43 protein-coding genes and 1 other annotated feature are annotated in these 40798 nt (G+C 39.2%); of the genes, 27 read left to right on the top strand and 16 right to left on the bottom strand.

Going from position 1 to position 40798, the window contains the following annotated elements; translation table 11 throughout:
- Nucleotides 1-121 precede the first annotated feature (121 nt).
- Both ACIQ0C_RS06940 and ACIQ0C_RS06935 read left to right on the top strand, forming a co-directional pair.
- Entirely contained in the window at nt 122-478 is a 357-nt protein-coding gene (locus tag ACIQ0C_RS06940; RefSeq protein ID WP_403058454.1) for a hypothetical protein, read from the top strand.
- A gap of 72 nt (nt 479-550) precedes the next feature.
- Nucleotides 551-1003, top strand: coding sequence for a DinB family protein (locus ACIQ0C_RS06935; protein ID WP_403058451.1), 453 nt, complete (start codon nt 551-553; stop codon nt 1001-1003).
- Between the two features lie 28 nt (nt 1004-1031).
- Here the strand turns inward: ACIQ0C_RS06935 and ACIQ0C_RS06930 are convergent, their stop codons facing one another.
- A complete protein-coding gene (locus ACIQ0C_RS06930; RefSeq protein ID WP_403058448.1) occupies nt 1032-1664 on the bottom strand; it encodes a DUF2238 domain-containing protein in 633 nt (210 codons plus the stop codon).
- A gap of 26 nt (nt 1665-1690) precedes the next feature.
- On the bottom strand, nt 1691-2464 hold the full coding sequence (locus ACIQ0C_RS06925; RefSeq protein WP_403058445.1) for an alpha/beta fold hydrolase: 774 nt from the start codon (nt 2462-2464) through the stop codon (nt 1691-1693).
- A 293-nt stretch (nt 2465-2757) separates the two neighbouring features.
- On the opposite strand from ACIQ0C_RS06925, the gene ACIQ0C_RS06920 reads away from it, so the two are divergent.
- Nucleotides 2758-2925 carry a hypothetical protein gene (locus ACIQ0C_RS06920; protein WP_403058442.1) on the top strand — a complete coding sequence of 56 codons (168 nt, stop codon included), beginning with the start codon at nt 2758-2760 and terminating at the stop codon, nt 2923-2925.
- Nucleotides 2926-3108: 183 nt separating this feature from the next.
- Here the strand turns inward: ACIQ0C_RS06920 and ACIQ0C_RS06915 are convergent, their stop codons facing one another.
- Both ACIQ0C_RS06915 and ACIQ0C_RS06910 read right to left on the bottom strand, forming a co-directional pair.
- Nucleotides 3109-4833: a sensor histidine kinase gene (locus tag ACIQ0C_RS06915; RefSeq protein WP_403058439.1), complete on the bottom strand. Its 1725-nt coding sequence runs from the start codon at nt 4831-4833 to the stop codon at nt 3109-3111.
- Nucleotides 4820-5536: a response regulator transcription factor gene (locus ACIQ0C_RS06910; RefSeq protein WP_403058436.1), complete on the bottom strand. Its 717-nt coding sequence runs from the start codon at nt 5534-5536 to the stop codon at nt 4820-4822. Before ACIQ0C_RS06910 ends, ACIQ0C_RS06915 begins: the two co-directional genes overlap by 14 nt.
- A 157-nt stretch (nt 5537-5693) precedes the next feature.
- Here ACIQ0C_RS06910 and ACIQ0C_RS06905 point away from each other — a divergent pair, with 157 nt between their 5' ends.
- The 5 genes from ACIQ0C_RS06905 to ACIQ0C_RS06885 all read left to right on the top strand — a co-directional run bounded on the left by ACIQ0C_RS06905 (nt 5694) and on the right by ACIQ0C_RS06885 (nt 10182).
- Nucleotides 5694-6383: a hypothetical protein gene (locus tag ACIQ0C_RS06905; RefSeq protein WP_403058433.1), complete on the top strand. Its 690-nt coding sequence runs from the start codon at nt 5694-5696 to the stop codon at nt 6381-6383.
- Complete coding sequence (locus tag ACIQ0C_RS06900) at nt 6383-7288, top strand: ABC transporter ATP-binding protein (RefSeq protein WP_403058430.1); 906 nt, start codon at nt 6383-6385, stop codon at nt 7286-7288. Before ACIQ0C_RS06905 ends, ACIQ0C_RS06900 begins: the two co-directional genes overlap by 1 nt.
- A gap of 117 nt (nt 7289-7405) precedes the next feature.
- Nucleotides 7406-7840, top strand: a complete 435-nt coding sequence (locus tag ACIQ0C_RS06895) for a PH domain-containing protein (RefSeq protein ID WP_403059001.1) — start codon at nt 7406-7408, stop codon at nt 7838-7840.
- The gene (locus tag ACIQ0C_RS06890) at nt 7837-9348 is read left to right on the top strand and encodes a PH domain-containing protein (protein WP_403058427.1); all 1512 of its coding nucleotides are present in this window, start codon (nt 7837-7839) and stop codon (nt 9346-9348) included. The genes ACIQ0C_RS06895 and ACIQ0C_RS06890 overlap by 4 nt, the downstream gene beginning before the upstream one ends.
- Nucleotides 9349-9621: 273 nt before the next feature.
- The gene (locus ACIQ0C_RS06885) at nt 9622-10182 is read left to right on the top strand and encodes a peptidoglycan-binding domain-containing protein (RefSeq protein WP_402838020.1); all 561 of its coding nucleotides are present in this window, start codon (nt 9622-9624) and stop codon (nt 10180-10182) included.
- Nucleotides 10183-10692: 510 nt separating this feature from the next.
- Here ACIQ0C_RS06885 and ACIQ0C_RS06880 read toward each other — a convergent pair.
- On the bottom strand, nt 10693-11139 hold the full coding sequence (locus tag ACIQ0C_RS06880) for a hypothetical protein (protein ID WP_403058424.1): 447 nt from the start codon (nt 11137-11139) through the stop codon (nt 10693-10695).
- 221 nt (nt 11140-11360) lie between these two features.
- On the opposite strand from ACIQ0C_RS06880, the gene ACIQ0C_RS06875 reads away from it, so the two are divergent.
- Both ACIQ0C_RS06875 and ACIQ0C_RS06870 read left to right on the top strand, forming a co-directional pair.
- Nucleotides 11361-12788: a phospholipase D-like domain-containing protein gene (locus tag ACIQ0C_RS06875; RefSeq protein WP_403058422.1), complete on the top strand. Its 1428-nt coding sequence runs from the start codon at nt 11361-11363 to the stop codon at nt 12786-12788.
- Nucleotides 12789-12901: 113 nt separating this feature from the next.
- Nucleotides 12902-13753: an MBL fold metallo-hydrolase gene (locus ACIQ0C_RS06870; protein ID WP_403058419.1), complete on the top strand. Its 852-nt coding sequence runs from the start codon at nt 12902-12904 to the stop codon at nt 13751-13753.
- A gap of 316 nt (nt 13754-14069) precedes the next feature.
- Here the strand turns inward: ACIQ0C_RS06870 and ACIQ0C_RS06865 are convergent, their stop codons facing one another.
- From ACIQ0C_RS06865 to kynU, 5 genes are all read right to left on the bottom strand, one after another.
- Complete coding sequence (locus tag ACIQ0C_RS06865) at nt 14070-14702, bottom strand: LysE family translocator (protein WP_402838012.1); 633 nt, start codon at nt 14700-14702, stop codon at nt 14070-14072.
- A 147-nt stretch (nt 14703-14849) separates the two neighbouring features.
- On the bottom strand, nt 14850-15476 hold the full coding sequence (gene kynB / locus ACIQ0C_RS06860; RefSeq protein ID WP_403058416.1) for an arylformamidase: 627 nt from the start codon (nt 15474-15476) through the stop codon (nt 14850-14852).
- 40 nt (nt 15477-15516) lie between these two features.
- Nucleotides 15517-16362, bottom strand: a complete 846-nt coding sequence (gene kynA / locus ACIQ0C_RS06855; protein ID WP_402838468.1) for a tryptophan 2,3-dioxygenase — start codon at nt 16360-16362, stop codon at nt 15517-15519.
- Between the two features lie 55 nt (nt 16363-16417).
- On the bottom strand, nt 16418-17839 hold the full coding sequence (locus ACIQ0C_RS06850; RefSeq protein ID WP_402838008.1) for an amino acid permease: 1422 nt from the start codon (nt 17837-17839) through the stop codon (nt 16418-16420).
- Nucleotides 17840-17928: 89 nt separating this feature from the next.
- Nucleotides 17929-19206: a kynureninase gene (kynU, locus tag ACIQ0C_RS06845; protein ID WP_403058413.1), complete on the bottom strand. Its 1278-nt coding sequence runs from the start codon at nt 19204-19206 to the stop codon at nt 17929-17931.
- 175 nt (nt 19207-19381) lie between these two features.
- On the opposite strand from kynU, the gene ACIQ0C_RS06840 reads away from it, so the two are divergent.
- The 7 genes from ACIQ0C_RS06840 to ACIQ0C_RS06810 all read left to right on the top strand — a co-directional run bounded on the left by ACIQ0C_RS06840 (nt 19382) and on the right by ACIQ0C_RS06810 (nt 24220).
- Nucleotides 19382-19996 carry a TetR/AcrR family transcriptional regulator gene (locus ACIQ0C_RS06840; protein ID WP_034309584.1) on the top strand — a complete coding sequence of 205 codons (615 nt, stop codon included), beginning with the start codon at nt 19382-19384 and terminating at the stop codon, nt 19994-19996.
- Nucleotides 19997-20236: 240 nt separating this feature from the next.
- Nucleotides 20237-20584 (top strand): lmo0954 family membrane protein, encoded by a 348-nt coding sequence (locus ACIQ0C_RS06835; RefSeq protein ID WP_063232490.1) that lies wholly within the window; start codon nt 20237-20239, stop codon nt 20582-20584.
- A gap of 19 nt (nt 20585-20603) precedes the next feature.
- Nucleotides 20604-21239 (top strand): PspA/IM30 family protein, encoded by a 636-nt coding sequence (locus tag ACIQ0C_RS06830; RefSeq protein ID WP_034309579.1) that lies wholly within the window; start codon nt 20604-20606, stop codon nt 21237-21239.
- A 157-nt stretch (nt 21240-21396) separates the two neighbouring features.
- Entirely contained in the window at nt 21397-22143 is a 747-nt protein-coding gene (gene liaF / locus ACIQ0C_RS06825) for a cell wall-active antibiotics response protein LiaF (RefSeq protein ID WP_402838001.1), read from the top strand.
- Nucleotides 22140-23186 (top strand): sensor histidine kinase, encoded by a 1047-nt coding sequence (locus ACIQ0C_RS06820; RefSeq protein WP_403058408.1) that lies wholly within the window; start codon nt 22140-22142, stop codon nt 23184-23186. Before liaF ends, ACIQ0C_RS06820 begins: the two co-directional genes overlap by 4 nt.
- Nucleotides 23179-23820, top strand: a complete 642-nt coding sequence (locus ACIQ0C_RS06815; protein WP_053536075.1) for a response regulator transcription factor — start codon at nt 23179-23181, stop codon at nt 23818-23820. The genes ACIQ0C_RS06820 and ACIQ0C_RS06815 overlap by 8 nt, the downstream gene beginning before the upstream one ends.
- Nucleotides 23821-23917: 97 nt before the next feature.
- The gene (locus tag ACIQ0C_RS06810) at nt 23918-24220 is read left to right on the top strand and encodes a hypothetical protein (RefSeq protein ID WP_402837997.1); all 303 of its coding nucleotides are present in this window, start codon (nt 23918-23920) and stop codon (nt 24218-24220) included.
- A 60-nt stretch (nt 24221-24280) separates the two neighbouring features.
- On the opposite strand, the gene ACIQ0C_RS06805 is transcribed toward ACIQ0C_RS06810, so the two are convergent.
- Nucleotides 24281-25444, bottom strand: coding sequence for an MFS transporter (locus tag ACIQ0C_RS06805; protein ID WP_403058405.1), 1164 nt, complete (start codon nt 25442-25444; stop codon nt 24281-24283).
- Between the two features lie 187 nt (nt 25445-25631).
- Between ACIQ0C_RS06805 and ACIQ0C_RS06800 the strand changes: the two genes are divergently transcribed.
- Nucleotides 25632-25859, top strand: coding sequence for a hypothetical protein (locus ACIQ0C_RS06800; RefSeq protein ID WP_403058402.1), 228 nt, complete (start codon nt 25632-25634; stop codon nt 25857-25859).
- A gap of 260 nt (nt 25860-26119) precedes the next feature.
- On the opposite strand, the gene ACIQ0C_RS06795 is transcribed toward ACIQ0C_RS06800, so the two are convergent.
- The gene (locus ACIQ0C_RS06795; protein ID WP_403058399.1) at nt 26120-26500 is read right to left on the bottom strand and encodes a hypothetical protein; all 381 of its coding nucleotides are present in this window, start codon (nt 26498-26500) and stop codon (nt 26120-26122) included.
- Between the two features lie 343 nt (nt 26501-26843).
- Nucleotides 26844-27081 (top strand) — a binding site (T-box leader).
- A gap of 59 nt (nt 27082-27140) precedes the next feature.
- Here ACIQ0C_RS06795 and ACIQ0C_RS06790 point away from each other — a divergent pair.
- The 3 genes from ACIQ0C_RS06790 (at nt 27141) to ACIQ0C_RS06780 (ending at nt 30731) form a co-directional block, all read left to right on the top strand.
- Entirely contained in the window at nt 27141-28490 is a 1350-nt protein-coding gene (locus tag ACIQ0C_RS06790; RefSeq protein ID WP_403058396.1) for an amino acid permease, read from the top strand.
- A gap of 226 nt (nt 28491-28716) precedes the next feature.
- Nucleotides 28717-29373: a phosphatase PAP2 family protein gene (locus ACIQ0C_RS06785; RefSeq protein ID WP_403058393.1), complete on the top strand. Its 657-nt coding sequence runs from the start codon at nt 28717-28719 to the stop codon at nt 29371-29373.
- 155 nt (nt 29374-29528) lie between these two features.
- Nucleotides 29529-30731, top strand: coding sequence for a hypothetical protein (locus tag ACIQ0C_RS06780; RefSeq protein ID WP_403058390.1), 1203 nt, complete (start codon nt 29529-29531; stop codon nt 30729-30731).
- 140 nt (nt 30732-30871) lie between these two features.
- Here ACIQ0C_RS06780 and ACIQ0C_RS06775 read toward each other — a convergent pair whose 3' ends face one another.
- The 3 genes from ACIQ0C_RS06775 to ACIQ0C_RS06765 all read right to left on the bottom strand — a co-directional run bounded on the left by ACIQ0C_RS06775 (nt 30872) and on the right by ACIQ0C_RS06765 (nt 34196).
- Nucleotides 30872-32260: an L-cystine transporter gene (locus ACIQ0C_RS06775; RefSeq protein ID WP_402837984.1), complete on the bottom strand. Its 1389-nt coding sequence runs from the start codon at nt 32258-32260 to the stop codon at nt 30872-30874.
- Between the two features lie 233 nt (nt 32261-32493).
- The gene (locus tag ACIQ0C_RS06770) at nt 32494-33633 is read right to left on the bottom strand and encodes a DUF4179 domain-containing protein (protein WP_403058387.1); all 1140 of its coding nucleotides are present in this window, start codon (nt 33631-33633) and stop codon (nt 32494-32496) included.
- A complete protein-coding gene (locus tag ACIQ0C_RS06765; protein WP_402837980.1) occupies nt 33630-34196 on the bottom strand; it encodes a sigma-70 family RNA polymerase sigma factor in 567 nt (188 codons plus the stop codon). The genes ACIQ0C_RS06770 and ACIQ0C_RS06765 overlap by 4 nt, the downstream gene beginning before the upstream one ends.
- Nucleotides 34197-34566: 370 nt before the next feature.
- On the opposite strand from ACIQ0C_RS06765, the gene ACIQ0C_RS06760 reads away from it, so the two are divergent.
- The 6 genes from ACIQ0C_RS06760 (at nt 34567) to ACIQ0C_RS06735 (ending at nt 39850) form a co-directional block, all read left to right on the top strand.
- Nucleotides 34567-35076: a GNAT family N-acetyltransferase gene (locus tag ACIQ0C_RS06760; protein ID WP_403058999.1), complete on the top strand. Its 510-nt coding sequence runs from the start codon at nt 34567-34569 to the stop codon at nt 35074-35076.
- A gap of 208 nt (nt 35077-35284) precedes the next feature.
- On the top strand, nt 35285-35743 hold the full coding sequence (locus tag ACIQ0C_RS06755; RefSeq protein WP_402837978.1) for a VOC family protein: 459 nt from the start codon (nt 35285-35287) through the stop codon (nt 35741-35743).
- 97 nt (nt 35744-35840) lie between these two features.
- Complete coding sequence (locus ACIQ0C_RS06750; protein ID WP_403058384.1) at nt 35841-37445, top strand: ATP-binding protein; 1605 nt, start codon at nt 35841-35843, stop codon at nt 37443-37445.
- 2 nt (nt 37446-37447) lie between these two features.
- Nucleotides 37448-38152: a response regulator gene (locus ACIQ0C_RS06745; RefSeq protein ID WP_403058381.1), complete on the top strand. Its 705-nt coding sequence runs from the start codon at nt 37448-37450 to the stop codon at nt 38150-38152.
- A gap of 174 nt (nt 38153-38326) precedes the next feature.
- The gene (locus tag ACIQ0C_RS06740; RefSeq protein ID WP_403058378.1) at nt 38327-39637 is read left to right on the top strand and encodes a CitMHS family transporter; all 1311 of its coding nucleotides are present in this window, start codon (nt 38327-38329) and stop codon (nt 39635-39637) included.
- A gap of 66 nt (nt 39638-39703) precedes the next feature.
- On the top strand, nt 39704-39850 hold the full coding sequence (locus ACIQ0C_RS06735; protein ID WP_402837970.1) for a hypothetical protein: 147 nt from the start codon (nt 39704-39706) through the stop codon (nt 39848-39850).
- A gap of 166 nt (nt 39851-40016) precedes the next feature.
- Here ACIQ0C_RS06735 and yyaC read toward each other — a convergent pair whose 3' ends face one another.
- Complete coding sequence (yyaC, locus tag ACIQ0C_RS06730; protein WP_403058375.1) at nt 40017-40592, bottom strand: spore protease YyaC; 576 nt, start codon at nt 40590-40592, stop codon at nt 40017-40019.
- Nucleotides 40593-40798 lie beyond the last annotated feature (206 nt).

Genomic DNA, 40798 nt, shown 5'->3' with positions numbered 1-40798 from the left:
CGGCAGGCAGTCGGCGGAAAGGGAGCGGATTTCTGAAATCAACTGGAACGCTTTTAAAGAAAAAACTGTAAGCAAACTCGATTTATATGGTTTTTTATTGTTTTAGGAAACCCTTAATGGATTGAAGAAATATGCGACACTCCTGCCGAGTAACTGGCTAGCCGAGACACCACAGACGCTTGCGTCGAGGAGGCTCGGCAGGCAGTCGGCGGAAAGGGAGCGGATTTCTGAAATCAACTGGAACGCTTTTAAAGAAAAAACTGTAAGCAAACTCGATTTATATGGTTTTTTTATTGTTTTAGGAAACCCTTATTGGTTTTCTGAAATCAACTGGCACTTTTTTAAAACTTCAGGCAAACTGACTTTTCTTCAAGTTTGCCTGAAGTCTGAACCGAAATCCATTTTTGATTTCGGTTTTTTCTTTTGGGGCTGTTATTTAATGCTGTTGTTTTCCATATTCAACAAACAATGCAGTTAGTTGAAGAAGGAGGTATTTTCCGGTTGGTTGCCGAATAAAAATCCTTTAGGTACAACTTAGGGGGAGTGCAAATTGAAAAATGTAATAGATGGAATCAATCATTGGATAGGTTTTATACCTGAAGAGTTCAACCGGATGACAGAAAAAGAATTAAATCATCGACCAATGCCACACAAATGGTCCCCAAAAGAGATTTTAGGACATCTATGTGATTCTGCATTGAACAATATGGGCAGGTTTATCAAGATTCAGTACGAAGAACAGCCATATGTTATACAAACATACAATCAAGACCAATGGGTATTAGCTCAGAATTACCAAGAGCGACCATTGGATGAGATCGTTAACCTTTTTTGTGCTTTAAATAAGCAAATCATTCATATAATAACGAATACACCAAATGATAGATTATCTAATCTTTGTGATATAGGGAATAATCAACTAAAATCATTGGAGTGGCTAATAAAAGATTATCTAGAACATATGGAACATCATATTAACAATCAAATCTTAATTAAAAAATAGTGACCTATATAGGTCACTATTTTTTAATTCAATTTTTCACTTTTCGTAACAGCTTGTCATGAAGTTTGGACAAGGTGAACAATACAAGGATAGAGCCGATTAATGTTAACGCCATATCCCATTGTGCATCCCAAATATCACCCTGTATTCCTAAAAAGTCCTTTGAAGCTTTTCCGCCTTTTGAAATGAGGGGACCTATCCATTCGATGATTTCATATAGTGCTCCAATCGCAAGCGCAAAACTTAATGTGACAGCAAATAACCACGGTCCTTTTGTTAGAGGGGTTTTACGTATTACTATTTCTCTAATCACAATCGCAAATAAACCTTTTAGGAAATGTCCAAACCGATCATAGTGGTTTCGGTTTAGATCGTAATGATCTTTTAGCCAATCAAATAGAGGAACTTTTGAGTACGTATAATGGGCACCGATGAACATGGTAATGGAAAGAACGGCAATAATGAAATAGGATAATGTAGTGAGGCGGAATTTATTATATACAGCCATTACAAAAATCAGAAATACAACGGCAGGAAGTACTTCCATTGTCCATATCAAGTATCCTTCAGGCTTAATAACTGACCAAATAAAAACTGCAGTAACTAGCAATAGTAATATTAAATGAATCAGTTTACTTTTATCTCTTCCCAATTTTTTCACTCCAATAAATTTATCAGTCGATAGAATCAAACAGTTTGTGTATGGATAAAATGCTTAATGCTTTCATTTAAATCATTAGCCGCTTTTGTAGGGATCTGATGCTTTACATGATCAATGAACTTTAATTCCGTACATGGCAACTTTTCATGCAATAAATTAGCATAGCGATACAATGGTTTATCTTGTTTGCCATAGATCAGTAAAGTTGGAAGATTGATTTTCTCAAGCTGATGGGTACAGTTATAATGCAAACTATAATGGTAATACTGCTCGATATTTCGGGCATCTCCTTTTAGGGCTTCATTAAACATTTTGTTGAACAGCTTTATGGTATTTGAATTGCTCCATGAGATGGAAAGCGCAAGAATTGGAACTGCGTCTTTATTGGCAAGTGATATGCCTAAAGAAATCTTTTGCTTTAAAGGTGTATCCCTCACTTCAGACATTCCGCCTATTACAATGCCACCTAGAGCCCTATTGGCACAACTCAGCAAATATTCCAATACGATAGAGCCGCCGGTCGAGTATCCGCATATGATTGCTTTTTTAATTTTCAAATGATCCAGCAGCTGTTTGATATCTTCTATAATCAGGGGATAAGTTACTGGCTGTCTTGAATACTGACTTCTTCCATGACCCCTAATATCAAAAGTTATAACTTTGAATTCTTCGGATAATTCCTCCATTTGGTATTCAAAATTCACACTAGTCAGTACAGGGGGATGAATAAAAACAATGGGAACCCCTTTTCCTCTAACAGAATAATACAAACTAGTACCGTCCACATCTAATACTGGCATGAATATTCACCTCAATAATCTTGAAATCATTTACAATCATTGAATGGCTATACTATTTAATAAACAACTTGATGATAAGCGATTTGGATTTTTAGCGACATGAAAATAAACTTCCATTCGAAGATTACTTGCATATATCCCTTCTGAAATAAAATTCCCTTTATAACATGTTTTTATTACTAATTGTTTTGGTAACAAACTAATTGAATTTTTAGGGTTTTTTTGAACAAGATATAAGAGTTCAGGAAATGAACAAAAATATATAATATAAGGTGATGTAAATGAGAGCAAACATGGATAAAATTTTACCAGTGGTCGCTTCGGTCGGAGTAGGTATTGCCACTTATCAAATGTTGAGTGGAAATGGCGGGAAAATGAAGAATATGGTGCCGCTTGCCACTAACTTGATGGGAATGGGATCAGGGATGCAAGGGCAGAATCAACAGCCAGAAAATCAATAAAAACAAAATCATCCCCTTTAGGGGATGATTTTGTTTTTATTCAAGTGTTTCTTCCACATATGTAATTCTAAAGTATTTGGGGTACGCCAACATTTCGGAATCCTGACGTTATCCAATCTGATTGAACTTTAACTCTGATTCAAATGTACACTTATGAATTTCTGCTATTTATTTTTCATCTAGTTAGGCTGGGAGAATGATTCGAACGGTTGTACCTTTTTGCGGTGAACTTTTTACATTGATGGATCCTCCATGAAGGTGAACCAATTGTTTCGTTATGGCCAGCCCAAGACCAGTTCCACGCCCGGAATCACTTGTATTGGTACCACGGTAATAGCGCTGGAAGAGCCTATCTAGAGTTTCATTATCCATACCTATGCCGTCATCTTCAATCGTAATAATCAGAAGGTGCTGCTCAATAGGTGAAATAGATACTGTGATCGTAGTGCCAGCAGGATTATAATGGATAGCATTCGCAATTAGGTTATCAATAATCCGTTGAAACCATTTGGTATCGATGGATGCTATTGCTGTTTCGTTTTTCGGCTGGAAGACGAATTTCATATGGTTGTTAGCCGGATCATTTATGAAATGGATCATGGTTCTGCGTATGAATTCAATGATATCCACTTCTTCTTTCACAATGGGCAGAGCATGATTCCTTAAACGGTACGTTAATGTTAGGTCTTCAAGTAATTCCATCATATATTCTGACTTTTCGGCAATGATTAAGGCGAATTCTCTTGTCTCTCTTTCTGTCCACGAGTAATTTTCAGATTCAAGCATTTGAGCATAACCTGATATGGAAGCAAGAGGCGTTTTTAAATCATGCGAAAGACCGCTTATCCATTCATCCCTGGTTTGAGTCATTTTCCTTCGTTGGGTTTCGTTTTGATGTAGGGTCTCGGTTAACTGTAAAAGTGTTGTAATCAGATCCTTATATAACCGATATTTCCTTTTTAACTTTCCTTTTTTATTTAACAAGATAGGGCGTTGATGAAGATCGAGTGGCTGTTCATATAAACCACTTCCAAGATTTTGAATCCATTTCATCATCGTAATCAAAGGAACCCCGAATTTACGTGCATACCAGAAAGTACCCGTTAACAATAGAAGAAATAACACTATAAAAATGATTAAAATACTTTTACTGATCTTTTTGAACAAGTTTTCTTCTAGAGAGGTCGAACCTGAATGGTTTATGCCCACAATTATTGTCTGTTCTGTCTCTGCATCAAAGAAAGCATCAACTGAATCGTGTGCACTCTCTGATAAGGTTTGAAGATCCTGATTCGTGTATGAGATCCCTTCCTTTCCACTTCCATATCCATCCAATACCTTGCCGCTCGAATTGATTAATTGAACCCAGCCCTCATCCTCATCTATTTGCTTAAGAGTAGCAGCGGAAAGATTAAGATGATGATTTTTCCAATCGACACTTGTCTTAACCTCGTTTAACAGACGAGTCTCAGAACTTTTTCTACCGAATATAAGCAATTGGGGCTGCGGATACGTTTCATCTAATTTCCAATGGAAGTAATCCACAGGGTCAGAACTATTTTGTAGCATTAAAGCGGCAAGTTCGCTCTCATTAAAATGTGAAGGTACATTTTCCGGAATATTATAAGCTCCAATGACATCGCCTTTTGTTGTCAGGACTAGAAGCCAGCCATTCTGATTCTTTGCCAGCTGTTTTAATTCGTCATCGAATGTCACTTTTTTACCTTGTATCGAAATCTTATCAGAAAAGAAAGTGCTATCTGCCTTTGATAAGTCTTGTGTAACCTCGTCATTCATGATGGAAAAGCCAATGACCGCCCAAATGGACAATAGAATAAAGAAAAATATGATGAAAACAAGAATTAATTGGATAAAAAACTGTACAATAAAGCGTTTATGAATGTTCATGTTTACTACCATCAGAAATGAATTTATAGCCAAGTCCTCTTACAGTAATAAGATGACGTGGTTTACTTGGATTATCCTCAATCTTTTCCCGAAGTTTACTTATATGGACCATAACGGTATTATCCTCACCTAAAAATTCTTCGCCCCACACTTTTTCATAAAGCTGGCTTTTACTAAAAAGCTGATTTGGATATTTACAGAAGAATAGCAGTAGCAGGTAAACCTGCGCAGGCAATTCTACTTTCCTGTCATTCACGGTCACTTCTCCAGATAGAGTGTTTACTTGGATTTGTCCGTATTGGTAAAACGTTTGCGAAGTGTGTGAAATCTTTCCTGAATGACGCCGTAAATGTGCTTTTACCCTTGCAACAACTTCTAGTGGATTAAAAGGTTTGGTAATATAATCGTCTGCGCCTAATGCAAATCCAGAAAGTTTATCCAAATCTGTTGAACGTGCCGTAAGAAAGAAAATGGGGGCATCGGTCGTTTCTCTAATGAGCGGACAAATCTCAAAACCACTGCGATCCGGGAGCATAACATCCAAAAGGATTAAGTTATATCGTTTTGTTTGACATAAGGTCAAAGCATCCGCAGCCGTATATGCTGTATCTATATAGTTGAATTCTTCTCTTTTTAGAATCGTTGTTAACATATGTAATATTGCTTTTTCATCATCTACAATTAATATTTGTGTCTCTTGCATATGGATACTCCCATTCTATTATGTTATATAAATTATCATATCATTCGTTTACCAATTATTTAATAATTAAGGAAAAATTAAGGTGGAGTTTCTGGTAGGTTAAGAAAGAACACCTATAATAGTCCTTAAGTGATGAAAAGGAAGGAAGAGACTTAGTATGTATATTATTGGAAAAAGGGAATTTATCAATCTATTTAAAGGAATTAAATCAGTTATTATCGTAATGATGTTATTGGTTACCTCCTATTATTCAGCCAAGTTTTCTAATGTATTAGAATCTGGGATGGAACTTACAGCGAAGGAAGCTGAAAATATTCACACTGTTGGTCTTTTGACCCTTATCGTATTATTTGGTCAATTATTTGTAATGGGCCTTTCACACGATAGCCTAAACAGGGAAACACACGAACGCACTATACGATTTTTAGTGACAAGAACGTCAAGAACCTCCATTATACTGGGGAAGTTTTTAGGTATTTGGCTATTTTGGCTTATTTGCCTAACGACCTCCTTCTTGCTTATTAGCATCTTTTCGCAGAAGATTGATGTGTTTATCTTTTCTCAGATAATGAGTTTATTAACCTACCAAATAGGCTTAACAATCTTACTTTCCGTTCTCATTCCTAAGCCTGGATTTACCATGTTCCTTGGAATCATGGTTGGGTTAGCTTTTCCTATTATTGGATTTTGGGTTTCTTTTACGTCTAATGTATGGGTGAGTTGGATGAAATTCATAAACCCCTATTATTATTTGATTAGGGAAGACTATACCTTTTTGGTGATTGTTTTATTTGCAGGTATCATGCTCGTTATCGCCAATCTGATTTTCAAAAGGAGGGAATGCTGATGAACGCCATAGAAACAACTCAGTTAAAGAAATCGTATGGAGCGGTACCGATCGTAAAAGGAATTGATCTTATCGTGGAAAAAGGAGAAATCTTTGGTTTTCTAGGCCGTAACGGAGCTGGTAAATCAACCTTCATCAATATGTTAACCGGCATTATTCAACCCAACTCTGGAACCTACTCGCTTCTAGGTGTAAAAGGTTCAAATGATCAAGTAAAGAAGAGGATTGGGGTAATGCCTGATTACTCCACATTATATGGCTCGTTAACGGCAGTGGAGCATTTGAAATTTTTATCGGCTCTTTCAGGAAATCCAGCAGCAAAAGAACGGTGTATGGAAGTCCTGCAGTTAGTTGGTCTTGAATCTCATGCTCATAAAAAAGCCGCTAAATTTTCATTCGGTATGAAAAAGAAGCTTGGAATTGCACAAGCAATCATCCATGAACCTGAGCTAATCTTTCTTGATGAACCAACTTCCGGTATGGATGCGGAATCCGCAATCCATATCCACAAGCTGATCAAGGATCTGCAAAAGAGAGGGGCGACTATTTTCATGACATCCCACAATCTTTATGAAGTAGAGAAAATATGCACCAGAATAGCGATTATGAAAGAAGGTCAGATTGTTAATATTGGCACAATGGAAGAACTCAGGAAAATATATAGGTCGACGATAACGGTCAGGCTTAAGCATTCTTCGGTGCCGAAATCAGAACAAGTGAAATTACATCAGTGGCTGGAGTCAGTAGGTACAGGACTGGAAATGAAAGATCCTTACATGACTATCAATATTGATGATGAGAAAAAGATTGCTGATATGATCAGAGCTTTCAATCAGTGTAAGGTTGATGTCTTGCGTGTAAATGTAAAAGAACCATCACTAGAAGAAATCTTTTTGGCCGAATAGGTTAAATGAATATAAGTTTATAAGGCACATTGATTTAAAAATTCAGGCGGTGATTTTATTAATTCTATAATGAGCTTACCTCAAAAAAGATTATCCAAGGATGCGATAAAAGTGTGGATGTTAAGTGAAACGATTACGAATCTAATCGCATTCATCATTCTGGGAGTCTTACTATACCTAGATTATCGTTTTTCTTGGAAAGAGTGGATAGGTTGGATTCTGATTGGGATTACAGCTATCTCTGTGCTAGGTGCAGTCTGGTCATTGATCAGCCCTTTTCTAATTTATAAAAACTGGCGCTTTGATGTAGATGAAGAGTTTTTACAATTGAAATCAGGTGTACTGAATGAAGTGCATGAACTTGTCCCAATGACAAAAATTCAATCGGTTGCAACCAAACAAGGACCGTTACTTAGAAAGTATGGACTCTGTTCAGTTTCAATTGAAACGATGGGTTCCTCTCACTCGATACCAGCTCTACCAAAAGAGGTTGCTATCAAGTTAAGGAATCAGATTGCTCAATATGCAAAAATTAAGGAAGTGGGGCAATGATGACAGCAAAACGATACAATCCACTTCTTATGCTATTTAATTTCTGTAAATTAGTCAGGAATTCCATTTTCTTTGTCATTTATTTCTTTGTGATCAAAGCTGGTTCTGAATCCAGCTTCATCACATATGGCAGGGTTGTTTTTTTGATAGCTTTCGGATTAACACTTATTTCAATTATTTTAAAATGGTTCACCCATAGTTACGAACTTGATTATCGTTCCTTTCATCTATACAAAGGAATTTTCAGAAAATCCGAACGAACCATTCCTTTTTCTAAAATTCAAAACGTCAACCGTCATACGTCTTTATTCCATCGGATTTTTAAAGTGACTTCCGTCAATTTTGAAACAGGAATAGCAGGTGAAGATGCTGCTGTTAGATTCGAAGTCATTTCCCAAAAGGAAGCAGATCGAATGGAATCGCGTATGAAAAGTACTGTCCAGGAAGAATTGGCGACCATTCATGCTAGCGAATATAAAGATATTCTTTCTGTTGAAGAGGGAGTTAAAAAAGAAATCTCAAATCGGACCAATCATTATAAGCCGGCAAAAAAGGATATTATAAAAGCTTCCTTTACATCTCTTAGTTTTCTGGTTCTTATTCCTTTTTTTAGTTCTTTATATTTCAAAATCAATGAAATCTTTCATGTGGAAAATAAAGCAGAGGGAATTTTTGAAAAGCTAATAAGCTCTTGGTGGATGATGACGATCATCATCATTGTTTTCGTCATTGCTTCTATCACTTTCGGAATAGTGAGGACATTTTTAAAATATGGCAATTATCAAATTTCCTCCGACCATGATCGAATTTACATTACGAAAGGTCTAATCGATGAAACTGCCTTTTCTATAGCCAAAGAAAAAGTGCAGGCAATTGAAATTAAACAGTCCTTCATGAAACGGTTGCTCGGACTTGCAGAAGTGAAACTGACAAGTGCAGGTGGTTTGAGTACGGACGAAGATACACTTGAAATTAACTCACTCTATCCCTATCTACCTGTTAAACGGGCATATGAAATAGTCTCGGAAATTTTGCCATTTTATGAAATATCACATAAGATGACTCCCCTTCCGATAAAATCCTTTTGGGTGCGCATACTGTGGCCAAGCTGGCTGTGGATCATAGCAACAATTTTCTTATTTTATTTCAAGCCAACTGTTCTGGAAGTGGAGGAAGCTTGGTGGATTCTATCTGCTATCCTGTTAATTATTATTGTTGTTTTAAGGTTATTAGATTTCTTCAATACCTTCTGCATTTTAAATAATGACTTCATTCAATTCAAAACAGGGAGTTTCAACACATCTTTATTCGTGTCAAAACGAGATAAGATCATTGAAGTGAACGTAACCCGAAATATCATTCAAAAAATGCTCGGCCTTGCCTCCATTGGGACAATCAATCGGGCTAAACCGGTGCATCATGCTGGTATTGACCATGTATCTTTCGAGATGGCTGATTCTTTTTACAAATGGTATATGGAACGTAGAAATGAAATCAAAGTTGACTGAAAGGGTATAACATAAACATAGGACCAACATCAGGATAAGTGTTCGATCAGATCATGATTACTGTCAATATATATAAATAAAGCCTGTATGAGGACGGTGCATTGTCAATAATGGGATTCCTTTTCGGCGATATACTTCCTGTGGATAATATTTACCATTTTTTATAATTTAAGTAATAAAACACCAATAAAATAACTCCTTGCGTTATAATGAATGGGCTCCAAGGAAAGTGTCAGAAACCTGCAGGAGTGATCATATGAATGGAGGTTATATGTGTTGAAGAAAAAATTATTGGTCATGATTCCAACAGTTGCCTTGATGTTGGCCCCTTTAGGAACGGGTACTTCAATTACCCACGCAGCATCAAAGGGCAGTCAAACCCAGAAAATCGAAACGAAGGCGGAAACACGCCCGACCCTTAAGAAAGGCTCACGTTCGAGTTATGTAAGAGATTTACAGCAAAGCCTTAAAGATGTTAAATATCATGTAGGCGTTGATGGGATTTTCGGTACCCAAACACAAAATGTGGTAAGGGAGTTTCAAGTGGACCATAACTTAGCTTCGGATGGTATCGTCGGACCGCTGACATGGGCTGCTTTAGATGAAAATAAGGTGGAAAGAAGACAGTTCACGGAGAAAGACGCGATCGCGATAGGGAAGAAGAAGCTGGGTAACAACATCGTATTCAGCGGAGATGGCAGATTGGTGAAAGATGGCAAAGGAAAATCATATTACAACTATAAAGCAGCTAATAAAGATTGGATGGACGAAGGCGGCACAGGAACGATTGGGTGGTTCCACATTTATAAAGATGGCCGTGTAGTGGAACAATAAAGGGATATACATGCAAAGAATGTTCTCACTTTAATTGGGATTTTTTTTTGTAAAGCATGGATATAATAAGAAGACTAAATACATCCACTTTTGGCTATAAATAACAAGTAAATACAGATATAATAGTAAATGGACAGCAATTTGGTATAGTGGGCAGCGGTCACTCCTTTTCAGAAAGGGGGTGTCGCTGGTGATTTCTATTATGGACGGACTGATGCTAATGATTTCATTCGCCTCTTTAATCGTCGCAGTAATCGCGGTTACATTAAAAAAGTAACCCCCTCCATACCATCCGGCCAGATGTATGTAGGAAAAGGGTTACTTTCATGATCGAGTAGCAACTGACTTACCACAGAAAGCCGCTGCTCTTTATGCAGTTTGCTGTTCATTGAGACGCTGGTTTAACCAGTGTCTTTTTTTTATATTTATTATTATATCCTCATTTTACCTATACATTCAACTAAAAGAACTGGTTGGAATCTTGAATTAACGAAGCATTTAGTAAATCAATTAGATTTTCGTTAAATTCCTGCCGTTTTCCAGTTTGAATAATTTTATTCCTTTATAAGAAATAATCGAAGGAATCATGCAAAGCAAGGCCATCGGTAAACAATATAGAAGATAGAAATGCCCTCCGTTATCCAGCAAGGGAATGAAGGCTAAAGCAACAAAAAGTAAAGTGAAAAAAATGATCGTGAAAATCCCGAAAGATTGATGATAGAATGCATGAATTTCCCTTCTTCGTTCATCTTGGTTGGGTAAGGTCTTTGCGGCTTTGTGCGTTCGAAGGAATAGGTACAAGGAGAACATTAGAAATACAGCGGAAAATGGTAAAGCGACCGCAAATAATGAAACGTCAAGAATGGAAAGATAAAAGCTGGATAAAAAGAAAACCTCTGATACCCCTAATGTAAAACAATAATTGAAGATACTAATTCTATCAGGTTGTTTAAGCATGAAATCCCTCCTTCTATATCATATTATGCAACTGCTTTCATGTTCACCACTTTGTCACATTTAAAAGGAAAATAAATCCTCCGAGTTCCTCTCGGGATCAAGCAGATTGGCAAATGGCACCGCCCGCTACCTATTCGGATGTATCAAGACTGCAGATGTTGAATAGAGTCTTTGCATATTACGAATAGTAATAAAATATCGCTTAATGGGGGGAGTGCTCAATGACTGTAAAAACGGCAATTAAAGGATTTTTGCTTGTTCTTCTATTATATTTCCTTTATGTAGTCGTGACGGCGGTTGTTCTTTTCCCAAAAGCAGAAAAAGAAGAAAATAGGCCGATTAAACAGGTAAGTGAATATATGGGAGAGAAGGAAGCCACCGTGGATCGTGTCCTGCTTTTCGAAGACGGTTATGAGTCGGGACTCGCCAGAATGCGAATGATCCAGGAAGCCCAGCATTCAATCGATATCGCCTACTATGCTTTTGGAAAAGGTGAATCAACCGAGCTTTTTCTTGGAGCCTTGATCGATGCGGCTGACCGAGGTGTCAAAGTCCGAATCCTTCTGGATGGAATATCTCATGGACTCAGAGGTCAATTAAGCAGTGCCCGTTATGCATTGGCTTCGCATGAAAACATTGAATTAAGATATTACGAAACCTTTAAGCCATTTAAGCCGTGGACCTGGCATAATCGCCTTCATGACAAGATCATCACTGTAGATGGAAAGTTAGGCATCATCGGAGGGAGAAATATTGCCGATAAGTACCTAGCAAGCAAGCCGCCGAGGAATTTTGTCTATGACAGGGATGTACTCATTTTCAATGCTAAAGAGGAGAAAGATAGTGTAATCGTTGAAATGAAGGACTATTTGAATGAATTATGGACCCATCCGTATACGAGCGATGTATTTTCCGACCTGTCGAAAAGGCAAACGGAAAAAGGAAAACGTGAAAGAGAGGCATTAGCGAAAAAATACAGCAAAGCTTTGCGCACTGAAACCGATTTCGTGAACCCAGTCGTCGATTGGAATAAGGCTACAACACCTACTAAAAAAGTGTCCTTCATACATAATCCACTCGAACGGTTCAACAAATACCCTATTGTGTGGAGATCTTTATTGGATATTGCCGCGAACGCCAATCAATCGGTATACATCCAAAGCCCCTATATTGTCCCTGCGGATGCCTTGAAGGAATATGTACCGAAGCAATTGGATTCAAAGGCTGATTGGACCATACTTACCAACTCGGCGGCATCAACCCCGAATATGATCGCTTTTTCCGGTTACTTGGCTCTTAGGGATAGCGTCGTTGAGACAGGGGCAAGGCTTTATGAATATTCAAAGCCTTATTCGTTGCATGGTAAATCGGTTGTCTATGATCAACGATTAAGTGCAGTGGGTTCCTACAATTTGGATTCTCGATCTGCCTTTTTAAATACAGAATCGATGGTGGTCATCGATAGTGAAAGATTTGCAGCGCAGTTGATAGGTGCCATCGATTCAAAAATCACAAATAGTACACTCATTGCGGACAATAAAAAATATATACAACCGCCTGAAGATCGAATAAGGGAAGAGTCTTTTTTTAAAGCCACCTTTTTAAATGCCCTCTCGAAAATTACGGTATATTGGAATAGGTTCATTTGAAACATGACTAAAAAGACAGCAATCTCAGTGATTGTTGTCTTTTTAGCCTTTTGCGGAGATTACCTTATGAATACATGTGTAATTTGCTATACTTGAACAAAGGAGACAGAAACATGCAAACATTACAGCACCTATCGAAACATATTGTCTACCTGCCGCCAGTTCAGGAAACGGATCGCCCGGTTCTTGCCGCCGTGACGGGAAACAAGAAAACGCTCATCATCGATGCCGGTAACTCTGTCAGGCATGCACAGCTCTTTAAGGACGAATTGATTCGGAATGATATAAGCGGGAATTTCCTCGTTCTTACCCATTCGCACTGGGACCATGTATTCGGACTGGAGAATATCGGGATACCGGTGATTTGTCAGGAAAACACATACACGAACATTAAAGATATGCAGCAGCTTTCATGGGAAGATCAGGAACTTGATCAACGGGTCGAAGAAGGGACGGAGATTGCCTTTTGTGCCGATGCAATCAAATTGGAACATGGGACGAATAGAGAGATTTCCCTTCCCCTGCCCGATATCATCTTTGAAAAAACGATGACGATCGATCTTGGCAATGTAACCTGTGTCATCGAACATGTTGGCGGCGACCATGCCAAAGATTCCTGCATCATTTATGTACAGGAGGAAAAGACCTTATTTCTGGGAGACTGCCTTTATGCCAATCTTTATGCTGAAAAATGGAATTATACGGCTGATCAGGCTTTGCTGCTTCTTAAGAAAATTGAAGCCTATGATGCCGAAACATATATACTCTCCCATCATGATCAGCCTCGCACGAGACTGGAGATGGAGGCGGAGCTTAAGCTAATGAAAGAATGTGCCAGAGCGGTGGTCGAATATCGGGGAGACCGAGCTTTAATGGAGCAGGAATTGGCTAAAGAATTAAAGCGGGATTTAACTGAGGAAGAACTCGAAACGATTGGATTTTTCGTGAATGGGTATGTTGAGTGATCTTGAACTCTAATGAGCACAAATATAAAAGTTTGGGTGGGGTATGAGTTTGGTATTATAGGGCTCATCCCCAGTCCTATACAAAATCGATAATAAGCGTTAATGGTGCTGAAACTATAAGAACGTTATCGGGATATTTATGACCAATAATAAAGGAGGGGATGAAAAATATTTTCTCCTTGTATAAAAATCCAAATTATGGTTTTTTATTATAACGTATTTAAATCACTATAGCTGTACCAAAACCCCTATATACTACATAAAAACTGCACCTCCAATTGTTAGGTGTTTTTTAACAATCAGGGTGCATTTCAAATTAATTATGAGCTTTTTCCAAAGCTAGCTTTATCCCGAAACCAATCAAGACCGTCCCGGTTATCCCCTCGAATATCGCCTGGGTTCTAGGCTTTTTCATAAAAGCACTGATCTGGTTCAGCAGATAGATATAAAATACAAACCACAACGCAGTTAAAACGGTATACGTCATGCCCATGATCAGGAACGGTAAAAACGTATCATTTCCCGGATTCACGAACTGTGGCAGAAACGTTAAAAAGAAGACGGCCACTTTAGGGTTCAGCAGATTGGTAAGGAATCCTTGCTTAAAGCATGACTGGTTTTCATACTTACTTTTGACTGACGTTTCCGCCGCTGCGGCCACTTGCTTATTCCTTAATCCCCATAGGGTCTTGAAGCCTAGGTATACCAAGTAAACGGCACCGACATATTTGAAGATGGAAAATAATAAAGCGGATTTCACAATGATTGCTGAAAGTCCGAACACGGCAGCTGATGTATGAATAAGCAGGGCACAGCACGTGCCGAACATCGTTTTAAAACCTCCCGAAGTCCCCACGGTAACGGTGTTCCTTGTGGCTATTGCTGTATCTGGACCAGGTAAGATGATGAGAAGGATGCACATGATGATGAACACGTAAAAGTTTTCCATATTCGGACCTCCAATCTTAATGATGAATTCTGAAAATTATAACATATATGCACTTGGATTAGGGAGATAAATTTGATAGTTAATGTTTCAACAAAAAAACAAGCCAAATCAGTTTTTGATCTGGCTCGTTTTTTTGAAAAAATTTCGTTAGGGCAACTTTTTCAACACAGCACGTACCGGACTTCCATCTGCTTCAACTAAAGGAAGAGGGAGGGCTGCCAACTCATAATTACCCGGTACGATGCCGTCTAATACAAGTCCTTCCAAAATGTGAATGCCATGATCGGCAAGTTCATGGTGGGCGGACAGCTCTTTACTATCCAGTGGATCTACTGAAGGTAAATCAAGTCCAATAAGACGGACGCCGTGTTCTGTAAGATATGCCGCTAATTCTGGCTGGATATGAGGAATGGTTTGTGGAAACACACTTCGATCCTTCCATGCATCCGTGCGAATTAACAGACGGGTAACGCCTTGTAGATCTATATTGGAAAATTCATCAACTCCGATGCTTGTCTTGTTTGGTAAATGGATAACCCGGGCATTTCCCATATATAAATCGAGATCCAAATCAATCACTCTTTTTCCATCATCATCAAAATGAAAAGGTGCATCAATATGGGTACCGGTATGGATACTCATATTGATTTGACCTACATTGACAGATCCGCTTTCTTCTTTACTCCAATTGACTTTATAAGAGAAAGGTGTATCTCCAGGCCAGACTGCAACGTTATCATCCAGACGTTGTGAAATATCAATCCATGTCCCCATACATTTTACCTCCGTCTCTACTGGCTATTTCTTGAATATCTTAAAGCTTCGTTCTTAGACTCCATAGTTCTGGGAAAAAGTGTTGATCCAGTGCCCTTTTTAAATACGTTACACCTGATGATCCGCCAGTACCTTGCTTATTACCAATAATCCTTTCCACTGTGGTCATATGATTAAAACGCCATAATTGCTGTTGGTGGCCAATGTCCACTAACTTTTCGCCCAGCTCATATAAGTCCCAATATTGCTCAACATCGCGGTAAACTGTCAGCCATGCTTCTTCTACACTGGCATTTGGTTCATATCTTTGTGACCAATCCCTGCTGATGGCTTCTTGATCAATAGGTAATCCGCGCGCCACAAGAGCTTTGATCGCCGCGTCATAAATACTTGGCTCATGAAGGGCCTGCTGCATTTGCTCGTATAAATCCGTTTGGTGCTGATAGACTGAGAGCGTATGGACATTTTTGTTTCCTAATGCAAATTCAATCAAACGATTCTGATAAGATTGGAATCCGGAAGATTGTCCCAGTTTATCCCTGAACTCCATGTATTCAGCCGGCGTTAAAGTTGAAAGGACATTCCATGACTGGATCAATTGCTGCTGGATCCTCGAAACGCGAGACAGCATTTTAAACGAAGGTTCCAACTTGTTTTGGCGGATGGACTCAGTTGCTGCTGTCAACTCATGTAAAATGAGCTTCATCCATAGCTCACTTGCTTGATGGATAATGATAAATAGCATTTCATCATGATGATCGGAACATCTATGCTGACTGGTTAAAATCTTATCAAGGTGGAGGTAATCTCCGTAGGACATCGATTTTTGAAAGTCGGTTTGAATTTCTTTCTCTAGACCCGTTATCGTTTGTTCATTGTTATCCATATTCTTCATTCCGCAATCTCCTCACTTTTCGCAAAAAACTATTTATTCCGTCATTCTATTCTATCTTTTTTTCCAGAGATTCTTCCATTACATTATGGTTAATATTTCTTCTTTTCGAAACAAAATAAGTAACAGCTAAAAATAGTAACCAAGGAATCCCGAATTGAAGCATGATTTTGAAATCCGTAAACCATGACGTAATCATCAAACTGAATAGAAGAACGGCTCCTAGTATCGTTAAATAGGGGAAACCGATCATCCTTACCGGTAACTTGCGTCCGCCTGTTTTATCCCATTTCACCCTGAAGAACAAATGGGAAATGAAGATCATGAGCCATGTGAACATAGCACCGAACATGGAAATCCCCATCATGAATGCATAGGATGAACCGGGAAGTAACGCATGAACGCCTGCAGCGATGAAAATCCCCGTTGAAGAGACAGCAAGTGCTTTTGTAGGAACACCCCTTTTGTTTAACTTTCCTAAAAAGGTGGGTGCATGTTTTCCGCGTGCCAATGAAAACATCATCCGTGTTGAAGCATAGAGCTGAGCATTCATGGCAGATATGGCAGCCGTTAAAATAATAAAGTTCATGATCCCGGATGCACCTGGAATGTTCAAGATTTCCATCACTTTTACGAATGGACTTACCTCGATCCCAGCCGTTTTCCAAGGAACGATCATCAGCATGATGCCGATTGTCAGCACATAGAAAGTGGATAAACGGAACACGGTCGCTTTTAATGCTTTTGGGACAGCTGCATCCGGATCTTTTGCTTCCCCAGATGTAACCGCTATCAATTCAGTTCCAAGAAAGCTGAATAAAGAAATGAATACGGCTATCCACATCCCCTTCAAACCGAATGGGAAAAAACCGCCTTCATTCACGAAGTTTTCCGGTCCTATATGCGGCTGTTCGGATGAACCGAAAAGTACATAGGCTCCAAGAAGGATAAAACCAACAATGGCACTTATTTTAATAAAGGAGAACCAATACTCAAATGTCGCGAATGTATTCACGCTGGTAGCATTTACATAAATCAGGACACCTGCAAACAACAAAATCCATACGATTCCCGGCACGGTCGGAAACCAATAATTCATATATACGCTGACTGCACTTACTTCAACCCCAACTGCCAAAACATTGCCAATCCAATAAGAATAGCGGACAAGGTAGCCTGCCATAGGAGTCATGTACTTTTCCGCAATGGCCCCAAAAGATCCGGAAGTAGGGTGGGCAACCGTCATTTCGGCTAAACAGCCCATCAACAGTAAGACAATGAACGCCCCAAGAGCATAACTGAGCAATACACTTGGTCCTGCCGCTTGAATCGCAAGTCCGCTGCCAAGGAATAGCCCCGTCCCGATGGCACAGCCCATCGCGATCATGGAAAGCTGACTTGTTTTCAGCTCACGTTTTAATCCTTTTTCTGGCTCATCTTTAAAGTTCAATTGAGTATTGTTTTTCTCCATAGTTCATCTCCTTTTTATCAAATAAGATTTTATCCTGCCCTAATTAACTAACCATTCGAGGGGTGAACCCCATCTGGCGGAATTCCAGGTTATGCCACCACTTCACGCTCATTCTTGTATTTTTCATATTGTTTTTCTGACATGATCTTCTTGAGTATTTGTACAACTTCCCAAACTTCTGCGTAGGAAGTATATAGTGCAACCGGGGCGAGACGAATGATGTTAGGTGCTCGGAAATCTGGAATGACACCGTTCTCTTTCAATGCCTTGCATATCCGTGCAGCTTCTTTATGCTCGAGGCTTACATGACCTCCGCGGCGGATGTCTTCTCTAGGAGTTCCAATGAAAAATCCCATGTCTTTCAATTCGAATTCGACTAAATCCATTAAATATTGATTGATTTTCAGGGATTTTTCGCGAATATTCTCAATTCCAGCTTCTATAAAAATGTCCAAAGACCCAATCAAAGGTGCACAACTTAATACATGCGGAGTGCCAATTTGATACGCACCTGCTGATTCAGCTGGTGTTAAGGTATGTTCCATATCGAATTGTTTATCTTTTTTGGAGCCGAACCATCCAGCCAATCCAGGCATCGTTCCAAAATGTTTTCGATTTACATATAAACCGCCAACACCGCCAGGGCCGCCATTTAAATGTTTATAATTGCACCAATACGCAAAATCCACATCCCATTCGCTGAATGAATGCGGGATGGCACCGATGGAATGGCATCCGTCAAATCCGATTACAATTCCTCTTTTATGAGCTTCATCAGTCAATCGTTTCATATCCAGTATTTGACCGCTGCGATACAGGACCGTTGGCAAGATGATCAAAGCGATGTCATCGGTCATTGCTTCGATGATGTCATCCTCTTCAAGAAATCTGCCATCCCGGCTTTTCACGCGGATGAGATCGGTTTCCGGATCGTATCCATGTGTACGCAGCTGACTTTGAAGAGCATAAATATCAGTCGGAAAGGTTAATTCATCAGCCAAAATTTTTGTGCGCATTCCTTCAGGCTTATAAAAAGTGGCCACAAGCTGATGCAGATTTACAGTAGTGGAGCCGGTTACAATAACTTCCTCGGCAGAAGCTCCGACCAATTGGGACATCTTCGCGCCCAATTTCTCAGCCATGAAAAACCATGGGTGATTCCCTTGCGTCCACCCATCAATCCCATGCTCTTTCCAATCTTCCAAAGACTCCAGAAGAGTGCGTTCAGCCCTTTTCGAAAGAAGCCCCAATGAGTTTCCATCCATATAGATGGAATCCTGCTTTAAATAAAACTCTTCTCGAAAACCTTTAAGCGTATCATTCTCATCCATTTGTTTGGCGTGATCCAATGTATATTCAGAAACCATAATCATCCTCCTATATTAATTTTTTAAATAATTTTCTAGGAGAATCGTACCAAAGAATATGACATGGTGTCAATAAGTTAATTCAGAAAATTATAAACATTGGATCGAACATTCCAACAAATGTTTTTTATTTTATGGAAATCCTTTATCCTAGAAGATAAGGGGAGGAATAAGCATGGAGAATGGCAAAGTAGGGGATAAACGGCATTTACGCTCGATCATGACACGACAAAAGTTGTTGGAAGCTGCAAAGGAAATATTTCTTGAAGAAGGTTATCAAGCTGCGCTTATTTCCCAAATGATCAAAAGGGCAAACATCGGCTACGGAACGGCCTATGTTCATTTTAAAGGGAAAGAGGATCTGTTAATTGTATTAATGGAGAATGTAATGGAGCAATTCTATGAAATTGCCGAGACTTCTTTCTTTCCAAAATCAAAAGATGAAGCAAAACATATCATCAACAGACAAGCTAATGCTTTTTTGAAAATGGCAGAAGCTGAACGCAATATGATGCAAGTTTTCGAACAGGCCATTGGGATATCAACCATTATTTCAGATAAATGGAAAGCGATCCGCATGAAGTTCATTCAGCGAATTTCAAAGGACGTCGCCTATGCACAGCAAAATGGGCTGGCAAGAGCTGAACTAAACCATGAGCTTGTGGCAAGAGGATGGTTTTTCACAAATGAAATGTATCTGTGGGAAATCGTCCGAAACGAACATCAAAGTTCAGTCGAAGAAATTTCTCAAACCATCACTTCAGTTTACGTCGAAGGCTTATATGTGTAATGAGAATGGCAGCTCACAAATCTTCCGATTATATACAATCGGAAGATTTTTTTATTTCAAAACTCACGAGTAAAGCATCGGAATTCACGGGTAAACTGCTCAAACACTAATAAAACACCCTCACTAGCATCGGACTTACGGCGTCTACGCCTTAAGTCTTACTAGAAAATATAGCTAAGGCTCATTATACGAACTTGTAAAAGTAGATAAGATATAAACATAGAAAGGAGGACGAAAACAATGAAGAAATTTGGTTTATTTATTGTAGGGCTGATCGCGCTTTTCCTGTTACTGGCGAACGTGGGTCCATTGATCAGCCTGGCGATTTGCTTGGCGATCCTATACTTTGGATTCAAGCAGTTCATGAAGTCCGAATCGACAGGGGCGAAGATTGCGTGGGGATCAGTCTCCATTATCGTGCTGATCGTTTCTATTTCCCATATCCCGGCAATATTGGGACTGGTGGCAGCTTATGTTCTTTACCTGGTTTATAAAAAATGGAATGAAAATGATGAAAGTGCATCATCTAAAGAAAATGACCCATTCTCAAATTTTGAAAGAGAGTGGAAAGAGTTGAATAAGAACTAATAGAAGGGATGTAATTGGAATGGGTAATTTATTTTCAAGAATGAAACAAACGATTTCAGCTGATTTTCACGACTTGTTGGATAAAAAGGAGCAAAAAAATCCAATTGGGATGTTAAATCAATATTTGCGTCAATGTGAGCAGGAGACAGAAAAGGTAGGTAAGCTGCTTGAACGTCAATATCTTTTGAAAGAAGAGTTTACGCGTGAATATAATCAAGCGCAAAATCTAGCTGAAAAACGTAAGCATCAGGCTGAGATTGCCAAGCAGTCGGGAGAAACCGATTTAATGGAATTTGCTGTCAAGGAAAGCCTGCACTATGAAGAGCGGGCGCAAAGTTTGAAAGAGGCGCATAAAAGTGCAGAGGTTCAGTTGGCTGAACTTGAGCGGAAATATGAAGAAATGAAACATAAGCTGAAGGATATGCATCTAAAGCGGTTGGAACTGATGGGCAGGGAAAATATTGCCCGGGCAAACAACCGGATCAACCGGGTTTTGGACGGAGGCAGTTCCGAAGCCAAACCGGTAGCGATGTTTGAAGAAATGGAGCATTATATCGATCGCATCGAGCACCAGGTCCATACAGATTATAATCGGCATACGATCGATGCCAGGATTGTCCAGCTTGAAAAAGAATTGGAACAGAAAGAAGCGTAAAGGTTTTGTAAGGCATCGCTGTCATCCCCTGGCCTTTTGGAATGGAGGGCGGGGGAAAACAGGCTGTCGGAACGAGATAATTTCATGGTATTCTTAAAAGGCACGGGTTTCTGTGCCTTTTAAGAATATCATGATCATATACAGGGGAGGCGAACCGATGTTGAACAAGATGAAGACGGACTATATGGGATGGATACTTCTCATCGGAGTCGTCCTGCTTTTTTTAGAGATTTCATTTACGGGTGGAGGTCTCCTTTTTTCCATCGCTTTTTCAATAGGATGCATCTATTTAGGCAGGAAATTCACAAAACGGACAATCGGGAAAATCCTATTTTTTATAGGGCTGATTTCCCTTATCATCACCGTCTTGAATATGTTCGTCTTTAGATTTTTCCTAATGGCGATCCTCATTTATCTATTGCTTTTATATTATCAGTCCAAAAAGAATCCTGATTGGGTCAGTCCCATTATAACCAATGATGATTCGGACGAAGAACGGATCAATAAGGAGCCACTGCTGAAAACCGATTATCTATTTAAAAATAAGTTATTCGGTCATCAACAAACGGCCGAACATGTATATGAATGGAATTCCGTGAATGTTCAGGGCGGGGTCGGTGATACGGTTATCGATTTAAGCAAAACGATTCTACCGAAAGGCGACGCTGTCATTTCCATCAGGAATATCATTGGCAATATCACTGTGCTTGTACCGTATGGCATCGAAATCAGGGTCCATCATTCTGTCATCGCAGGCAGAGCGCGGATTTTTGAAAATAAGCTTGAATCCAGGGTCTTTAATCAAATTTATTCCTACCAAACGGAAGGGTTCAATGAAACGGATCACAAGGTTCATATCATCACTTCAATCTTAGTTGGCGATTTAGAGGTGAAGCGGATATGAGCATACTGACACGGCAGATATTGACTGCCCTTGGTGTTGCTTTCGTTCTTTCCCTTGCCTTGCCGGCGGCGGTTTTCTTCATCTTTCCTTTATCCGACTGGAGTTTATTGTGGGAGAAAGTGGTCATGGGATTACCCTTCGTCATATTCCTGCCAAGCCTGGTCATGACGGCAGGGCTGATTTATGGGGTCGTTTCGGGAATGTTTTGGAAGAGGCAGCTCGAAAGGGTGGATGAAGGACTGCATTTACTTGAACAGGGCCGCTTACCTTGGCAACAGGAAACGTATCCAGTCCAAGAGATGGCTAAAATGGCGGAACGGATGCAACTGATCCATAAGCAAATCAATGAGCAGACAAAACTATCGCAAAAAATGGCGAATGAAAAGGCCATTGATCAGGAGAAACAGATCCAGGAAATCGTTTCCCAGGAACGAAACCGTTTGGCGCGTGAGCTGCATGATTCGGTGAGCCAGCAATTGTTTGCAGCTTCGATGTTCATGTCGGCCATCACCGAATCACAATCCGATATGGAAAAAACGGAAATGAAACAATTCAAGGTAGTGGAAGAAATGATCCATCAATCCCAACTTGAGATGAGGGCGCTATTGCTTCACTTGAGGCCTGTTGCATTAAAGGGAAAATCTTTACATGAAGGAATGAAGGAGCTTCTTTTGGAATTGGCCCAAAAAGTGACGATGGATATAAATTGGAAGATGGAGCCTGTCACTCTGGATAAGGGGATTGAGGACCATCTGTTTCGGATTTTACAAGAATCGATTTCCAATACACTGAGACATGCAAAAGCGAATTCACTTGAAGTGCTATTGATCGTTCGTGATGGGATGATCATTCTACGAATAACGGATGACGGCATCGGTTTTAACGTCGAGGAGTCGAAAACGGGATCATATGGTCTGCAAAACATGCATGAACGGGCTGTTGAATTAGGCGGGACGATGCAAATTGTAAGCGTTCCGAATAAAGGAACGAAACTTGAAGTGAAAATCCCATTATTAAATGCTGGAGGTGATCATGATGATTAAAGTATTATTTGTTGATGACCATGAAATGGTAAGGATAGGGGTATCGGCTTATTTATCCGCACAGTCGGATATCGAAGTGATCGGGGAAGCGGACAATGGCTTGAAAGCTGTCGAACTGGCAATGGAATTGCGTCCGGATATCATTTTGATGGATTTGGTGATGCCGGAAATGGATGGCATAGAAGCGACGAAACGAATTATTGAAAAATGGCCAGAAGCAAAAATCATCATTGTGACAAGCTTCCTGGATGATGAAAAAGTGTACCCGGCATTGGAAGCGGGAGCGACGAGCTATATGTTGAAAACATCAAAGGCCAGCGAGATTGCGAGAGCCGTCCGTTCCACTTTCCAGGGGCAAAGCGTACTTGAACCTGAAGTGACGGGAAAAATGATGGAAAAGCTGCGTCGCCCGAAAATCACCCAGCTTCATGATCAATTGACAAACCGTGAAATGGAAATTTTGCTGCTGATGACACAAGGGAAAACGAATCAGGAAATTGCCGATGAACTATACATAGCCCTGAAAACAGCCAAAGTGCATGTCAGCAATATATTAAGTAAGCTTGCCGTGCAGGACCGCACGCAAGCAGTGATTTACGCATTTAAGCATTCGCTCGTTCAAGAAGAAGAGTAAAGAGTGTCTATTTACCAAAATACGGAAGTTCATTATATTTAGGTAATTATTCCGTTGCCAGTGGGAAATAACCAGCTGAAAAGCAGAAAGCGGGTGAATGGTGTTCAGGGTCCTTTTAGAATTACTGCGTATCGTCACCATTATTTTCGTTATTGGAATGATAATGGGGTTCATCATTAATTCAATCTATGCGATTTTTGGAATAACCGTAGAGAATACCACGGGCGGATGGATTGTTGGTATGGCAATTTTTCCATTACTTTATGTACTCTATAAAAACCGGCTTCAATTTTCAGGGTTCTATAAAAATGGCAAACAAGTAAAACTCTCAAACAGGACAACGACAATCTTGGTTTGCTTCTCCGTGCTAATGTTGACGGTTGCCCCTTTATTTCGCTAACAGAATGCAAAAAGAGCATGTTTTAATCAAAACATGCTCTTTTTTATACCGTTTTTTAGATTATACAGCTTCCTCTGCGGTATCGAGCCTCTTTCCGTATATCCGATAAAGAACCAAAGCGAATACCATTCCTATAAAGGAGATGGAGGAAATGAACAAGTAAAGGGCCTTCCCGCCATATGCTCCATATATGGCCCCGCCTATATAAGAAGCAATGATTCCCGAAACCCCGAAGAATAGCAGCGCCAGTACGGTCTGGCCTGTTGCACGCCATTCCACCGGAACAATCCGATACAGATATTGGATGGCCGCCGAGTAGAAAATCGGGAAAGTCAATAGCTGCATGACTTGCACATAAGCTAATAGCTGAGGATCGGTAATCCACGCAGAGACGAAATAACGGATAAAGAAAAACGCTGCTGCAAACGAAATGATGATGATTTCCTTGCCTTTGCGCAGCCACCAGAAGCTTAGGGCGAATACAACGATTTCACTTCCCGCAGCTAAGAACCAGGTCAAGCCTACAAGCTTGGCACTTCCTCCAAGTTCCCGGATATACACTCCAAGGAAGGTATCGTTCATCCTTGCTGGAACGGCACAGATAAAGACCAATAACAGAAAGAGAAGCGTCTCTTTATTGCTGAAAAAATGCTTAAGACTGCTTAAGGTGACAGGTTTCCCTGAAACGGGTGCATCAGGCATCATCCAGCTGACAATGAAACTGATCAAACCTATGCCTGCAAAAAGGAACGCAAGGCTGTTCGCTCCGAAATATGACATAACATAGCCGGTGATCAACGATATGACCGCATAACCCAATGCACCATATGTCCGGATGGAGCCGTAGCTGATCCCGGATTTCTCTGCCATTGTAAAATTGAGGCTTTCCGTCAGGGGATCGATCGGCATCAAAAAGAAATATAGCAGCATGGCAAACAGGATAAGCTGAAGATAACTGCTTGAATCATAGAGGAAATAACCGATTACGCTCGAGAAAAAGATGAGTAACAACAGGACTTTTCGTATAGTCCTTGTTTTGTCGCTGATCATTCCCCATAAAGGCTGGGTGATGAGGGTGACAAAACCGCCTGTACCGACGATGAATCCGATTTGGGCTGGACGCAAACCTTGATCAGCCAGATAGACTGGTAGGAACGGAATGAAAATGGCAAGCAGTCCAAAATATAAAAAGTTAAAACTCTTTAATAAACGTATTGCTTTCATGAAAAATATGATACCTCACGTGTTCTATGGATTGGTTGAATTCAGACCTTGTTATTGTATCACTGATGACAGAATTTGAAAAAATAGTTTTAAAATAGATTTAGTTTCAAGGTTAAATCTCACTTTTTAAAAATGGATTAAAATGATAGAATTAACACTTATTGCTAATTGTAGAGGGTGGTATTTAATGGATCAAGACACAAAAGTGATTCAAGAGTTGCAGGAATTGAAGCAAAAAGTCGGTCATCTTGAAGACTTATTAACGCAGCAGCAAAAGGGAAAAGCAGGACCATTTCGAATCTTCCTGGACGCAGTAGTTTCATTGCTATTTGGATTAATTGTTGTAGGACCGGTTATAGTGATTGCCGTTGGGGTTCTGATGGTGGCCGCTTCATGGTTAGGGATGGAGTTTTAAACGTTTAGGGGAGTCTGGGCTTTTATGAATCTATTGATTTGATTAGGTAAACGGGAGTTAGTGTTCGGTTATTATAAAACGGAAGGGCTGGATGAATTTGTGACCCAGAGAAATTTGTGCTAATTAGAACGGTGTCATTAGTTGTTATTGCGGGAAGCCTTTTCGTCATTGCCTATACGTTGGCTACTTATTTCAGATGTTAGCTGCGCTTGTAAACAAAGGAAATTAATTGGCCTAGAGGGGCGAATGCGCCCTCCTCTTTATTTACTTTGCTCTAAAGTAAAGCTTTCTTCATTACCATCCCAATTAATTGTAATATGTATAGGGAAACTTTCATTAGTTACTGAACAGCCGCTACATGCAGTTGGAATTTCAATGGTTGGTCCTTCAATGTTTGTTTCATTCTGCTTAGTTTCACCATCATTAATTGAAATCTCCAAAGTCTTGAAAAATACATCCCTATCAACATTTTTATATTTAAAAGTATAGGTTCCATTTTCCGAATCTTCGGTAGCGGTTGCAACATACTCTCCTGTCCAATGATCGCTCTCCCCAGAAAGTTTCATGTATTTATCACCGTTACTACACCCAACCAAAACAGATAATAAAAAAATCATAATCATTAACGTTTTTTTCATCATGTCCTCCAAACAGATAGTAAGTTATTCGTTCGGTTCATTTTCTTCATATAAATACTATAACAGTAAATATATGGTTAAACAAAGGGGCAACTGAGGATAGAGTGGAAGGTCACGGTTTTGCCTTTCCATCCAGTGAGGCACATTGGGGTGGCAGAATTAAACGGAAGAAAATAATTACTAAGGTAGAAATGATATATAGTATTTTACAATTTTCGTTATATTGGCTCAACAAGATTTCCCATGATTTGTTGCTTGGAAAATATTATCCTAAGAAAGTTATTGACAAATTTGCTTTGAGTCCGTATAGTATGGGATATTATTAAAAATATTCAGATATAATTTTCGAAACGCAATGAACAGGAGTAGTAAAAGCTCATTATTCGGTGAAGAGAGCTGCGGGTTGGTGCAACGCAGTCCAATGATACTTTGAACTTGCCTGGGAGTGGTGAAGCGAAAGATAGGAATGATTCCATTCTTTTGTTTTAACGATTGACCTTCGTTACAAGGTTTTTAAAGCAGGGTTCTAAAAAAGAGCCAATAAGAGTGGTACCGCGGTAAGCTTAAGGCATATCGTCTCTTTCTTCATTTGATTATGAAGGAAGAGACGATATGCTTTTTTTGATTTTTGGGAGGTAAGGATATGGAAACAGACAAACGGAATTTACAGAGGACAATGACTTCAAGGCATATTACGATGATGGCATTAGGCGGTGCCATCGGGGCAGGTTTATTTAAAGGAAGTAGTTCAGCCATTGATATGGCAGGCCCTTCCGTAATCATTGCGTACTTGATAGGAGGCATCATCCTATTATTCATCATGCAAGGTTTAGCTGAAATGGCGGTCCGCAATAGCGGTGCACGAACATTCAGGGATTTGGTCCAATCGATCTTAGGAAAGTATCCTGCCTATTTCCTGGATTGGATTTATTGGAAAATGTGGGTATTGAATATCGCGGCCGAATCAGTGGTTGCGGCGATTTTCATTCAATATTGGCTGCCCGGATATCCAATCTGGATCCTGGCATTAGCTGTTTCGGTTTTAGTTACTGCGGTTAACTTGCTGTCGGTAAAGGTCTTTGCTGAAACGGAGTACTGGCTTGCTTTAATTAAAATTACGGTCATCATTGTGTTCATCATGGCTGGATTATTGTTGCTGCTCGTTACTTTTGGTGATCATGCAGCCGTCGGTTTTTCTAACTTGACCGAGCATGGCGGTTTCTTTCCGAATGGATCGACAGGTTTGATCACGGCGATGCTGGTGGTAATCTATTCATATGGCGGTACGGAAATCATCGGGGTCACATTAGCTGAAACGAAAAATCCTGAAAAAGTGGTTCCAAAAGCCGTTCGCAGTACATTGGTCAGGATCATTTCTTTCTATATCATCCCTTTTTTCATCATCGTTAGCTTAATTCCTTGGAACGAAGTAAACGGGGTGAAGGAAAGTCCGTTTGTAATGGTCTTTCAAATGATCGGGATTCCAGGAGCCGACCATATTATGAACGCCGTTGTTCTATTAGCGATCATTTCATCGATGAACTCCGGGTTGTATGGTTCATCGCGTGTTCTGTATACTCAAGCCGTGGATGGTCGCATCCCGAAAATCTTTTCCCGTTTATCCAAGAAGAAAGTACCTGTTCCCGCAATTTTAATGTGTACATCCGCTTTATATGGCGGTGTACTGATTTCCTTATTTGTTGGAAGCAAGACCTTCGATTTCCTAATGGGTTCGCTGGGATATACCGTATTATTCATCTGGTTGATCATTGCTTTCGCCCATTTGAAATCACGTAAACAACAGTCCGGAAAAACAAGTGCCTATTCGGTAAAATGGTTCCCGTATACGACTTGGGCTGCGATCATCGCTTTAATAACGATCCTGATCGGAATCATTTTCACGACATCCATAATCGTTACGATCATTACACTTTGCATCTACATCTTCATTTCCTTAACGTTTGTATGGAAAAAACGCCATAACAAAATCTAGAGAAGGCGGAAATATCACTTTTGCCTTCTCGCATATAGTTTCAATTCAAGCCGTGGTATATGCCATGGCTTTCGTTATGTATTCTTAGTCTGATGAAAAGTAAGAGATATCCATTTTACTAGTTCATGGGAATCATTAACTTTAACAATTAAAGAGTTAATCTAGTGAAAAATGGTGTATAATAATCTTTGGAAAAAAACCAATATATTGAAAGTCGGAGCGAGCTATGAAAAACAATTCCATACTATCCTTTCACCCGTTATATTATTTATTACTATTGGTGATTACTAGTTCCATCTATTCAATCATCAATCAATCTCCAGGTCATGCTGTCGATGTTACGACTATAATAGATGGGGAGATTCCCTTTATTAAGGAATTTGCCGTTCCTTATTTACTTTGGTATCCGTATATTTATGGATTGCTGATTTACTATTGTTATGTTGACCGAAAGCACTATTTCGTAGGATTAGGCAGTTTGATATCAGGGAAACTTCTATGTTTTCTTGTATATTGCCTTTGGCAAACGACAGTTCCGCGTCCAGAAGTGGTGGGTAACGATATCTTTGCCCAGTTAATGCGATTCATCTATAGTCATGATCAACCAGTCAACTGTCTTCCCAGCATTCATGTACTGACCACATTCATCATGATGATCGTCGCCCATAAGCGGAAAGAAGAGCACAAATGGGAGTATGCCAGTGTCACTGCATTCGGAACACTGATCATCCTCTCCACACTATTTACAAAGCAGCATGCTGTATTGGATGTACTTGCAGGAATACTCCTTGCATGTGGGGTATATGCAGCCGTCCAGTATACGTTCCATGCGCTATCGGGTTTTCAGGCCAATCATTACGCAGCAAGGCAAATTAAAAAGTGACCACATGTAAAAAAGCCACCGTAAGAATATTCGCTCCAATGAGCTGATATGTTACTGTGGCTTTTGTTTTTCTGTTAAAAATTGGATATTCATGTTAAATTATTGTATGGTATTATGTTTTTAATCGAATTGAAACAGTGGAGGGGAGGAAAAGAATGCCTCATCATCTTGATCGAATTGCTGAAGACTTGGTTAAAGCAAAGTTGGAAAATTATTGGCCGGGTTTTGAACTTGTTGCATATGCATTATATGATAAGAGCAATGTTTATCTATTCAATCATCCTAAATTCAGTAACAATCCACCATGTACATATCATATTTTAAAGTGGGATGTCCAGTTTACTGCTGACACAATCATTATGTATGAAGAATATCCCACTGCAATTGTTAATATGGATTGCTATGAGGAATATGAAGATTTATATTCATTGCTCGTTCATGAATTATTTCACGGCTATCAATATATAAAGGAGGAAAAACGGTTTCCCGATGAAATGATGGGAATCACATATCCTTTGTCAAAAGAAAATGTGGAATTACGAAATCAGGAACGAACAAACCTTTATCGTGCGTTGTTGGAAAATAACCTAATAAAGAAGAAACAATACCTTAATGCTTTCATTTGCCTAAGGGAAAAAAGAGCAGGTAAGATTGAAGAGTACCAAACATATGAAAAATTGATTGAAACCATTGAGGGACCTGCGTGGTATGTCGAATTGAGGGCTTACTCGGAAAAAAGCCCGCTTGATTACCATTCAGTTTTAAAAAAGTATGCACAACAACTAATAAACAAATATGAATCTACTTCCAGTATTAGAAGAAGTTGTTATAGTTCCGGTTTGTTTATGTGTTTGTTACTAGAGGAGCTTTCACCAGGCTGGATGGAAAGTTTTTTTGATAAAGGAGATACATTATATGACCTATTAAAACAGCAGTCCTGTGACTATATGGAATATTCAATGGCGGATGTGGAAATAAGTCCTGAAACAGAGGAAGTCATTAATTTTGCTAAAGAAAAGAGAATTAAAGCATTTGAAGAGTTTAATAAAAAAGCAGGAATTCATCTATATATTGAAGGGGAAATAACTGCTGTATCCTTTGACCCGATGAATATCATCCCATTAGAAGATAGACTTTTACATAAGAGCTTTATAAAAGTAAGAATGAACAATCAAGATTTTCTTATTCAACAACAGGTTATTGCCCATGTAGATGATGGAATTCGAAAGATAAATAAAATACACCTTATATTAGAGAATGAACCCATTGAAAACATTGATTCGCTTACAATTAATGGTGTTGGAGAAATAAAGGGAAGATATAAGAAACAAGAAAATATCTTGCATGTACTTATATAAAATGAATTTTATCTTAACTTGGGTTACAATCATCATTCCCATATAACTTTTTGCACCAAGAATTTTGCCAGAATTGAATGTACAGCCTATGTAAAAAAACATCGAACTTCCCATGACAGGAAGTCCGATGCTTTTTTCTTTTACATTTCAGCTTCAATTTTCAAAGATGATTCTTCGCTGAACTGTTCTTTATCAAGGTCGCCCGTTATTTTACTAGTTAGAATACCGGAAGTCATGCTTCCGCTGACATTTACAGCCGTTCTTCCCATATCGATCAATGGCTCGACGGAAATCAACAGTCCGGCCAAGGCGATTGGCAAGTTCATTGCAGATAATACGAGGATGGCAGCGAATGTTGCTCCTCCACCTACACCCGCAACCCCGAAAGAGCTAATGGCCACGATGGCAATCAACATGGCGATAAAGGAAGGATCTAGTGGGTTGATTCCAACCGTTGGAGCGATCATGACCGCTAACATGGCCGGATAGATTCCGGCACAGCCATTTTGACCGATCGACAAGCCGAAGGATCCGGCAAAGTTGGCAATACCCTCGGATACGCCTAGTTGTTTCTGTGTCTGGATGTTCAATGGCAGAGCTCCTGCACTTGTTCTTGAAGTGAAGGCAAACGATAATACCGGGAAAGCTTTTCTCAAATACACGATTGGATTCAATCCTGCAAGCGTCAGCAACAATAAATGGATGAGGAACATGACAATCAGGGCGACATAAGAGGCACCTACGAATTTCCCCAATTTCAGGATGGCATCCAAATCACTCGTTGCTACAGTCTTCGTCATGATCGCCAAGATCCCGTATGGTGTTAAACGCAGGATCAAGGTTACTACGCGCATGATGATGCTGTGCAATGTATCTACTATTTTAGCAAAAAATTCAGCATGTTCAGGCTGTTTCCTTTTGACCCCTAAATAGGCAATCCCAAGAAATGCAGCAAAAATTACAACGGAAATGGTTGATGTCGGACGTGCTCCCGTTAAATCAAGGAACGGATTGGACGGAATCAACTCAAGGATTTGCTGCGGCATCGTTTTATCCTGAATCGTACCGTATGTTTCCGATATTTGATCCCCGCGGCTTAACTCCGCTTCCCCTTGCTCAATTTGAACGGCTTCCAAATTGAATACAGTTGCCGAAGTGATCCCGACAGCTGCTGCAATCGCAGTCGTTCCAAGCAGGATTCCGATGATCAGGACACTGATCTTTCCAATATTGCTAGTCAGTTTCAATCTTGTGAATGCCGATAAGATTGAAATGAAGACAAGCGGCATGACGATCATTTGCAGGAACTTGACATAGCCGGAACCTACAATGTTAAACCAATCGACCGATTTAACGATCGCTTCTGACTGAGGTTCATAGAAATACTGCAAAAGAAGTCCGAATACAATCCCTAAACCAAGTCCAGTAAAGACCCTTTTTGTAAAGGAAATATGCTTCTTATTCATGTAAAATAAAACGCCTAAAAGAACGAGCATTATGGCAAGATTTAAAAACACATAACCAATCATATATATTCCTCCTAATTCCGATTAACCAAATGAGAATAATGAATATCTGATGACTATGATACATCATCCGTTGATTTTTTACCAGAAGAAAATAATTTATTTTTGACTTTTCAAGTAATTCATGTATGTATCCATATTCATGGACTGAATAAGAAGTCACAAAAAAGAGGTATACATGAACCTTTCTCCACTCTGGGATCTAGGGTTCAGTATACCTCTTGTAGGTAAAATTGCTATTTCTTCAAATCAATCACGATATCATCCAATACCAACTCTTTTGGAGCACTTCTTGGTTTTGTTGGGAAGGATGACACCTTTTCTTCACCATCTTCCGTTATGGTTACTTCTCCGTGGTTCTCTGAAGTGAAATTACGTAATGTTACATGTGGTGTCGCAATCAGTTGCGTAGCATCTGGATCGATTTTTTGAAATGTTTTGCTGAAGTTCAAATTATAAGAATCAATACCGCTTCCTCCGTTTTCTTGACCATCGTATACATTCCCTAAGTCATCTTTAATGGTCAATTCCACATAGGCTTCATCCCATTTGTTTTTGACTGAGTCGGACACTTCTTGATGATAATCAACCACAAAGGACATTGGCGAGATCGATAGTTTTTCGACGGATACTTTTACACCATGTTGATTCACACTTTTATTGACGAACCTCTCGTTACTTTCAGTTGCTTTTAGAGAGAAAGCAAAGTTCCAATTTCCTTTTATCTCTTTATCCATGTCGGTAATGCTAATCTTGTTTATATCCCAGTCTATATTTACTTTATCTACTTTAAGATCTTCTAAGTTACTAACCGTTAATAAGCCTACATATTTTTTATCAGCTACTTTTGAAATTCCATCCGATCCTCCTTGGGCTTTCATTTCTTTTATATTCGGGCTGGGAATAAGAAATGATCCGTCACCCAAATCTTCTTCGCTTTCAATAGTATAAGTGATGGTTACCGTTTTTCCGTCATAAATGGCGTCATTTATCGTGAAAGTAAGGCCATTGCTTTCTTCGGTAAAGCCAATTTCGTTAGAGTAGGCCTTATAATCACTATAAAGACCCTTTCCATCATTCTTGATATCATCGGAGAAACCTGAGTTTTCATTACTAAAATAGCTGAAAATATCCCCTATCAAAGGAATGCTTTTAGCAGAAGCGGTAAACGAGAATCCAATGGTTGCGGTGGATAACCCGAATATAATAGAAGCAGCCATAACATTCTTTTGCCAGCGTTTCATTTTTTTCTTTGTGCTTAATGATTTTTTTAGGGTCCTTTTGACTTTAGCTTTTTCTAGTTCGGTGACTTCCATTTCCTTAAATTCAGTTTCGTCTATGTCTATATCATTTAACAATTCATAAATATCCTTCATACGACACTGCCTCCTAACTTAAGATTCGTAGCTTTTTGACTTAGCTTCTTTTTTCCCCTATAAATTCGATTGTCTATTGATGCTTTGGTCAACCCGAGTTTTATCGAGATATCCTCATTTTTTAAACCAAGAAAGTACTTCATGATAAAAATATCCCGATCTACAGGTTCTAAAAGGTCAATTAACTGAAGCAGTTCTTTTCTGTCTTCCAGAATAATTAGTTCGTCTTCTGCAGATTTTTCTGGAACTACTTCTGTGTAACCTGATGTAAGCTCCATTTTCTTCATGGCTTTTCGGTAATAATCAATCGCTTTAAACTTAGCGATCGCACAAATCCATTTTCTGAAATCTGTTGTATCCCCATGGAACTTTTTTGAATGGTTCCATATTGAAAGAAAAATATCATTGATGCATTCTTCCATGACACCGTCGTTCTTAAGAGGAGAGAGAACCTTATATGTGACCCCCTTGATTAGTGGCAAATAGGTATCCACTATGAATTCCAATGCGTCTTCTTCTTGGCGTTGCAATCGCTTTATAAAATTTTTATCAGTAGACTTCATGACATGATTCCCCTTGTTTTTTTGTAAAAGCTTTTACACTTAATACAACGTGTGTAAAAAGATTTATTCTCAACAATCCTTGGATTTTTATAGAAGTTAGTCGGTATGATGATTCCAATCGCACTTGGAATGATATGGTATTGAGGGTATCAAATTTTGTCAGTATGCGACAGTGTTATCGATATAGACGGTATGTTGGTAAAATCGAACGATTAAAAATAGATTCTTTAACAAAAACACTTGATTGCTACTAAAGACTGTTGAATGAAAAATTATTCTAAATATATTCATCAGGAAGGATAAGCCCTTGGTTTTCTTGAATGATATATCAGGCTTATGCTTAGCGTTTTTTTGAAAGGATGAAAGAATGATGGATATATACATTGACAGACTTAATGAACGGGATGCACAAGCGTTATTTGCATTTGAATGCAATAATAGAAGGTTTTTCGAGCAAACGGTCCCAGGCCGGGGAGATGATTATTATAGCTTTGGAACGTTTGGAATCAGGCATAAGGAATTATTAAAAGAACAGGAAGATTCCATCTCCTCTTTTTATTTGATTAAGGATGGTTCAGGCATAATCGTCGGCAGGATTAATCTTGTGGATATCGACCCGATTAATGGTACAGCTCATGTCGGTTATAGAATCGGTGAAGCGTTTACGCAAAAAGGGATTGCGAACGAAGCTTTAAAGCTTTTGGTGAAGCTGGCGCCGGAATTGAATGTGACTCAAATACATGCCAAAACGACAAGCGACAATATCGCCTCCCAAAAGGTTTTGGTGAAAAACGGTTTTGAACGGATTTCGATTAATGAGGAAATGAGTGCGGATACGGGTCAAAAGCTAACATTCTACCATTATAGTTGGAACCTTTAAATCCATTTTCTTCTATATAATAGACTACATTCCACTTTTCTAATTGTGAAAAGAGGGGGAGGTAGCGGCTGTCACAGAAAGGACCTTCACTGTAAACTAACCGAGGATAGACCGCTTGACGGTCGCAAAGTACTTAAGAGTAAATAATCGCGAGATATTTTCCCGGCAAAAGAGTTCGTTTACTTAAAAGGAGAAAGGAGAATGTAATATGATAGAAGGTTTATATGAAGCCCATTTGCCAGTCAAGAACCTGGCCATCTCTATGGATTTTTATAAGAAAATAGGCTTGAAACTAGCTTGGAGGGATGAGGATACTGCCTTCTTTTGGATCGAGGAAAACAAAAGCTGGGTCGGCTTATGGGAAGGAAAGGAATATCAAACTCCATACCACCCTTCACTAAGGCATATCGCCTTTCGGGTAACTTATGATAATATGAAAAATGCATTAACTTGGCTTCAATCCTTGCAAATTGAAGTCGTCCCTTTTGGTAAAAGGACAACGATTGAACCTTTTGTGCGTCCGAACCAAGGAAACGCTTCCGTCTATTTCAATGATCCCGATGGCAATAGTCTCGAACTTATGTGTTCGATAAAAGTCCCTGATGCATATAAGCATATGACCGAAAAACTTTCACTTGCAGAATGGGAAGAACTATTAACCAGGTGAACTTTGTAAAGGAAAAGTTTCTCCCGCCCGTCTCAATCATTAATTTACTATACGAGTATGAGCAATCAATACGGAAAGGCTAAGGGCATAAATGTAGATGTTTAAAATTAGAGTGAACTTATTAACTCAAATGACATTACTTATCATATTCGTTGTTTTTATCAGTACCTTACTTGTGAGCATTCTATTCTCTACACTGCTGGAAGACATCGTCGAAAACCATATGGGTAGGCAAGCAATGACGGTGGCCAAATTAGCGGCTCAAAATCCAACGATCATCCAGGGATTTAACGATGAAGAGCCCTCAAAGGTGATTCAACCCGCATCAGAAATGATTCGTCAAACAACAGGTGCCGATTATGTAACCATTGCGAACGATAAAGGACTACGATACTCCCATCCCAATCCAGAATATATCGGGAAGCCTACGGCTACTAGTAATGATGCAGTTCTCAATGAACACAAAGCAATTATTTATCAAGGAAATGGGATATCGGGACCAGCGATTAAAGCTAAGGCGCCTATCTGGAATGATAAAGGGGAAGTTATCGGTGTTTCATCTGTAGGGTTTTTGGTAGAGAATGTGCAAGATCAACTATCCAATTATAAAATGAAGATTATTCATTTGTCACTTATCCCAATCAGTGTAGGAATCGTGTGGGCAATATTTATAGCGCGACGCTTAAAAAAGCTTATTTTAGGTTTAGAGCCTGAGGAAATTTCTTTTCTTTTTCAAGAAAGGGAAGCGACACTTGATGCCATCCGATATGCTACCATTACGATTAATATTGAAAAACAGGTTACTTCCATGAATAAGAGAGCACGTGAATTGTTTCATGATCATCAGCTTATGGTGGGAAAGCGGATTGTAAATGGACATTTAGAAAAACTCATCAAAATAGTGATCAGCACAAAGGAGGGACAGTTCAATCGTAAGTTACTCTTAGGCCAACAGCTATACATTTTGGATTTATCCCCTATCTTAAATCATAATGACGTCAGGGGCATTGTCTTAACAATAAGAACAGTATCCGAAATTGAACAATTAACAGATGAATTTTCAGAAATCAAGGCCTTTTCAGAAAATATGCGGGCACAAAATCATGAGTTTTTAAATAAATTAAATACCATTTATGGATTACTTAGTTTAAAACAGTATGATAGGGCAATGAACATAATCTCCTCTGAAGTGAGAGAGAGGCAAGATATCATTTCGTTTCTTATGTCATCGGTAAAGGACCCTTTAATCGCCGCCTGTTTACTTGGAAAGATAAACCGTTCAAAAGAATTGCAGGTTATCTTAGAAATAGAGCAGGAAAGCAATTTAAACAGTTCATTAAAACCTGAGGATTCCCATCACTTGGTTTCCGTTATTGGTAATGTCATCGATAATGCGATGGAGGCAGCACGGCAAAAGAACAAAAATAAGGGACAGGTCAAAGTTTCGTTTACGGATTTAGGAAACGAAATTATATTTGATATCGAGGATAACGGTCCTGGTATCCCTCATGCAATGGAGGATATTATTTTTACAGATGGTTATACGACTAAAAATGGGGAAAATCATGGGATCGGTTTGGCCATTGTAAAAAACTCCCTTGGTCTTTTAAGCGGTGAAATTTATATTGATCGTAGTTATTTGGGCGGAGCAAGATTTACAATCGTCTTCCCGAAGGATATTAAAGCAGAGAAGGAGGCGTGAGAATGTCCGAAGGACCGATTACAGTTGTCATTGTTGAAGATGACGAGAATGCAGTGAATATATATAAACAATTTACGAATCAACTAGATCAATTTACTGTCATTGCTACAGCTAGCACAGGCAAGCAAGCACTGAATATATTGCATGCCGCACAACCGGACTTAATTTTATTGGATATCTTTTTACCTGATATGAATGGAATTGACCTTCTTCGGGAAATTAGGAAGGAATACCGGGGGATTGATGTAATTCTGATCACCGCCGCGAACGATACCGAAACAGTCAGTGAAGCGATTAGGGGAGGGGCTTTTGGATACCTTATAAAACCGATCATTATCGATAAGCTTCTTGTGACGCTCAACCAATACGACCTGACGAGACGGCAGTTGCATAATAGCGACTTGGTAAATCAAGATAAAGTGGATACTCTTTTTCGGACCATAAGTAATTCAAATACAGCAAATGATGTCCAAATAAATTCTCTTCCCAAGGGGATAGACAAACATACCCTGAAAATGGTCAGAAGTAAGATTCAAAACGTCAATGGCAGTTTAAACGCTGATGAACTAGGCCGGCTCGTTGGAATTAGTTATTCAACCATGCGCAGATACCTGGAGTATTTAGTTTCCTGTGATGAAATGGAAGTTGAGGTTTTGTATGGAAGCATTGGAAGGCCGGAAAGAAAATATAAAATAAAACACATTTAAATCCCAGTTGATGAAATTCGTTTTCATCAATGGGATTTTTTTCGTTTTCAGGCGTGAAAAAAATGAATAAAACTATTATTACTTTCTTTATATGTGAATAACGCTTAATGGATGATAGTCTCTAAAGAAAGCGCTATCAAAACAAGATGGCTATAAACAGAAGGGAGCTTGAAGATGTTATCCATTTTAGGATTTTCGATGATTGCAGTATTCATGTATTTAATTATGTCGAAGCGACTATCGGCACTAGTGGCCATTATGCTCGTTCCAATCATATTTGGAGTGATTGGAGGATTTTTTACAGAGCTGGGACCCATGATGCAGGATGGTGTTGAAGGTATAGCTTCAACAGCCATAATGATTTTGTTTGCGATTTTATATTTTGGAATAATGATAGATTCCGGTTTATTCGATCCTCTTATTTCTAAAATATTGAAAATAGTAAAAGGAGATCCTTTAAAAATAGTTTTAGGTACCGCTATTCTCTCAATGACCGTCGCATTAGATGGGGACGGGACAACTACTTACATCATTACTGTCTCAGCGCTTTTGCCCCTTTATAAGCGCCTGGGCATGAACAAAATAATATTAGCCACTGTAGCCATGCTATCCATGGGTGTAATGAATATGACACCGTGGGGGGGAGCTTCCGCTATGGCGATGGCATCGTTGAACCTTGACGCTTCGGAATTGTTCTTGCCAATGATTCCTGTCATGGGATTTGGCCTTATTTGGGTTCTTGTCGTGGCTTTTATATTGGGAAAAGGGGAACGAAAGAGATTGGGCGTAGTCGAGATCCAGCATAATCACACAAATGAAATGAACTCGAAGGCCAATTCCGAGTTAGCGGCAACAACGGTTTCCCGTGATTATCGCAGGCCGAAATTGGTCTGGTTCAACTTCATTTTAACGATTGTGCTGATGGCATCATTAATCATTGATTTTATGTCTTTGACCATTTTATTCATGATTGCTTTCGCCGTCGCGTTATTGGTCAATTATCCTGATTTGAAAGATCAGCAGGATAGAATCGCTGTTCATTCGAAAAATGCATTGGCCGTCGTTTCAATTGTCATTGCAGCAGGGATTTTTACCGGCATCATGTCTGGAACGAAAATGATTGATGCAATGGCCATTACGTTGGTCTCTTTAATCCCGGAATCTTTTGGACCATTTTTACCGGTTATTGTTGCGTATGCCAGTGCCCCATTTACTTTCTTTATGTCCAATAATGCATTCTATTTTGGCGTACTTCCCATTATCGCACAAGCCGCTGATGCTTATGGAATTAGCGCGGCAGAAATAGGGCGTGCCTCATTAATAGGACAGCCGATACACGTATTGAGTCCTTTGGTAGCTGCAGCACATTTGCTAATAGGTTTAGTTGGCACTGACTTCGGGGATTTACAGCGGTTTGCCGTAAAATGGGCATTAGGGACTGTCACTGTCATGACAATAGCAGCGATAATCCTGGGAGTCATTTAGTAAAACGGCAGGTTACTCTTTCTTGCAGATCGTGCAAATCGATATTTTAAAAATGGAGGGTTTTCAATGTGGATCATCACACTCTATAAAAGTAGAGGCATTGTAATGTATGAATTTGAAACAGAACAAGCAGCAAGGGATGTTTTCTGTAATATTCAGGGGAATAAGATTCTTTCAGAAGTTATTTACTTTAATGACCCAGGTTTAGGATGATAAATCAATGAATAGTAGGGTTAATTCAAAAATAGGTTATTGTGAAAGAAAAAAGTGGAACTTACAAAAATATGCATGATTAAAACGCACATCATGGGAGTGTCCTTCAAGACTATGCATTTCATCGTTTACCCCGAAAAGCTGAAGCTTTATTGGGGTTTTCCTATTATTTTAGACTTTTAACAATGATTTTTGTGGTAATCTTCGCCAGGTTCATGACAGTATCCAGTCTTGTATCATTTAGAGATTGTTTGGGCAAAAGGGGATCTAAATAATTTACGACGGCTTTTAGGTGATAATCACCCAATTCAGGTAAGGATTTATTCATCGCTTCACCAGGGCTAAAAGGACCTTTTGTCAGAATAATAGAACCGATTTGATGATAACCACCTAAGCAAGCATCGATACCAAAAATAAAGGGATTTTTAAATTGCTTTTTTATTTCTTTCAAAACACTTTTCAAATTAAGGGCGTGAACAGGTTCTGCGAGTGTTCCGAAGACATGATAAGGGACTTGGTGTTCTCTTAGCATCGTCCCTACTAAAGGCCCGAATGAATCTCCTATGGATCGATCTGAGCCAATACATAAAAAGATGATCTCTTTGGACGTTGGCCGAAGAACTCTTGCGATTCGAAAAGACATTTCGTCCATTTCTCCTTCTGCATTTGTATCCAACGTAAAGTTGCAATACTGCATTTCTTTTATTGTCTCCCCTTTTTTCCTGCCATCATAAGGATACATGCCTACACCCCCTAGAGTACCGTGATCTTGAATAAATTATAACATGATTATGGAAATCACTTGCTTCCCGCTAATGATTAATTTCAGCCGCCATTTCAAGTGGAATATCATTTCTTGTTTATATGTATTTTGTTAATATATAGATTAATTGGTTTTTTTGGTAAAGTGAAAACAAAAAAATATACTGTATGAAACTTTTGATTTTA

Source organism: Peribacillus sp. NPDC096448, from assembly GCF_044762675.1.
Lineage (GTDB): Bacteria > Bacillota > Bacilli > Bacillales > DSM-1321 > Peribacillus > Peribacillus frigoritolerans_B.
This window is presented reverse-complemented; position numbering and strand designations above follow the sequence as displayed.

Bases quoted from the DNA above. Each gene is read 5' to 3' on its own strand.
- ACIQ0C_RS06925 (WP_403058445.1), bottom strand. From the start codon at position 2,464: ATGCCAGTATTAGATGTGGACGGTACTAGTTTGTATTATTCTGTTAGA.
- ACIQ0C_RS06920 (WP_403058442.1), top strand. From the start codon at position 2,758: ATGGATAAAATTTTACCAGTGGTCGCTTCGGTCGGAGTAGGTATTGCC.
- ACIQ0C_RS06915 (WP_403058439.1), bottom strand. From the start codon at position 4,833: ATGAACATTCATAAACGCTTTATTGTACAGTTTTTTATCCAATTAATT.
- ACIQ0C_RS06910 (WP_403058436.1), bottom strand. From the start codon at position 5,536: ATGCAAGAGACACAAATATTAATTGTAGATGATGAAAAAGCAATATTA.
- ACIQ0C_RS06905 (WP_403058433.1), top strand. From the start codon at position 5,694: ATGTATATTATTGGAAAAAGGGAATTTATCAATCTATTTAAAGGAATT.
- ACIQ0C_RS06900 (WP_403058430.1), top strand. From the start codon at position 6,383: ATGAACGCCATAGAAACAACTCAGTTAAAGAAATCGTATGGAGCGGTA.
- ACIQ0C_RS06895 (WP_403059001.1), top strand. From the start codon at position 7,406: ATGTTAAGTGAAACGATTACGAATCTAATCGCATTCATCATTCTGGGA.
- ACIQ0C_RS06890 (WP_403058427.1), top strand. From the start codon at position 7,837: ATGATGACAGCAAAACGATACAATCCACTTCTTATGCTATTTAATTTC.
- ACIQ0C_RS06880 (WP_403058424.1), bottom strand. From the start codon at position 11,139: ATGCTTAAACAACCTGATAGAATTAGTATCTTCAATTATTGTTTTACA.
- ACIQ0C_RS06875 (WP_403058422.1), top strand. From the start codon at position 11,361: ATGACTGTAAAAACGGCAATTAAAGGATTTTTGCTTGTTCTTCTATTA.
- ACIQ0C_RS06870 (WP_403058419.1), top strand. From the start codon at position 12,902: ATGCAAACATTACAGCACCTATCGAAACATATTGTCTACCTGCCGCCA.
- ACIQ0C_RS06865 (WP_402838012.1), bottom strand. From the start codon at position 14,702: ATGGAAAACTTTTACGTGTTCATCATCATGTGCATCCTTCTCATCATC.
- kynB (WP_403058416.1), bottom strand. From the start codon at position 15,476: ATGGGGACATGGATTGATATTTCACAACGTCTGGATGATAACGTTGCA.
- kynA (WP_402838468.1), bottom strand. From the start codon at position 16,362: ATGGATAACAATGAACAAACGATAACGGGTCTAGAGAAAGAAATTCAA.
- ACIQ0C_RS06850 (WP_402838008.1), bottom strand. From the start codon at position 17,839: ATGGAGAAAAACAATACTCAATTGAACTTTAAAGATGAGCCAGAAAAA.
- kynU (WP_403058413.1), bottom strand. From the start codon at position 19,206: ATGGTTTCTGAATATACATTGGATCACGCCAAACAAATGGATGAGAAT.
- ACIQ0C_RS06840 (WP_034309584.1), top strand. From the start codon at position 19,382: ATGGAGAATGGCAAAGTAGGGGATAAACGGCATTTACGCTCGATCATG.
- ACIQ0C_RS06835 (WP_063232490.1), top strand. From the start codon at position 20,237: ATGAAGAAATTTGGTTTATTTATTGTAGGGCTGATCGCGCTTTTCCTG.
- ACIQ0C_RS06830 (WP_034309579.1), top strand. From the start codon at position 20,604: ATGGGTAATTTATTTTCAAGAATGAAACAAACGATTTCAGCTGATTTT.
- liaF (WP_402838001.1), top strand. From the start codon at position 21,397: ATGTTGAACAAGATGAAGACGGACTATATGGGATGGATACTTCTCATC.
- ACIQ0C_RS06820 (WP_403058408.1), top strand. From the start codon at position 22,140: ATGAGCATACTGACACGGCAGATATTGACTGCCCTTGGTGTTGCTTTC.
- ACIQ0C_RS06815 (WP_053536075.1), top strand. From the start codon at position 23,179: ATGATTAAAGTATTATTTGTTGATGACCATGAAATGGTAAGGATAGGG.
- ACIQ0C_RS06810 (WP_402837997.1), top strand. From the start codon at position 23,918: ATGGTGTTCAGGGTCCTTTTAGAATTACTGCGTATCGTCACCATTATT.
- ACIQ0C_RS06805 (WP_403058405.1), bottom strand. From the start codon at position 25,444: ATGAAAGCAATACGTTTATTAAAGAGTTTTAACTTTTTATATTTTGGA.
- ACIQ0C_RS06800 (WP_403058402.1), top strand. From the start codon at position 25,632: ATGGATCAAGACACAAAAGTGATTCAAGAGTTGCAGGAATTGAAGCAA.
- ACIQ0C_RS06795 (WP_403058399.1), bottom strand. From the start codon at position 26,500: ATGATGAAAAAAACGTTAATGATTATGATTTTTTTATTATCTGTTTTG.
- ACIQ0C_RS06790 (WP_403058396.1), top strand. From the start codon at position 27,141: ATGGAAACAGACAAACGGAATTTACAGAGGACAATGACTTCAAGGCAT.
- ACIQ0C_RS06785 (WP_403058393.1), top strand. From the start codon at position 28,717: ATGAAAAACAATTCCATACTATCCTTTCACCCGTTATATTATTTATTA.
- ACIQ0C_RS06780 (WP_403058390.1), top strand. From the start codon at position 29,529: ATGCCTCATCATCTTGATCGAATTGCTGAAGACTTGGTTAAAGCAAAG.
- ACIQ0C_RS06775 (WP_402837984.1), bottom strand. From the start codon at position 32,260: ATGATTGGTTATGTGTTTTTAAATCTTGCCATAATGCTCGTTCTTTTA.
- ACIQ0C_RS06770 (WP_403058387.1), bottom strand. From the start codon at position 33,633: ATGAAGGATATTTATGAATTGTTAAATGATATAGACATAGACGAAACT.
- ACIQ0C_RS06765 (WP_402837980.1), bottom strand. From the start codon at position 34,196: ATGAAGTCTACTGATAAAAATTTTATAAAGCGATTGCAACGCCAAGAA.
- ACIQ0C_RS06760 (WP_403058999.1), top strand. From the start codon at position 34,567: ATGGATATATACATTGACAGACTTAATGAACGGGATGCACAAGCGTTA.
- ACIQ0C_RS06755 (WP_402837978.1), top strand. From the start codon at position 35,285: ATGATAGAAGGTTTATATGAAGCCCATTTGCCAGTCAAGAACCTGGCC.
- ACIQ0C_RS06750 (WP_403058384.1), top strand. From the start codon at position 35,841: ATGTTTAAAATTAGAGTGAACTTATTAACTCAAATGACATTACTTATC.
- ACIQ0C_RS06745 (WP_403058381.1), top strand. From the start codon at position 37,448: ATGTCCGAAGGACCGATTACAGTTGTCATTGTTGAAGATGACGAGAAT.
- ACIQ0C_RS06740 (WP_403058378.1), top strand. From the start codon at position 38,327: ATGTTATCCATTTTAGGATTTTCGATGATTGCAGTATTCATGTATTTA.
- ACIQ0C_RS06735 (WP_402837970.1), top strand. From the start codon at position 39,704: ATGTGGATCATCACACTCTATAAAAGTAGAGGCATTGTAATGTATGAA.
- yyaC (WP_403058375.1), bottom strand. From the start codon at position 40,592: ATGTATCCTTATGATGGCAGGAAAAAAGGGGAGACAATAAAAGAAATG.